52 protein-coding genes and 1 tRNA gene are annotated in these 55,960 nt (G+C 67.6%); 18 read left to right on the plus strand and 35 right to left on the minus strand.

From position 1 onward, the window contains the following. The first annotated feature begins 264 nt into the window (after window positions 1–264). The 3 genes from NQ038_RS08570 to NQ038_RS08580 all read left to right on the plus strand — a co-directional run bounded on the left by NQ038_RS08570 (window position 265) and on the right by NQ038_RS08580 (window position 2,469). Complete coding sequence (locus tag NQ038_RS08570; protein ID WP_373456801.1) at window positions 265–732, plus strand: transposase; 468 nt, start codon at window positions 265–267, stop codon at window positions 730–732. A 151-nt stretch (window positions 733–883) separates the two neighbouring features. Continuing rightward, window positions 884–2,050: a DUF3500 domain-containing protein gene (locus tag NQ038_RS08575; protein ID WP_257062414.1), complete on the plus strand. Its 1,167-nt coding sequence runs from the start codon at window positions 884–886 to the stop codon at window positions 2,048–2,050. Further along, window positions 2,047–2,469, plus strand: coding sequence for a DoxX family membrane protein (locus tag NQ038_RS08580; protein ID WP_257049997.1), 423 nt, complete (start codon window positions 2,047–2,049; stop codon window positions 2,467–2,469). The genes NQ038_RS08575 and NQ038_RS08580 overlap by 4 nt, the downstream gene beginning before the upstream one ends. Here NQ038_RS08580 and NQ038_RS08585 read toward each other — a convergent pair. The 5 genes from NQ038_RS08585 to NQ038_RS15635 all read right to left on the minus strand — a co-directional run bounded on the left by NQ038_RS08585 (window position 2,459) and on the right by NQ038_RS15635 (window position 7,824). Continuing rightward, the gene (locus tag NQ038_RS08585; RefSeq protein ID WP_257049998.1) at window positions 2,459–4,024 is read right to left on the minus strand and encodes a flotillin family protein; all 1,566 of its coding nucleotides are present in this window, start codon (window positions 4,022–4,024) and stop codon (window positions 2,459–2,461) included. The genes NQ038_RS08580 and NQ038_RS08585 overlap by 11 nt on opposite strands. A gap of 88 nt (window positions 4,025–4,112) precedes the next feature. Next, window positions 4,113–4,907 (minus strand): hypothetical protein, encoded by a 795-nt coding sequence (locus tag NQ038_RS08590; RefSeq protein ID WP_257049999.1) that lies wholly within the window; start codon window positions 4,905–4,907, stop codon window positions 4,113–4,115. A gap of 10 nt (window positions 4,908–4,917) precedes the next feature. Further along, window positions 4,918–5,436: a macro domain-containing protein gene (locus NQ038_RS08595; RefSeq protein WP_257062415.1), complete on the minus strand. Its 519-nt coding sequence runs from the start codon at window positions 5,434–5,436 to the stop codon at window positions 4,918–4,920. 222 nt (window positions 5,437–5,658) lie between these two features. Continuing rightward, a tRNA-Met gene (locus tag NQ038_RS08600) sits at window positions 5,659–5,732 on the minus strand. A 100-nt stretch (window positions 5,733–5,832) separates the two neighbouring features. Beyond that, entirely contained in the window at window positions 5,833–7,824 is a 1,992-nt protein-coding gene (locus tag NQ038_RS15635; protein ID WP_373456797.1) for a DUF222 domain-containing protein, read from the minus strand. Window positions 7,825–8,416: 592 nt separating this feature from the next. Between NQ038_RS15635 and NQ038_RS08610 the strand changes: the two genes are divergently transcribed. Next, window positions 8,417–9,643, plus strand: coding sequence for a pyridoxal phosphate-dependent aminotransferase (locus NQ038_RS08610; protein WP_257062418.1), 1,227 nt, complete (start codon window positions 8,417–8,419; stop codon window positions 9,641–9,643). A gap of 9 nt (window positions 9,644–9,652) precedes the next feature. Here the strand turns inward: NQ038_RS08610 and NQ038_RS08615 are convergent, their stop codons facing one another. The 6 genes from NQ038_RS08615 to NQ038_RS08640 all read right to left on the minus strand — a co-directional run bounded on the left by NQ038_RS08615 (window position 9,653) and on the right by NQ038_RS08640 (window position 13,728). Next, complete coding sequence (locus NQ038_RS08615; protein WP_257047782.1) at window positions 9,653–9,880, minus strand: helix-turn-helix transcriptional regulator; 228 nt, start codon at window positions 9,878–9,880, stop codon at window positions 9,653–9,655. Next, window positions 9,877–10,629 carry a hypothetical protein gene (locus NQ038_RS08620; protein WP_257062420.1) on the minus strand — a complete coding sequence of 251 codons (753 nt, stop codon included), beginning with the start codon at window positions 10,627–10,629 and terminating at the stop codon, window positions 9,877–9,879. The genes NQ038_RS08615 and NQ038_RS08620 overlap by 4 nt, the downstream gene beginning before the upstream one ends. 99 nt (window positions 10,630–10,728) lie before the next feature. Continuing rightward, the gene (locus NQ038_RS08625) at window positions 10,729–11,010 is read right to left on the minus strand and encodes a metalloregulator ArsR/SmtB family transcription factor (RefSeq protein WP_257047909.1); all 282 of its coding nucleotides are present in this window, start codon (window positions 11,008–11,010) and stop codon (window positions 10,729–10,731) included. A gap of 182 nt (window positions 11,011–11,192) precedes the next feature. Next, a complete protein-coding gene (locus tag NQ038_RS08630) occupies window positions 11,193–11,858 on the minus strand; it encodes a peptidoglycan-binding protein (protein WP_257047784.1) in 666 nt (221 codons plus the stop codon). A 164-nt stretch (window positions 11,859–12,022) separates the two neighbouring features. Further along, window positions 12,023–12,526, minus strand: coding sequence for a MaoC family dehydratase (locus NQ038_RS08635; RefSeq protein WP_257047785.1), 504 nt, complete (start codon window positions 12,524–12,526; stop codon window positions 12,023–12,025). 50 nt (window positions 12,527–12,576) lie between these two features. Continuing rightward, entirely contained in the window at window positions 12,577–13,728 is a 1,152-nt protein-coding gene (locus tag NQ038_RS08640) for an acyl-CoA dehydrogenase family protein (RefSeq protein ID WP_257057961.1), read from the minus strand. Between the two features lie 94 nt (window positions 13,729–13,822). Here NQ038_RS08640 and NQ038_RS08645 point away from each other — a divergent pair, with 94 nt between their 5' ends. Then, window positions 13,823–14,488 (plus strand): GntR family transcriptional regulator, encoded by a 666-nt coding sequence (locus NQ038_RS08645; RefSeq protein ID WP_257062422.1) that lies wholly within the window; start codon window positions 13,823–13,825, stop codon window positions 14,486–14,488. 118 nt (window positions 14,489–14,606) lie between these two features. Here the strand turns inward: NQ038_RS08645 and NQ038_RS08650 are convergent, their stop codons facing one another. Continuing rightward, window positions 14,607–16,523, minus strand: coding sequence for an acetate--CoA ligase (locus NQ038_RS08650; protein WP_257062424.1), 1,917 nt, complete (start codon window positions 16,521–16,523; stop codon window positions 14,607–14,609). A 218-nt stretch (window positions 16,524–16,741) separates the two neighbouring features. Here NQ038_RS08650 and NQ038_RS08655 point away from each other — a divergent pair, with 218 nt between their 5' ends. Continuing rightward, on the plus strand, window positions 16,742–17,572 hold the full coding sequence (locus NQ038_RS08655; protein WP_306427876.1) for a GTP pyrophosphokinase family protein: 831 nt from the start codon (window positions 16,742–16,744) through the stop codon (window positions 17,570–17,572). An 83-nt stretch (window positions 17,573–17,655) separates the two neighbouring features. On the opposite strand, the gene NQ038_RS08660 is transcribed toward NQ038_RS08655, so the two are convergent. The 4 genes from NQ038_RS08660 to NQ038_RS08675 form a co-directional block, all read right to left on the minus strand. Next, window positions 17,656–18,693: an NAD(P)-dependent oxidoreductase gene (locus NQ038_RS08660; protein WP_257062425.1), complete on the minus strand. Its 1,038-nt coding sequence runs from the start codon at window positions 18,691–18,693 to the stop codon at window positions 17,656–17,658. Further along, window positions 18,693–21,560: an alpha/beta fold hydrolase gene (locus NQ038_RS08665; protein ID WP_257062426.1), complete on the minus strand. Its 2,868-nt coding sequence runs from the start codon at window positions 21,558–21,560 to the stop codon at window positions 18,693–18,695. The genes NQ038_RS08660 and NQ038_RS08665 overlap by 1 nt, the downstream gene beginning before the upstream one ends. Next, entirely contained in the window at window positions 21,557–22,588 is a 1,032-nt protein-coding gene (locus NQ038_RS08670; protein ID WP_257047792.1) for a 3-oxoacyl-ACP synthase III, read from the minus strand. Before NQ038_RS08670 ends, NQ038_RS08665 begins: the two co-directional genes overlap by 4 nt. 168 nt (window positions 22,589–22,756) lie before the next feature. Then, window positions 22,757–23,344, minus strand: coding sequence for a dienelactone hydrolase family protein (locus NQ038_RS08675; RefSeq protein WP_257047795.1), 588 nt, complete (start codon window positions 23,342–23,344; stop codon window positions 22,757–22,759). Between the two features lie 152 nt (window positions 23,345–23,496). Here NQ038_RS08675 and NQ038_RS08680 point away from each other — a divergent pair, with 152 nt between their 5' ends. Then, a complete protein-coding gene (locus NQ038_RS08680; RefSeq protein ID WP_257047796.1) occupies window positions 23,497–24,249 on the plus strand; it encodes a sulfite exporter TauE/SafE family protein in 753 nt (250 codons plus the stop codon). Between the two features lie 129 nt (window positions 24,250–24,378). Then, window positions 24,379–25,203 carry an enoyl-CoA hydratase-related protein gene (locus NQ038_RS08685; RefSeq protein ID WP_257062428.1) on the plus strand — a complete coding sequence of 275 codons (825 nt, stop codon included), beginning with the start codon at window positions 24,379–24,381 and terminating at the stop codon, window positions 25,201–25,203. A gap of 11 nt (window positions 25,204–25,214) precedes the next feature. Here the strand turns inward: NQ038_RS08685 and NQ038_RS08690 are convergent, their stop codons facing one another. Both NQ038_RS08690 and putP read right to left on the minus strand, forming a co-directional pair. Further along, a complete protein-coding gene (locus tag NQ038_RS08690) occupies window positions 25,215–25,865 on the minus strand; it encodes an NUDIX domain-containing protein (RefSeq protein ID WP_257047798.1) in 651 nt (216 codons plus the stop codon). Then, window positions 25,862–27,370 carry a sodium/proline symporter PutP gene (putP, locus tag NQ038_RS08695; RefSeq protein ID WP_257047799.1) on the minus strand — a complete coding sequence of 503 codons (1,509 nt, stop codon included), beginning with the start codon at window positions 27,368–27,370 and terminating at the stop codon, window positions 25,862–25,864. The genes NQ038_RS08690 and putP overlap by 4 nt, the downstream gene beginning before the upstream one ends. 190 nt (window positions 27,371–27,560) lie before the next feature. Between putP and NQ038_RS08700 the strand changes: the two genes are divergently transcribed. Beyond that, window positions 27,561–28,049, plus strand: coding sequence for a MaoC family dehydratase (locus tag NQ038_RS08700; protein ID WP_306427869.1), 489 nt, complete (start codon window positions 27,561–27,563; stop codon window positions 28,047–28,049). On the opposite strand, the gene NQ038_RS08705 is transcribed toward NQ038_RS08700, so the two are convergent. After that, window positions 28,033–28,947 carry a LysR family transcriptional regulator gene (locus NQ038_RS08705; protein WP_257062430.1) on the minus strand — a complete coding sequence of 305 codons (915 nt, stop codon included), beginning with the start codon at window positions 28,945–28,947 and terminating at the stop codon, window positions 28,033–28,035. The genes NQ038_RS08700 and NQ038_RS08705 overlap by 17 nt on opposite strands. A gap of 81 nt (window positions 28,948–29,028) precedes the next feature. Here NQ038_RS08705 and NQ038_RS08710 point away from each other — a divergent pair, with 81 nt between their 5' ends. Next, window positions 29,029–30,831: an acyl-CoA dehydrogenase family protein gene (locus NQ038_RS08710; protein WP_257062431.1), complete on the plus strand. Its 1,803-nt coding sequence runs from the start codon at window positions 29,029–29,031 to the stop codon at window positions 30,829–30,831. Then, complete coding sequence (locus tag NQ038_RS08715) at window positions 30,828–31,931, plus strand: CaiB/BaiF CoA-transferase family protein (RefSeq protein WP_257062432.1); 1,104 nt, start codon at window positions 30,828–30,830, stop codon at window positions 31,929–31,931. Before NQ038_RS08710 ends, NQ038_RS08715 begins: the two co-directional genes overlap by 4 nt. A 77-nt stretch (window positions 31,932–32,008) precedes the next feature. On the opposite strand, the gene NQ038_RS08720 is transcribed toward NQ038_RS08715, so the two are convergent. Genes NQ038_RS08720 through NQ038_RS08740 form a run of 5 tightly spaced genes read right to left on the minus strand, consistent with a single transcriptional unit; the run spans window position 32,009 to window position 37,434 of the window. Continuing rightward, window positions 32,009–33,190 carry an acyl-CoA dehydrogenase family protein gene (locus NQ038_RS08720; RefSeq protein WP_257057974.1) on the minus strand — a complete coding sequence of 394 codons (1,182 nt, stop codon included), beginning with the start codon at window positions 33,188–33,190 and terminating at the stop codon, window positions 32,009–32,011. A gap of 14 nt (window positions 33,191–33,204) precedes the next feature. Continuing rightward, window positions 33,205–34,452 carry a CoA transferase gene (locus tag NQ038_RS08725; protein WP_257057976.1) on the minus strand — a complete coding sequence of 416 codons (1,248 nt, stop codon included), beginning with the start codon at window positions 34,450–34,452 and terminating at the stop codon, window positions 33,205–33,207. 3 nt (window positions 34,453–34,455) lie between these two features. Further along, window positions 34,456–35,676, minus strand: coding sequence for an acetyl-CoA C-acetyltransferase (locus tag NQ038_RS08730; protein WP_257062433.1), 1,221 nt, complete (start codon window positions 35,674–35,676; stop codon window positions 34,456–34,458). A 14-nt stretch (window positions 35,677–35,690) separates the two neighbouring features. Then, the gene (locus NQ038_RS08735) at window positions 35,691–36,482 is read right to left on the minus strand and encodes a CoA-transferase subunit beta (RefSeq protein WP_257062434.1); all 792 of its coding nucleotides are present in this window, start codon (window positions 36,480–36,482) and stop codon (window positions 35,691–35,693) included. A gap of 1 nt (window position 36,483) precedes the next feature. Further along, window positions 36,484–37,434: a CoA transferase subunit A gene (locus tag NQ038_RS08740; protein WP_257047809.1), complete on the minus strand. Its 951-nt coding sequence runs from the start codon at window positions 37,432–37,434 to the stop codon at window positions 36,484–36,486. A gap of 109 nt (window positions 37,435–37,543) precedes the next feature. On the opposite strand from NQ038_RS08740, the gene NQ038_RS08745 reads away from it, so the two are divergent. After that, window positions 37,544–38,443: a LysR substrate-binding domain-containing protein gene (locus NQ038_RS08745; protein WP_257047810.1), complete on the plus strand. Its 900-nt coding sequence runs from the start codon at window positions 37,544–37,546 to the stop codon at window positions 38,441–38,443. Window positions 38,444–38,493: 50 nt separating this feature from the next. Here NQ038_RS08745 and NQ038_RS08750 read toward each other — a convergent pair whose 3' ends face one another. Then, the gene (locus NQ038_RS08750; RefSeq protein WP_257047811.1) at window positions 38,494–39,861 is read right to left on the minus strand and encodes an MFS transporter; all 1,368 of its coding nucleotides are present in this window, start codon (window positions 39,859–39,861) and stop codon (window positions 38,494–38,496) included. Between the two features lie 275 nt (window positions 39,862–40,136). Here NQ038_RS08750 and NQ038_RS08755 point away from each other — a divergent pair, with 275 nt between their 5' ends. The 3 genes from NQ038_RS08755 to cls all read left to right on the plus strand — a co-directional run bounded on the left by NQ038_RS08755 (window position 40,137) and on the right by cls (window position 43,709). Then, a complete protein-coding gene (locus NQ038_RS08755) occupies window positions 40,137–41,315 on the plus strand; it encodes an acyl-CoA dehydrogenase family protein (RefSeq protein WP_257062438.1) in 1,179 nt (392 codons plus the stop codon). 55 nt (window positions 41,316–41,370) lie between these two features. Further along, entirely contained in the window at window positions 41,371–42,150 is a 780-nt protein-coding gene (gene fabG / locus NQ038_RS08760) for a 3-oxoacyl-ACP reductase FabG (protein WP_257062439.1), read from the plus strand. Window positions 42,151–42,221: 71 nt separating this feature from the next. Next, window positions 42,222–43,709, plus strand: coding sequence for a cardiolipin synthase (gene cls, locus NQ038_RS08765; RefSeq protein WP_257047814.1), 1,488 nt, complete (start codon window positions 42,222–42,224; stop codon window positions 43,707–43,709). Window positions 43,710–43,725: 16 nt separating this feature from the next. On the opposite strand, the gene NQ038_RS08770 is transcribed toward cls, so the two are convergent. The 4 genes from NQ038_RS08770 to NQ038_RS08785 all read right to left on the minus strand — a co-directional run bounded on the left by NQ038_RS08770 (window position 43,726) and on the right by NQ038_RS08785 (window position 48,280). Continuing rightward, the gene (locus NQ038_RS08770; protein WP_257062441.1) at window positions 43,726–44,925 is read right to left on the minus strand and encodes a YihY/virulence factor BrkB family protein; all 1,200 of its coding nucleotides are present in this window, start codon (window positions 44,923–44,925) and stop codon (window positions 43,726–43,728) included. Between the two features lie 192 nt (window positions 44,926–45,117). Further along, window positions 45,118–46,065, minus strand: coding sequence for an electron transfer flavoprotein subunit alpha/FixB family protein (locus NQ038_RS08775; protein WP_257047816.1), 948 nt, complete (start codon window positions 46,063–46,065; stop codon window positions 45,118–45,120). A 26-nt stretch (window positions 46,066–46,091) separates the two neighbouring features. Next, window positions 46,092–46,883, minus strand: coding sequence for an electron transfer flavoprotein subunit beta/FixA family protein (locus tag NQ038_RS08780; RefSeq protein ID WP_257047817.1), 792 nt, complete (start codon window positions 46,881–46,883; stop codon window positions 46,092–46,094). A 149-nt stretch (window positions 46,884–47,032) separates the two neighbouring features. Continuing rightward, window positions 47,033–48,280 carry an acetyl-CoA C-acetyltransferase gene (locus tag NQ038_RS08785; protein ID WP_257057981.1) on the minus strand — a complete coding sequence of 416 codons (1,248 nt, stop codon included), beginning with the start codon at window positions 48,278–48,280 and terminating at the stop codon, window positions 47,033–47,035. Between the two features lie 195 nt (window positions 48,281–48,475). Here NQ038_RS08785 and NQ038_RS08790 point away from each other — a divergent pair, with 195 nt between their 5' ends. Further along, entirely contained in the window at window positions 48,476–49,651 is a 1,176-nt protein-coding gene (locus tag NQ038_RS08790) for a CoA transferase (RefSeq protein WP_257047820.1), read from the plus strand. A gap of 7 nt (window positions 49,652–49,658) precedes the next feature. Here the strand turns inward: NQ038_RS08790 and NQ038_RS08795 are convergent, their stop codons facing one another. Continuing rightward, window positions 49,659–50,414 carry an SDR family oxidoreductase gene (locus NQ038_RS08795; RefSeq protein WP_257047822.1) on the minus strand — a complete coding sequence of 252 codons (756 nt, stop codon included), beginning with the start codon at window positions 50,412–50,414 and terminating at the stop codon, window positions 49,659–49,661. Window positions 50,415–50,486: 72 nt separating this feature from the next. Continuing rightward, the gene (locus tag NQ038_RS08800) at window positions 50,487–51,221 is read right to left on the minus strand and encodes a hypothetical protein (protein WP_257047823.1); all 735 of its coding nucleotides are present in this window, start codon (window positions 51,219–51,221) and stop codon (window positions 50,487–50,489) included. A 25-nt stretch (window positions 51,222–51,246) separates the two neighbouring features. Here NQ038_RS08800 and NQ038_RS08805 point away from each other — a divergent pair, with 25 nt between their 5' ends. After that, window positions 51,247–52,131 carry a DUF5926 family protein gene (locus NQ038_RS08805; RefSeq protein ID WP_257047824.1) on the plus strand — a complete coding sequence of 295 codons (885 nt, stop codon included), beginning with the start codon at window positions 51,247–51,249 and terminating at the stop codon, window positions 52,129–52,131. Then, the gene (pheA, locus tag NQ038_RS08810; RefSeq protein ID WP_257047825.1) at window positions 52,131–53,090 is read left to right on the plus strand and encodes a prephenate dehydratase; all 960 of its coding nucleotides are present in this window, start codon (window positions 52,131–52,133) and stop codon (window positions 53,088–53,090) included. The genes NQ038_RS08805 and pheA overlap by 1 nt, the downstream gene beginning before the upstream one ends. 14 nt (window positions 53,091–53,104) lie before the next feature. Here the strand turns inward: pheA and NQ038_RS08815 are convergent, their stop codons facing one another. The 4 genes from NQ038_RS08815 to NQ038_RS08830 all read right to left on the minus strand — a co-directional run bounded on the left by NQ038_RS08815 (window position 53,105) and on the right by NQ038_RS08830 (window position 55,778). Continuing rightward, window positions 53,105–54,058 (minus strand): NAD(P)-dependent oxidoreductase, encoded by a 954-nt coding sequence (locus NQ038_RS08815; RefSeq protein WP_257047826.1) that lies wholly within the window; start codon window positions 54,056–54,058, stop codon window positions 53,105–53,107. Next, window positions 54,055–54,867: an enoyl-CoA hydratase gene (locus NQ038_RS08820; RefSeq protein WP_257047827.1), complete on the minus strand. Its 813-nt coding sequence runs from the start codon at window positions 54,865–54,867 to the stop codon at window positions 54,055–54,057. The genes NQ038_RS08815 and NQ038_RS08820 overlap by 4 nt, the downstream gene beginning before the upstream one ends. A 41-nt stretch (window positions 54,868–54,908) precedes the next feature. Beyond that, entirely contained in the window at window positions 54,909–55,463 is a 555-nt protein-coding gene (locus NQ038_RS08825) for a MarR family winged helix-turn-helix transcriptional regulator (RefSeq protein ID WP_257047828.1), read from the minus strand. Window positions 55,464–55,544: 81 nt separating this feature from the next. Further along, complete coding sequence (locus tag NQ038_RS08830; protein ID WP_257047829.1) at window positions 55,545–55,778, minus strand: hypothetical protein; 234 nt, start codon at window positions 55,776–55,778, stop codon at window positions 55,545–55,547. Between the last annotated feature and the right edge of the window lie 182 nt (window positions 55,779–55,960).

Genomic DNA, 55,960 nt, shown 5'->3' on the forward strand with positions numbered 1-55,960 from the left:
CGAAGGCCTTGTGGTGAGGAATCGGTTTCTAGACAATTCCCATTCTCACCGCGGGGCCTTCTTCACACCCCCTACGACACACCTACCCCTGTCGGATAATTCTCTACACCCTCAATCCGGAAGAGCCTGAAAACGCGGGCCGAGCCCGTCTGGTCGGCCGAGTCTCATCCGGACGCGTGGCGCGCCGTATGGCAGTTCCGCCGGAAACGCGCCGTACGAGACCGGCAGACGCTGAACCTGCAGCGCAACAAGGCCATCGCCATCATCGAGGGCGACAAGCCGGTGAAGAAAACCCGGTTCGTGCGGATCAAGGACGCGAAGAAGTCCTTCGACGAGGCCTCCTACGATCGGGCGATGAGCCTGGCCGGCTGGAAGGGCTACCTGACGAACCTGCCCGCCAGCCTCATGACGGCAGGCGAGGTGATCGGGAATTATCACGAGCTGTGGCACGTCGAGCAGTCGTTCCGCATGTCCAAGACCGATCTGCGGGCCCGGCCGATCTTCCACCACACGCGTGACGCAATCGAGGCGCACCTGACGATCGTGTTCACCGCGCTGGCCGTCGAGCGCTACCTCTACGCGGCCACTGGCTGGTCGAAGAAGCGCATCATCACCACGCTCAAGCCGATCGTCGAGACTAGTGTGACGATCGCCGGGCACACGATCGCCGCGGCCGACCCCATCACCGAGGCTGCCGCCTATATCCGCGACGCCGTCACCCCGCCAGGGTAACTAACGTTGTGGAAGTCAGGTCTGGGGGAGTGGCTCGACACGTGCACCGGTGGCAGCAAACCTCGTGGGTTTTGCTGCCACCGGCGCGTGTGTGGAGCCACCACCAGCAGAGGTGAGACTTCGCCGGCTGAGGGAATGCGAGCGTGATGATGTGCGTCGATGGGCCTCAGCGCCCGTCCGGGGTGTCAGGGGGCGGTCCCACGACGACCAGGTCCAGTTCCGCCTGGGCTCTGCCGAAGCCCCCTCGGCAGGGAAGTGGAACTCTCCGCCCTCTTGCTGGACCACGGCCTCGGCCCTGTTCGAAGTCTGCACCCCGGAGGAGAGGGACAAGCTGCGCTACGAGGTCGATGCCGCGCAGTGGCAGACCTGGGCGAACCCGGAGTTCATGCAGTTCGACACGGGTGTGCGGTTGGAATTCGCCTCGCAGGCGGTCCGAGAGGCGGCTCTGGAGTTGGTGCGCGCCAGCCTGAGCCCCGAGGGCTATGAGCTGACCAGGGCGATGATGCGGATCCACGGCTTCCTGGGCGAGGTCGTGGGCCTGCCTGCGATCCTGGGCGACTTCAGCTACAACTTCGCCGTCTACGGCACACCCGATCCCATCGCGCCCTGGGGCTGGCAGCTCTACGGCCACCACTGCGCGGTCAACTGCCTGGTGGTGGAGGGTCGGATGACCCTGGGCCCGGTGTTCCACGGGGCCGAACCCAATGAGATCGACGCCGGTCCGGACGCAGGCCTGCGCTCCTTCGACGACCGGGTGGATGCCGGCACGGACCTGATGGCACTGCTGAGCCCGGAACAGCTGGAGCGCGCCGTGACCTATGAGCAGATCGTCGACCCGGCGATGCCCGAAGGACGCGTCCACCCGGGCGATGAGCGCCACCTGGCCGGAGCCTTCCAGGACAATCGGGTCATCCCCTACGAGGGCGTGCCGGTGGCAGAACTGGACGATGTGGCCAAACAGGCGGTGCTCGACCTGGTGGGGACCTTCCTCATCAGCCTGCCCGCAGGCCCCCGGGCGGCCAAACTGCGTGAGGTCGCCGACCACCTCGACGAGGCGCACTTCAGCTGGATCGGCGGGCACCAGGTGGGCGATGTCTTCTACTACCGGTTTCAGTCCCCGGTGCTCATCGTCGAACTCGACCACCATTGCGGTGTCTTCCTCGACTACGACTTCCCGCAGCGGTTCCATGTGCACACGGTCATGCGGGTGCCCAATGGAAACGATTACGGCAGGTCCTGGGTGCGCCAGTGGCAGGCAGCCCACGGCGCGGCTAGGCTGGAGATGCAGACCAACGGTGATACCAAAGGGGAATCATGATTGTGAAGAAGCTTCTCAAGTCCGGCGCTCGTACCCTGCTGGGCGGTGGCATCGCCTATCTGGGCGCGCAGGCGGCCCTGAACCCGGGGCAGCGGCCCGAGGTCGCCAAGAAGACGCTGGATCAGATCCGCGGAGTCGTCCCCCTGCCGTTCGACGATGAGACCGCTGTGCGGCTCAACGGTGCTGCCCAGGCTCTGTTCGGTGCAACCCTGTCACTGGGCCTCCTGCCGCGGGTCTCCGCCCTGGGCCTGGCCGCCACGCTGGTGCCCACCACCCTGGCCGGGCACTCCTTCTGGGAGAAGGACGCGGATGCCCGGCCGGGCGATATCGTTCAGTTCTCCAAGAACGCGGCCATCATCGGCGGACTGCTGTTCATCGTCGCCGGTGACAAGAAGGTCGTGAAGAAGGTCAAGAAGTAGGCTCGTCCCGCTTCTGCGCGGCTTCATCCGAGGCGTCCGGAGTCCCTGCGGGGGCGCCGGGCGCCTCGTTCCGTGTGCGGGTCCGCGGGGTAGCCGCCGGATCTGTTCCCGCGGACCTGTCCATGAGCGATCCGAGCAGCCCGTGGACGTCCAAGCCGGTCGTCGAGGAGACCATGTCGATGGTCTTCTCGAGGTTGACCGCAGCATTCTGCGTCAGCTTCGATTCCCCATCGGTGGAGATCACCGAGAGCTTCTCGATATTGCCGTAGGGCTCCACCAGGCGACCTGCGATCTCCGGGAGAACCTTGAGGACCTCGGACAGGCGCGCGGCGTCGGTGTACTTGGCGTAGGCGTCCGCGGCGGCCGCAATCGACTCGGCTTCCGCCCGGCCCTTCTCCGCAGCGGCCGAGGCCTCGGCCCGGCCCCTTGCCTCGACCGCCAGTGCTTCTGCCTCGCCCTTGGCACGGGTCGCGGAGGCTTCGGCTTCCGCCCGCTGCTGGACGATCGCGGCATCGGCACGGCCCTTGGCCTGGGCTGCGTCTGCGCGGCGCTGCGATTCGGTCAGTTCGGCTTCCGCGGCCTGCTCGCGCGCATAGCGCTGGGCATCGGCGGTCTGCTGGGACTCGTACTTCTTCGCGTCCGCCGGCTTGCGGACCTCGGCGACCAGCTGGCGTTCCTTCAGATCGTTGTTCGCCTCGGCGATCTTCTGCTGTTCTGCCAGGATCCGCTGCTGCTGTTCGGCCTTGGCCAGCTGTTCGGCGGCCTCGGCTTCGGCCTTCTGGCTGGCCGTCTCCTGCTGGATCGCGGCCTGCCGCAGTTCCAGTTCCTTCTGCGAGTCTGCGATCAGCTGGGCGTTGCGGTTCTGTGCCTCGGTGGCCTCGCGGTTGGCCTCGGATTCGGCGATCGAGGCACGTTTGGCGGCGGCCGCGGCCTCGGGTCGGCCCAGATCGCGCAGGTAGGTGCCGTCGCGGTCCTCGATCGAGATGATCTGGAAGGTATCGAGCACCAGACCCTGGTTGTTCATCGATTCCAGTGCATCCTCGCGGATCTTCTCCGCGAAGGTCGCGCGATCGCGCAGAATCTGTTCGACGGTCAGCGTACCGACGGCCGAACGCATCGTGCCCGAGAGCAGTTCCCTGGAGTATTTGTCGATATCGTCCTGCTGATCCAGGAAGCGCTGGGCGGCACGGCGGATATCGGCGATGTCCTCGCCGACCTTGATCTGAGCGACGCCCTCGAGGACCAGCGGGATCGAATTCGAGCTCATGGCCTCGATCTGCACGCCGATCTGGCGTGAGGACAGATCCATGGAGTAGGCGCGGTCGAGCAGAGGGCGCACGAAGACCCGGCCGCCGACCACGATCCGGGTTGCGGACTCCAGGTCGATATCGCCCTTGGCCTTCTTGGCCTTGCCGCCGGTGATGATGAGTGCCTCATTGGGCGCCGCGACCCGATATGCGCGGCGGAAGGTGATGTAGCCGAAGAGGGCTGCCACCACCAGGATGACGAGGACGACCAGGGCGATGCCGCCGCCGGTCACCAGTGAGATGGACATGGGTCTCCTTACGTTGCCACGGTGCTGCGTTGGGGCCTGTCCCCATCAATCCTATGGGGCTCCCGGCCTGCGGGAACGCGCGGGTGGTTCAGGGTAGCCTGCCCGGCCGCCGGTTCCTCCCCGTTCCCGGGATCCGGCGTCCTACCGGACCGTGGACGAAGGTGCGGGATTTGCTGCCGGGGTGTGCAGGATCGTAGGTGAGGGAGTACAAGTGGCCCGCCTGGGGCCGGTCTGACGATCCGATCGGCAGGACGTGGGTGATGTGCCAGGCCTGTCCCTGCGCATCCTGGTACTCCAACCAGATCTTCCACCGATCGACGTCGTTGAGTGTCACACGCGTGGCCTTCGCTACCCGGGCGGTGGTGCGAGTGCCGATGTCCTTGGTATGTTCCCGCAGCCTTTCCAGGCGGGCGACCCCGCGCCGGGCCAGGATCGGGAGACAGACGAGGACCAACCCGCACAGCGCGATCGCGCCGGCGGTGAGTACCGTGCCGGGGTTCGCCCTGTTCAGACCGAGGTTGAGGGCCGCTGCGGCTCCCGCACCCAGCATGGGCACTCCGAACAGATTCGCCGCGCCCCAGGCGGTGCCGGTGCCGGTCGCGTTTCCGTAGACCCCCTGCCCGGCCAATCCCACCAGGCCCAGCACTCCGACGGCGAGGGCGGCGCCGGTGGTCAGCGCGCCGAGAGGACTGTCTGCCGGGAGGAAGCCGTAGACGGCGCTGCCGAAGTTCACAACGGTGCTTGCGTCAAGGGCCGCCGGCGTGATCCAGCCGAGGACGCAGGCGATGAGCCCATCGAGGCACCAGAGCGCGATGAGGGCTGGGCGCAGGACGCGCGGACTCCTCCAGCCTGTGGGTCCTGAGGATACGGGGCCGCGGGGCATGGTCGGCGCCTCAGACGGTGGGCCCGGTGCGCTGGTCCAGGGCGCGCCGGATCCTGTCGTGGGTGGCTTGGTCGAAGGCGATGAGCAGAGCGCGTTCCGCCCGGGTGGGGGAGTCCAGGATCGTGTCCACTGCCGCCGCGATCGCATCGTCCTTGGGCCAGCCGTAGACTCCGGCGCTGATGAGGGGGAAGGCGATGCTCGCAGCGCCCAGGTCGTCGGCGACCTCGAGACAACGACGGTAGCAGGAGGTGAGCAGACCGCGGTCGCGCTGTCCGGCATTGTGATTCGGGCCCACGGCGTGGATGATCCAGCGGGCCGGCAGTTCGCCAGCGGTGGTCCAGCCGGCATCGCCGGTGGCCAGGCCCTGGGGGAAACGGGCGATGCAGTCGGCAAGAACTGCGGGTCCGCCCGCCCTGTGGATCGCCCCGTCGACGCCGCCACCCCCGCGCATGGCATTGTTCGCCGCGTTGACGATCGCATCGACAGGGCAGGTGGTGATGTCTCCGAGCTCAACGGTGAGTGTGACCATGGCTCGATTCTGCCACGGAGTGCGGGCGCTCGAGGGCGTCGTTAGACGTTCGATTGGAGGTATGGGGTGCACTTGGCGGATGTTATCCCTGAGAGGTGGGGCCGGTCTTCCATCGGGCTCGGGCGGCTGGCGTGGATTACGGGTTTTCTCGGCCAGACATGGGAAAAGCCCCGAAGTTCTCACTTCGGGGCTTTCAGCAACCTGGTGCAACCAGGGTTTCCGTGGCGGGGGCAGGATTTGAACCTACGACCTCCGGGTTATGAGCCCGGCGAGCTACCGAACTGCTCCACCCCGCGTCAACAGGTATAACTCTACGGGGGGCCGGGGGAAATTACAAATCATGTGGAGGTGAGTTAGGACACTGCAGCGAATGCTGTTGACGCCGTTCCTGGAGTACTACGGATGGGACGTCGGACGAGGGCACGTTGAGGTCCTGGCCGTGGCCGGCCTGGAGTAGACCCCTACCGTGGTTCGGAAGGGTGGGAGATCCGTGTCATCGGCATCGGGGTCGATGCCCGCATCCCCGGTGTAGGACCCATGAGTGCCCCACGGCATGCCGGGACCCGGAGGACCGGTGCCGGATGTGCAGGCACCCGGAGCACCTGTGGCAGGCGGAGTGCCGGTCCCCGATGCCGTGGATGAACCCGGTGAACCCGATGTCCTAGACGAGTCTGGCGGGCCTGGTGGATCGGGTGAATCCGACAGGTCCGATGCTGTGTCCCAGTCAGGTGGGGAGAAATCCGCAGGCACCCACACCGGCGGTAGACCCTCCGCATTCCGTGCGGCACTGATATCGGTCAGGGCAGCCGTGAACCGGGAATGGAATAGGGGTCGCTGTTCGATATCTATATGCCGGGGTGGAATCCACGCCGGCAAACCACCAATCAACTCGGCCCTCCACCCATGCTGGTCATGCCACGTATGGTGGAACCGGCACGCCAACGTCAGGTTCGCCACCGTCGTGGGTCCACCAGTGGACCAGGGGATCATATGGTGGGCATCACACCACCCCACCGGCATATCACACCCCGGGAACGTACACCCCCGATCACGAGCAGCAATCAACTCAACCTGCCGCCGCGTAGCAAACCTGCCCGCACTCCTCACGGTCACCTCACGTGTCCCGGGCTGGTTGGCCTGGAAGTACACGAGTGCCCCCGGGGACAGGGATTCCAGATCCTGTAACCCGATGGGGCCGGCAGTGGATTCCACCTCCGCCTTCCCCTGCGCATACTCTTCAGCAGTCGCTGTGACGATCAGGGCCATCCCCGCACCCTGCGGACCCGAACCCGCAGCCCGATCAATCAACGTGGCGAACATGTCATGACGCCTGGCACCATCGGGCCGCTCCCGATACCCAAACGGATGATTCGCCTTCGTGGTGGGCCGGCCATCAACCGTCACCGCCGTCGGTGCTAGATCACCGGGCGGTTCATCAGCGGGTTCCGTGTCCGAGCCACTGGTCTCAGCGGCAGTGCCCGCACCCGCTCCTGTCGCGTCCTCCACCTGCATGCCGGGTTCCTGCCGGTTGGTCAACAAGCCATGCAATTTTCCGCCCGTCACCGGATCCAGTAGACCCGTGAGATTCCACGCACCATTCCTCCGCGGCGTCACGGTCACATGAAACTCATCAACCAACGGTGGGATCTCGGCGAAACGCCCATCGGGATCCAGGTAGGCTCGGATCCGAGAACCCAGCACACGAATCTGGTCCACATCAACACTCGGCACCGTGTCCACGAGCATCCGTTCGGCCGTGGCGTGATGGACGTGCCGGACCTGGCGGGGGATCTTCTCGATTTCGCGGATCACCGCCTGCGCCTGATCCACCGACACACCCCCGTCCGCCAGGGCGAGGGCAACATGGGGGTAGGCCGGTTCCAGACGCGCACCCGTTAGAGACCGGCCGGCACCGATCGCGTGTGCGAACCGCACCCGCCGCCTCGCGGCCGCCCCATCGATCCTCAACAGGCGAGTCACCAGGGCCGGAAGAGTCTTCGCACCATAGTCGGCCGTGGGCACCTCGTATTCGGCCCGCGCCAGAACAGCAGCTTCCGTTGAGGTGGTCATCCGGGTGAGGTGTTCGATTCCCTTGAGCACCAGGAGCAGGTCGGAAGCGTCGAGACTGGGATCCGTGCCCACACCGGCACCCAGACCAGCGAGTGACTCACTGGCGTGAACGAGTTCCGGAGCGATCTCCTGTAGACGCTCCCAATCTTCAGAAGTCAAAAAGGGGTCAGCTGGGCGGGCGAAGGCCTCGGCACCATCGACCGGGTCCTGTTCCGGAGCCGGACCACCTCCCGACAGGCCCTGACGGTTTCCGGACGAGCCTACGGGTTCATCCGGATCGGGGGAACCAGCGCGTGGGAGGGTGGAATCGATGGTCATGACTTCTTCCCTCCTCCTGTATCCCGACCGAGACGCCGGCCGAACTGGCTACACGCGTGTTGTGACTGTGTCGGGGAAGACGAGCCGTAAAACCGAAGGGGACTTCACTGTCCGATTCGGGTTTCCTGACCTACTTCAAGTGTAGCGTGTGTCACTCATAATGGGAAGGGTTTATTCGAAACTGGTTTCCGATGTTTGCCGAGTAATGGTTGTCTGTTTCGGTGGTAGCAGATGCGCTGGGTGGCAGGGTATGCGCGCGCATCTGACACGACAGACAAGGCGCGGGAACTCAACCCGACTAGCATCCAACTCGCGAGTACCACCGAAAGGCGCCGGAACCCCACCCGAGGAACACCCAACCCGCGAGTACCACCGGCAAGGCTCGGGCACCCAACCCAACCGGCACCCACTTGGCGAGTACCACCGAAAAGACGCTGGGACTCAACCTGAGCGGCCTAAGCGGTGCCCACCTCAAAGGACACCTGTTCGGGTGATGCCCGATAGACGATGCCCGATGGACGACCACCGATAGCCGGCGAACGAATCGGGGTATCCTGTCGGCCGGGTCCGGTGGACGCGTTAGTGTGAGGATATGACCGAAAACACCGTTCCCCGCCTCGGAGTCTCCGAACGCAGCGCAGTCAGCCCGTTCTTTGTCATGGACATCGTCGCCCGTGCTGCCAAGATGGCTGCCGAGGGCCGACATGTCATCTCCCTATGCGTGGGGGAGCCCAGTCAGGGCGCGCCCACCGATGTGCGCGAACGCGCCGCCAAGGTCTTCACCGATGGGACGAACCTGGGCTATTCCCCGGTCAACGGCATTCCCGTGCTGCGCCAGGCCATCGCCGGGCACTACAAGCGCTGGTACGGCCTCGAGCTGGACCCTGATCGGGTCTTCGTGACCACCGGATCGTCCGGTGCCTTCACCCTGGGGTTCCTGGCCGTGTTCGATGTGGGCCAGCGCGTTGCCCTGGCCCGGCCCGGTTATGCGGCGTACAAGAACATTCTGGCCGGCCTCGGCTTGGAGGTCGTGGAACTCGACTGCGGCCCGGCCGAACGCTACCAGCCCACGGTCGCCCAACTGGCGGCCGAACACGCGAAGTCGCCGCTGTCCGGCCTGGTCATCGCCAGCCCCGCGAATCCGACGGGCACGATGCTCGACCGCGCCCAGCTGACCGAGATCTCCGACTGGTGCGCGGCCAACGGCGTCCGCCTGGTCTCCGATGAGATCTACCAGGGCCTGACCTTCGCCACCGACTTGTCCGCCCCCGATGCGCTGGGCGTGACGGCCGCCGAAATCAACCCCGACGCCATCGTCATCTCCAGTTTCTCCAAGTTCTGGGGTATGACCGGCTGGCGTCTGGGCTGGGCGATCGTGCCGGAGAACGTCGCCTCGGCCATGTCCGGCCTGGCAGGCAACTTCACGCTGTGCCCGCCCGTGCCCAGCCAGGTCGCAGCGGTCGAGGCCTTCACCGAGCGGTCCTACCAGGAGGGTTTCGAGGCCCTCAACGGTTTCGCCAAGGCCCGGCAGATGGTGCTCGACGCGATTCCGGAACTGGGCTGGTATGACGTGGCCCCGGCCGATGGCGCCTTCTACATGTACGCGAAGGTCGACAACATCCTGGGCCCCTATGCCAACGCCACCGAGTACTGCTCTGCGTTGATGGACCAGCAGGCTGTCGCGCTGTCACCGGGCACCGACTTCGACACGATCGAGGGCAATTCCGCCGTGCGCCTGTCCTTGGCGGCCGGACCCGAGGCCGTGGCCGAGGCCCTGGAGCGGATCAAGGCGTTCCAGCGGGGCTATCAGGGGGCCTGAGCGGCTGGGTCAGAGGATTTCGAACAGATCGCCCACCTGGCAGTCCAGCACTGTGCAGATCGCGGTGAGGGTGGTGAAGCGCACTGCCCTGGCCCGGTCGTTCTTCAATACTGACAGGTTCACCGGGCTCACCCCGACAAGGTGACTGAGTTCGGTAACCGTCATTCCCCGCTCGGCCAAGAGCGCATCGAGCCGGCAGTGCACCCGGTGTTCACCAGTGGGTTCGGCCGGGCTCAAATGAGCCCCTCGGTCTCGTGTTCGAGCCGTGTGCCATAGCGGAACGCGACCGACAGGGCTGCAAGTCCCAGCCCAGCGCCAATTGGCCAGAGGGGGATGCCGATTCCGCCACCGGCTTGGGGCCACATGTCCCCGAGCCAGTCGATCTTCCCACCGGTTTCGGGAACCTCGGCTCCGGTGTACTCCAACAGTTGCTGTGCGGCCAGGGAGCTGGCGGTATCCGCCAGGATCGCCATAGCGATGCCGCCGATGGCGATGACGAACGCTGCGATCAGAGTCAGACGGGATACGACGGGGGAGAAGGCCTGGCCGGCTAAGAGCTTGCGGCACATGACAGACACTAGGAAGGCCAGCGTGGCCGGCAGGAGCCAGGCGAGTCCCTGGCCGATCGCCCAGCAGATCTTGGTTGAGGCGGACAGGCCGGACAGCAGAACCTCTCCTGAGGTCAACCCTCCGTCCTCCAAATGAGCCGTTGGGCCCTCTATGTGCGCGCCTGCGGGAAGGGTGGGCCAGAAGGGCTCGACGGTGAGTGTGATCGCCGTCTGATCGTTCAGCAGTGCCACCGCGGTATTGGTGATCGCTCCGAGCAGCGTGAAGACTGTGACGATGGTGGCGCACCACAGAGTCAGGCGCACGATCACGGGTCCGCGGTCCGTCCGACCCGCTCCGGCGACCACTGCGAGGCTCGCGATGATCATGCCGATGACGGCCAGTGCCACGATGATCAACCACACAGGCCAAAGGCTCATATCCAGTGTCCTTATCGATTGTCATTAACAACGTTTATCGATAAATATCAGGCGGGCGCTAAAGGTGTCAATGCGCGATGCGCAGGGTGGCACTCCGCCCTACTCCTCCACGTGCGCCAGCGCGTCGATGATGACGTGGCTGACGTGGTCGTCGGCGAGGGAGTAGATGGCCTCGCGCCCCACGCGCTCCACCGTCACCAGGTGCAGGCCGCGCAGCAGCTTGAGGTGCTGGGATACCAATGGCTGGGACAGGCCGGTCTCGTCGACGATCTCGGACACCGAGGCGCTGCGGGCGGTCAGGGTCAACAGGATGCGCAGTCGCGAGGTGGTGGACAGAGCCTTGAAGACCTCGGCCGCATGCTCCAGGGCGCCTGGGGCCACCTTTTCCGGCAGCTGGGCGTCGACCTGGTGCGTATGCGCTGAAGAGTTGTCCACGTCACCGGATTCTAGTCGAGGCCGCCCCCGGCCCGGCAGCCGCCCCCGAACCCGTCGCGGGGCAACCCGGACCCGTCACCAGGGTCGTTGCCGCAGGGACTGTGGGAACCCCGGCCGAGACCGCGCGTTCAGATCGCCGGAGAGTCGCCGTACTTGGACAGGATGTCGTAGGCGGTCTGCTCCCATTTGGCGTAGGCCTCGGGGTAGCCGGAGGCCTGCACGGTCTGGGCTGCGTCGTTCTTCTCCATGGTCTTCCAGCCCTTGACCTGTTTGAGTCCCACATTGGGGCACTGCGGGTTGATCCCGTAGAAGGCACGGGCGGAGTAGACCGGATCCTGCACCTGCTCGTCGGTGCCCCATTGCTGGCTGGGGCGCTGCTGGAACAGGCCCCTGGAATCTCTGTCGCCGTGGTCCAGGTTGTACAGAGTGCTCTCCTGGAGCGCAGTCATCAGCGCTACGACGATCCCGTCCTCGCCCACCTTGGCGGTCTTGCCCACGCCGATGATCGTCTGCGCGTTCGTCGACTGCGCAGACGTCAGATTATCGGCCGTCAGATGCAGGCTGCGCACCGTCTGCGGGGCATGCGGGGAGCTGAGGACATTGCCGGCCCAGACGATGCCGCCGACTGCGACCATGAGCACGACCATGACCGATGCCGCGATTGCGGTGGCCCTGTGCCCGGCCCTTCCCGATCGCTTCTGTCGGGCCGCTGCGCGCGAGGTTGCACGAGCGCCCGTCGCACCGGCGCCTCGGCGGCGCGCGGGACGCCTTCTAGTCGAGTTCGTCGAGAGCATGTCTCCCAGTGTAGGAGCCGAACCCGAACGGACGCTGTGACCAAATCGTAACATTCGGCGTGAGCTTGGTCGCCCTGCACTGCCTGCGCGGCACGCACTGCTTGTGTAGCACGCACTGCCTGCGCGGCTTGCACCGCCAGTGCCGGGCGACCGGACTGCGTTGCTCAGCCCTCGAGTTCGGCGACCCGCTCGGCATTGGGGCCGTGGCCGCGGCGGTAGACCATGACGGTGCGCTCGAAGGCGCACACCACGTCCCCGTGCTGGTTGTAGCCCTCAGAGTGCACCGTGACGATCCCGATGTTCGGCCGGGACTTGGACTCCCTGGTGGCCGTCACCGTGGAGCGCGAGCGCAGGGTGTCGCCCTCGAACAGGGGGTGGGGCAGGACGATCTTGTCCCAGGCCAGGTTCGCGAACACGTTCTGCGAGACGTCGGTGACGCTCTGCCCGGTGATCAGGGCCACCGTCAGGGTCGAGTTCACCAGGGGCTTGCCGAATTCGGTGCGCTTGGCGTATTCGTGGTCGAAGTGCACGGGCGCGGTGTTCTGGGTCAGCAACGTGAACCAGGTGTTGTCGGTGCTCGTGATGGTCCGGCCCAGGGGGTGTTCGAAGACGTCGCCGATGGTGAAGTCCTCGAAGTAGCGGCCCTGCCAGCCGAAGTGCGTGGTCATATTGGTCTCCTTCGGATCGTGGATAGTGGTGCGTTCGGACGTGGTGTGGTTCAGATCTTGTTGCGCTTGATGAGCTGGCCGGCGATGACGTTCTTCTGGATCTCGTTGGTGCCCTCGCCCACGATCATCAGTGGCGCGTCACGGTAGTAGCGCTCCGGGCTGTACTCCGTGGAGTAGCCGTATCCGCCGTGCACCCGGATCGCGTCCAGTGCCACCTCGGCGGCCACCTCGGAGGCGTAGAGCTTGGCCATCCCGGCCTCCATGTCCACCCGGCCGCCGGCGTCGTAGGTGCGCGCGGCGTGCAGCAGCAGCTGGCGGGCTGCCTCGGTCTTGGTGGCCATCGTCGCCAGCAGATTGCCCACCGCCTGGTGCTTCCAGATCGGTTTGCCCATGGACTCGCGTTCCTGGGCGTAGCGCACCGCATCGTCCAGCGCGGCCTGGGCCACCCCGACCGAGCGCGCGGCGACGTTGAGCCGGCCGGTCTCCAGGCCCTTCATCATCTGCGCGAAGCCCTTGCCCTCGACCCCGCCCAGCAGGGCATCGGCCGGCACACGGGCGTCGGCGAAGGACAGTTCGCAGCTCTCGATGCCCTTGTAGCCCAGTTTGGGCAGATCGCGGGAGACTTCGAAGCCGGGGACCTTCTCCACCAGCAGGATCGAGATCCCCGAGTGGCGCGGCTGCGCGCTCGGGTCGGTTTTGAGCAGCAGGGCGGTGACGTCGGCCTTCCTGGCATTGGTGATCCAGGTCTTGGCGCCGTTGATGACGTACTCACCGGCGGCCTCGTCGAAGTCGGCGTGGGTCGTCATGGCCTGCAGGTCGGATCCGCCGCCGGGTTCGGTCAGCGCCATGGTCGCGCGGATCTCGCCGGTGGCCATCCCCGGCAGGTACTTGTCCTGCTGTTCGCGTGTGCCGTAGAGTTGGAGCAGCTTGGCCACGACGGTGTGCCCGCCCATGGCGCCGGCCAGGGTCATCCAGCCGCGGGCCAGTTCGGCGGCGATCATGGCGTAGGCCTCGCCGGAGACTCCGCCGTAGCCCCAGGGCTCCGCGATCGCCAGGCCGAAGATCCCCATCTCCTTCATCTGCTCGATCCAGTCGGTGGGGTACTGTCCCGACTTCTCGAATTCGCCCACGGTCGGTTTGACCTCGGCGTCGATCCAGGCCGCGACGGTGTCGACCATGGCCTGTTCTTCTTCGCTGATCACGGAACTCCTCCCAGGCGCACGACGGCGCGTATCTTCGTTGATATATTTTCTTAAGGATAATGCATGATATGCCGCGACGAACAAGGAGTCCCCGATGCAGACGAAACGCGACATCATCGCAGAGGCACTGCGCCGGCGAATCCTCTCCGGCGAGCTGGAACGCGGGGTGCGATTGCGCCAGGACCAGGTGGCACACTGGTTCGACGCCTCGATCACCCCCGTGCGCGAGGCCCTGCAACGCCTGGAGTCCGACGGCCTGGTGATTTCCGAGGCGCACCGGGGAGTGCGGGTGGCCGGGGTGGACTTCGGCTGGGTGACCGGTCTCTACCAGATCCGGATGCTGCTCGAACCCTATGCGATGCGCAGGGCGGTGTTGCGGATCTCCCGGTTCGAACTCCAGGGCGCCCAGCGCATCCTGGCAGATCTGCGCGCGGCGGTGGCCGCCGGTGACGGACCCGGCCGTAACAAACTCACCCGGGACTTCCACTTCTTCTTCTACGAGCGCGCCGGTTCACCGGGCCTCGCCGCGGAGATCGCGAACAAATGGGACGCCTTCCCCTGGGACCTGACCCTCGACGACGATGTGCGCACGGGCGAATCCACCGATGAACACGCCGAACTGCTGGACGCGGCCCATGCCGTCGACGCCGAGGGCGCCGGAGCACTGATGGCCGATCACATCCGCACCGGTTTCCTGGCAGCCGCCCGTGCCCTGGGCCGGTCGGATGTCGCCGATCCCTTCGACATCGCCAACGACTGACGGGCACGCTCCACACCACAGACGACCACGGATGCCCCGGAAGCGGGGTGATGACCAGGTATACCTGGTCATCACCCCGCTTCCGGGGCATCCGTGTGGGACGGTGCAGGACTGCGCGTCAGTTGCCCGACAGGGCCCCGCGCAGGTTGTCCAATACGCCCGCGTCCTCGATCGTCGAGGGCACCACGACATTCGCCTTGCCGTCGGCGATCTCGCGCATCGTCTTGCGCAGGATCTTGCCCGAGCGGGTCTTGGGCAGGGCATCGACGATGTCGACCTGTTTCAGCGCCGCAACCGGGCCCACCTCGGTGCGCACCTGCTTGACCAGCGAATCCCGGATGTCCTGGGGCACACCGTCTGGCAGATTCTTCAACACCACGAAGGCGCGCGGAACCTGGCCCTTGGTCTCGTCGTACACGCCGATCACGGCGCACTCGGCCACAGCCGGATGCGCGGCGATCGCGGCCTCGAGCACACCGGTGGACAGGCGGTGGCCGGCCACATTGATGACATCGTCGGTGCGGCCCATGACGTAGACGTAGCCGTCCTCGTCCAGATAGCCGCCGTCACCGGTCAGGTAGTAGCCGTCGAAGGCAGACAGATAGGAGGAGATGAACCGCTCGTCATCGCCCCACACCGTGGTCATGGTGCCCGGCGGCAGCGGCAGCTTGACGACCACCAGGCCGTCCTGGCCCGCCGGCACCCGGTTGCCCGCGGCGTCGAGGATCTCCACCTGGTAGCCGGGGGTCGGCAGGGTGGGGGAGCCGGCCTTGAGCGGGTACTTGTGTAGGCCGATCGGATTCGTCGCGATGGGCCAGCCGGTCTCCGTCTGCCACCAGTTGTCGATGACCGGGATATCGCGGCCCGTGGCCTCCTTGAGCTTCTCCGTGGTCCACTCGTAGGTGTCCGGGTCCAGGCGCTCGCCGGCCATGTACCAGGCGTGCAGCTGGTCCATGTCGTACTTCTTCATGAGTTCGCCCTCCGGGTCCTCCTTGCGGATGACGCGCATGGCGGTGGGCGCGGCGAAGAAGACATTGGCCTTGTGTTCGCTGACCACGCGGAAGAAGGTGCCGGCATCGGGCGTGCCGATCGGCTTGCCCTCGAACAGCACCGTGGTGACTCCGGCCAGCAGGGGAGCATAGACGATGTAGCTGTGGCCCACGACCCAGCCAACATCGGAGGCGGTGAACATCGTGTCGCCCGGGTGCAGGTCGAACAGGTTGGGCATCGACCAGGCCAGCGCGGTGGCATAGCCGCCGGAGTCGCGCACGATCCCCTTGGGCTTGCCCGTGGTGCCCGAGGTGTAGAGCACGTAGAGCTCGTCGGTGGCCTTCACCGGGGTGCACGGCGCCTGCTTCTGCGTGGCCTCCAGCAGCTCGTCGAAGTCCAGATCGCGGTCGGCGACGAGGTCGCCCGGCTGCTGCTCGCGCTGCTTGACGACGACGAACTCCGGCTTCGCGGCCGCCAGCTCGATCGCCTGGTCCAGCAGCGGTTTGTAGTCGACGATGCGCTTGGGCTCCACGCCGCAGCTGGCCGCCACGATCGCCTTGGGGGCGGTGTCGTCGATGCGCACGGCCAGTTCCGCCGCGGAGAAGCCCCCGAATACCACCGAGTGGATCGCTCCCAGCCGGGCGCAGGCCAGCATGGCGATGACCGCTTCGGGGATCATCGGCATGTAGATGACGACCCGGTCACCCTTGACCACGCCGTGATCGGCCAGGCCCTGGGCGAAGCGGGCGACCAAGTCCGTCAGTTCCGCATAGCTGTAGGTGCGCTTGGTGCCGGTGACCGGCGAGTCGTAGATCAGGGCAGCGTCGGCGCCGCGGCCGGCCTCGACGTGGCGGTCCAGTGCGTTGTAGGCGACATTGAGTTCGCCGTCGGGGAACCAGCGGTAGATGGGCGCACGGCTGTCGTCGACCGCTTTGGTGGGCTTCTTGGTCCACGAGATCAGGTCTGCGGCTTCGAGCCAGAAGGACTCCGGGTCGGTTGCGGCGCGCTGTGCGGCCACTTCATAGGGATTCGGTGTCGTTGACATGGGGTGCCGATCCTCCTCGATGGGCTGGGGATTGTCTGTAGCGCCCACAGTAGCCGACGTGCGTTGCATCACGGAAACTGGCGGTACCGCGTCCGAGCTGGTACGCACGCGCGGACCGCCGGTCGGTTCAACGTGCCGGCCCTGTGCGGGGAACGCAGACCCCCGCAAGACCCAGGCAGGATTCAATTTCCGGCACTAGGGTTGCTCACGTGAGTGAGATGACCCCCGACATAACCCCGCGCGAACGCAAGGTCCTGAGCGAACTCGGCCGAATGCTGGGCCGCGCCCTGGACGGCGGTAGCGCGCCGGCCCTGACCGAAGACGGGCGGGAGGAACTGCGCGGTCGGTTCCAGGATCTCAAATCCGAGGTCACCCGGTTCCTGCTTCCCTATAAGTTCGGCATCGACACGGTCACGACCAAGTTGAACAATCTGGTCGAGGAATTCGAAGAACTGGGCGAGTACAACCCGATCGAGCACATCAGCTCCCGGTTGAAGTCCCCGGAATCCATCATGGACAAGATCCGGCGCCGCGGCCTGTCGGGGGACCTGGATGAACTGCGGGAGAATCTGACCGATATCGCCGGAGTGCGCGTGGTCTGCAGCTTCGTGACCGATGTCTACCATGTGTTCGAACTGCTCAGCGGGCAGGACGACATCCAGATTCTGCAGGTCAAGGACTACATCGCCCGGCCCAAGCCCAACGGCTACCGCAGCCTGCACCTTATCGTCAAGGTACCGGTCTTTCTGTCCACCGGCCAGGTCGACACCGTGGTCGAGATCCAGCTGCGCACCATCGCAATGGACTTCTGGGCGAGCCTGGAGCACAAGATCTACTACAAGTACGACCGCGAGGTTCCGGAAAACCTCCTGGAGGGCCTGCGCGATGCCGCGGAGTCCGCCGGCCGGCTCGACGGGCAGATGGAGTGGCTGCACATCGCGATCCGCGGCGGTGACCGCGACACCAGGGTGCGCCGCAGCGCGGACTCGATGCGCGACTCGGTGCGCACCCAGCAGGCGCAGCTGCTGCGCCGCGCCACCCGGGAATAGGGGCCCGGGCGTCGGAACACGTCGTTTGCCCAGGAACACGCCACTGTAGGGCCGTGTCGGCGGGGAAACGACGTGTTCCGGTTTCAGGCGTATGCCCGGGCCACCAGCTCCAGCCCCTGCTCGATCGACACCGCCGGCGTCCAGTCCAGGACCTCACGGGTGCGGCGCTGATCGAACCAGTGCGCTGTCGACAGCTGTTCTGCCAGGAAGTGCGTCAGCGGCGGTTCGTCGTCGTGTTCGCTTAGGTTCCAGACCCGTTCCACCGCCGTTCCCGCGGCCCGGCCCACCGCGGCGGGTACCCGCAGGCGTGGTTCGGCGGCGCCACCTGCGAGCGCGATGCGCCGCAGCAGTTCGCCGATCGGCCGGGGCTGGCCGTTGGTCACCACCAGGGATTGACCGTGCGCCTGGTCCACCGCGGTAAGACCTGCCACAATCGCATCCACGGCGTTCGTGACGAACAGGGTGTCGACCAGCATCGCCCCGCTGCCCAGGATCGGCAGGCTGCCGGCCTTGGCGCGGTCGATGATCCGCTCGGTCAACTGGGCATCGCCGGGGCCCCACATCAGATGGGGCCGCAGCACCAGCACGCGGAAGTCATCTGCGTCGGCGCCCAGGGCGATGAGTTCGCCGGCGGCCTTGGTCCTGGCGTAGTCGCCGCGGGCCCGCTGCGGATCCGCCGGTCCCGCGCCCTCGCCCACGATCGAGGTCCCGGCATGGGCAACCGAGGGCGAGGAGATGTGCACGAAGCGCGGCACTCCGGCTTCCCGCGCGGCTGTGACGACATTGCGGGTGCCGTCGATGTTGACCCGATCAAAATCGGCTGGGTCGCCGGCCATGGACACCTTGGCCGCCAGGTGCACCACGGCGTCCTGCCCGGCACCCGGCACGTCGGCGGCGCTCTGCGCAGCACCGTCCTGGCCGGCCTTCGGGCCCGGAGCGGCGCGGCCGGCCATGGCCCTGGCCACCGCCTCGGAATCGGTGGTGGAGCCCAACACATCGTGTGCGCCGTCCACCCCGGAGGGCCGCCGCTGCAGGGTGGTCACCGTATGCCCGTCCGCGACCAGGGCGCGTGCCACCGAAGAGCCCAGCAGGCCCGAGGCCCCCGTCACCAGGACGCGCATCAGAACTTCCTCACCGGACCGCCGGCCAGCACTGTGGCGGCCCAGTCGGCCAGTGCCGAGCGGTCGATCTTGGAGTTGTGGCGGATGTCCGTGGGGAATTTCGGCGGGATCAGCACGGCTGCCACGTCCAGGCCCAGGACCCGCTGCGCCGTGTAGCGGACCTGCTCGGTGATCTCCAGGGGAGCCTGGCCCGGCTCCGGCATCTCGGCGGTGGGTTCGAGCACCACGACGATCGCCTGGGTGCCCACCGGCCCGACGCCCACCGCGGCACAACGGGTGACCCCGTGCAGTTCGTCGACCACTGCCTCGATCCCGCCGGGGCCCACGGGGCCCGCCGGCGCGGTGATGACGTGCTGGACGCGTCCTTCCAGCCAGACCCGCCCGGAGGTGTCGATATGGCCGATGTCATTGGTGCGGTGCCAGGTCAGCCCCAGGGCGGTATCGCGCTTGGACTGCTCATCGGTCTTCCACAGATTGTCGTAGCCGGCCTTGATGTGCGGGGCGCTGACGACGAATTCGCCCAGCTTGCCGTGGGCTTCCCGATCCAGGAGCAGCTCCTCGGCGGGCACGCCCTGAGAGTCCAGCGGTGCCAGGGCCAGGTGCACACCGGGGATCGGAGTGCCGACGCAGACCCCGTGATCGTCCTGGTCGGCGGCTGCCGCGGCCACTCCGTCGCGATCGATGTCGGTCAGCAGCAGGCCCTCGGTCATTCCGTAGGGCGAATGGATTTGCGCGCGTGGGAACCAGTGGGTCAGCTCGTCCATCAGCGATAGCGGTACGGGGGCGCCGGCGGAGAGCACCAGATCGATGCGCCCGAAGGCCTCGAGCTGTTCGGCGTCGAGTTCATCGGCGGTGGCCACGACGTTCGTCCAGGCGGCGGGGGACGCGAAGGCCATGGTGCAGTCGGCCGCGGAGATCGCATCGGCCAGGGCCGCGGCCCTCAGGGTGCGCGGCTTGGTCACCGACATGTCCGGGGTGACGCTGGTGGCGCCCAGACCGGGTCCGAACAGTGCGAAGGGCGCGAAGCCCGCCACCAGGCCGGATCCGCGTTCCACGTGGAACCGCGAGCCCAGCAGACGGATCAGTTCGCCGAGCCTGCGGTGCGTATAGCGCACGCCCTTGGCCGGGCCCGTGGAGCCGGAGGTGAAGAGGATCGCGGCGTCGTCGTCGAGTCCCGGAGCCTGCTCGCCCACCAGCGCGGCGGCACTGCGGCCCGGTGCCTTCATATCCTGGCGGGGTACCGGGGTACGGGACAGTTCGGTCAGGCTGGTCTCCACGCGCAGGCCCTTGCGGGCCAGCAGGCCCATGGGGCTCACGGAGATCCGGCGGCCCGGCCAATTGCCGCCGCGTGCCAGGGCCAGGCCGGGGGCCCCGCCGATGATCCACTGTGGGTCGGCGGACTTGATCGCCCTGGTCATCCCCGCCGGGCCCAGGCCGGCGTCGGCGACGACGGCCACGCCGCCGGCCTTGAGCACGGCATAGGCCGCGGCCGTCAGATTGTTGCCGGGGGTCACCAGCAGGCTGACCCGGTCGCCCTTCTTAAGGCCCAGCTGCCCCAGGCCCTTGGCGATGGCATCGACCACGCCGGCCAGGTGGGCCCAGCTGATCGCCTGGGCCGGCCGCTTGGTCATATCGACGCTGGCCACGGCGCGTTCGGCGCCGCGGGCGGCCAGCGCGTCGAAGATGAAGGGCGGATCGTCGGCCTCGGGGTCGGTATCGGCCGCAGCGGCCCCCGCCGGGGCCGAGGCCGCATCGGACCGGGCGCCTGTACCGTCCTGGTCCGGCGCCTCGGCTCCGGCTCCGGCCGCGGCGCCGGTACCGGATGCAGTGCCGGCAGGGGTGTCCGCGTGGGGGACGTGCTGTTCCAACCAGTCGAAGACGAGCCCGGCATAGGGGACGTCCTCGGTGAACAGGTGGTTGAACTTCTCGAAGCGGTGCAGGTCAGCCTGCGGCAGGCGCTGGCGCAAATCCCGCAGATAGCGTTCCAAGAAAACCGGGTCCTTCGGCCCCCACAGCAGCAGCGCGGGACCCTCATAGGCGGCGATGTCCGCACCGATCCGCTGGAGTTCGGCATCGGAGGGGTGCGAGGCGTCCACCGGGATGTCGGCGACGAAGGCGCCGATCCCACCGCGATCGCGCGGATGTCGATACGGCGAGCGGAAGGCCCTGCGAGTGGTCCGGTCCATGGATTCCGACAGCGACAGGCTCACCCGCAGGAAAGCGTCGGTCAGCACGGTCGAGGTGGGTAGCAGGCCGCCGGCCAGGGCCGCCTGCAGGGGAGCGGGCACCGGGGCCGACTCCGGCTGGTGCACTGCGGTATTGCAGCTGATGACCGCGTCGATCAGGTCCGTATTGCGGGTTGCCCAGCCCAGGCTGATGACCCCGCCCCAGTCGTGGCCGATCGTCACGAGCCGCTGGGTGGAGGGCGCTTCGGGCAGGATCGCGTGGACCACGGCGTCCAAGTCGCCCACCCGCTCGGCCAGCCGGCGGTAGCCCTCGCCCCGGGGAGAGGGCAGGGCGTCGTGTTCGAGGCGCTCGGAGTACCCCATCTCCAGCTGGTCCACCGCGACCACGCGCCAGGCGCCGGCGTTCGCCTCGGCACCGGTGCTGCCCGATGTCCCTGTGCCCGCACGGCGCAGGGACTCGGCGGCCAGCCGGCGCCACATATAGGACCAGGTCGGATTCCCGTGCACCGCCACGATGGTGCCGGTCGGTTCGATCCCGGCCTCGCGCAGCGCCGGCAGGGTGTCGAGCAGGTGGAAGGTGTGGGGGCCATCGGCCGTGCGCACCGTCAGGATCCGCGACCAGCGCGCGTCCCATTCGGGCAGGCCGTCGACTGTGGTGGCGGGCCGTGCGGGAAGCCTCACCAGATGATCTCCGTCATCGCGGTGTTCAGACCGGAGCCCACGCCCATGGCCAGCACCCGGTCGCCGGCGGACAGGGAGTCGACCTGTCGGGCCAGGGTGATGGGCAGGGAGGCCGGGCCCACATTGCCCAGCACGGGATAGGTCTTGGGCATCTTCGCCGGATCCAGGTCGACCGCGCGGGAAATGGCGTTGGAGTGGACGTTGGACACCTGGTGGGTGACGTAGCGGTCCATATCGGACCAGTCCCAGCCGTTGGCCTGGGCCTCGTGCCAGGCCGCGGTGACCAGTTCCATGCCATTGGACAGCAGGCCCTGGGTATCGGTGAACATGCCGTTGTGGTCGCCTACGCACAGTCCGTGGTTCCACGTGGCCGCCCGTGTCACCCCGCCTAGGATCCGGTGACCCTCCGGGTGCCGGTCTGCCCGGCCCAGCACAGCGCCCGCGGCGCCCGAGCCCAGGGTCAGGGAGGCGAACTCGTTGAGGTACTCCTCGCGCGTGATGCCGTCGCGGGAGAGCCGGTTGATCGTGGCGCGCTGCACCCGGGAGGCGTCCTCGCCGGCCACGATGAGCGCATAGTCGATCTGTCCCGAATCGATCATCGTCGCGGCCAGCGTCATGCCGTTGACGAAGCCCAGGCAGGCATTGGCGATATCGAAGTTCATCGCCGAGGTGGGCAGCCCGATCCCGTGGTGGACCGATACCGCGACGGAGGGCTCCAGGGACTCGCGGGTCACCGAGGTGTTGATCATCAGGCCGATCGACTCGGCCGGGACCCCCGACCGGGCCAGCGCATCGCGGCCGGCCTGGGCGGCACCGGCGATGAAATCATGCGGATCGTCCCAGTTGCGGCGCGCGTTCACCCCGGCCACCCGCTGCAGCAGGCGCTTGGGCAGGTGCAGGTGTTCGAGCGTGGAGGCCAGCTCCTCGTCGAACGAATCGGATGTCACTTCATTGGGGGCCGTGACCTCCACGACCGAGAGAAGAGCCACGTTTGAGTGCCGGAATGTCGTGTTGCCGTTCAAAAGCATCCGTTCGTAATTTGTGAGCGCTGTGACCGGACAGCCTGAAAAAGTCTGTAAACAATCCTAGCGCGACACCCCTGAACGTCTGCTGATCCACCCCGTGAGGGCCGCTACATCCGAGGCGGTGACGTCCGCGGCCGTGCCGGTGGTTCTCCCCGTGGTGTCACCGGCGGGTCACACCTCGGCGTCGAGGAAGCGCAGCACCCTGCCCCACATGAGTTCGGCCAGGGCCGCATCGTAGTCGGGCGTCGTGGGGTCGGCGAACAGGTGCCCCGACCCTGGATAGACGAAGTGGGAGGCCTGCGCGCCCGCCCCCGCGACCGAGTCCACCAGGGTCGCCACCTGGCTCGATTCGACCCACGGATCGTCGACGCTGTGATGGATCTGGAGGGGGACCTCGGCCGGCCAAGAGGTGGCCTTGGGCGCCCCGCCGGCATGGAACAGCAGTGCGCCCGCGGCCTTCGGATTGCGCTTGCCCATCGACTGGGCCATCGCCGCCCCCAGGGAGAAGCCGCCGAACACCACGGAGCGTTCGGGGACATCGGCGAGCAGGGCTTCGACCTCGGCCGCGGCCCGGCGCGCTAATTCGGGGAAGGTCGCCTCGTCACGGTAGGCGATCCCGGCGGCGGTGTCGGTGAAGACATGGCCGGAGTAGTAATCGGGGGTGTGGACGGTGTGGCCGGCTGTGCGCAGGCGCTCGGCCATCTCGCGCAGACCCGGGTTCAGTCCCAGGGCGGAGTGGAACAGTACGACGGTGGACATGTGGCCCAGCCTACAGGTGCGGTCCCGGCCGGGGGAAGGACCCGGTGGGCTGATGTGAGCGCGCCGGGCTGATGTAAGAATGAGAAGGTCCAGGGTGGGACTGTTCCGCGGTCGGATGGACGATGCGGAGTCGGGGAGAAGGGGGAAGGCACGTGTCCTTTGTGCCGTTGCTGCCATTCATCATTGTGGCGGTGCTCATCGGGGTGATCCTGCAGCGGCTCTCGGGCACCGGAGTGGGACTGGTCGTCGCACCCGTGCTGACCCTGCTGCTGGGGCCCGCACTGGGCGTGTTCGTGACGAACACCGCGACCATCGTGTCAGGCTTCCTGATCATGTTGGCGGTCTTCCACGAGGTCGACTGGAAGCGCTACCTCATCATCGCGCCCGCCGCCCTGGTGGGCGCCTTTCCCGCCGCGGCGCTGGTGGGGCACACGGACCCCGCCTGGCTCGACATCATCATCGGCGTCATCGTGGTCATCGGCCTGCTGCTGACCTTCGGGGTACCCCGCCTGCCGCATCTGTCGTCCTCCGCACTCACCGGCGCGGCCGGGATCATCGGTGGCTTCCTCAACACCACGGCGGGAGTCGCGGCCCCTGCGATGGTGATCTACTCGAAGTTCGCCCGCTGGAACCAGCGGTCCTTCGCCGCGACCATGCAGCCGACCTTCATGACAATGGGCATCTTCTCCGTGACGGTCAAACTGCTCACCGGCACGGTGACCACCGCACAGCTGCCGCCCTGGTGGATCCTGCCGATCATCGTGGCCACCGTGCTGGTGGGGATGTGGATCGGCGGGGCCGTGGCGAAGGTCGTCACCATGGGTACTGCCCGCGGCACCGCCGTGGTCCTGGCCGGCCTGGGCGGGGTCGTGACGATCGTACGCGGCGTCTTCTTGCTGGCCTGAACCGCTTGAGCCGAATCCCTGGTGAGTCGAACCCCTGGCTGAACGCTTGTTAAGCTGTGGATGGTTCGGCCGCGCGGCTGCGCACGGCTGCGGACCCTGCAGCCGATTCAGTCCATGCAAAGGAGCATCATGAGCGAACAGTCCACCACGGCCACCCACGGCACCGTCGTGACCACCCTGCGCGAGGACGGGGTGGCCCATGTGCGGTTGAACAGGCCCGACAGCCTCAATTCGCTGACCGCCGAGGTCTTCGCCGACCTGGTCGAGGCCGGCACCGCCCTGCGGGGCCGGGCCGAGGTGCGCGCCGTGGCGCTGACCGGCACCGGCCGCGGCTTCTGCTCCGGGCTGGACATGGGGGAGTTCTCCAAGATGGTCGACGGGACCGCTCACCTGGTGCAGGACCTCGCGCCCCTGGGACCGGTCAAGGCCCTGGCCCAGCAGGCCGTCTACGTCTGGCAGTTGTTGGAGGTCCCCGTGGTAGCTGGCATCGACACCGTGGCGATGGGTGGGGGCCTGCAGCTGGCACTGGCCGCGGACATCCGCGTGGCCCAGCCGAACGCCAAGCTGTCGATGATGGAGATCAACTGGGGTCTGGTCCCCGATATGTGCGGCACCCAGCTGCTCCCGCCGTTGGTGGGCCTGGGCCGGGCCAAGCACCTCATCATGACGGGGCGGACCGTGCTGGGCAGCGAGGCCCTGAGCCTGGGCCTGGTCGAAGAACTGGCCGAGCAGGCGGCCCAGCGGGCACTGGAGTTGGCGGGGGAACTGGCCGCCGGCTCACGTCCGGCGCTGGTCTACGCCAAGGAGCTGACGAATCTGGCGGTCGACCCCTCCGCGACCCTGGAGACCGGTTTCGCCAGGGAACAGGATGCCATCGGCGAGCTCATCGGCGGCGCCGAACAGGAACGGGTGGTGGCCCGCCGGATGGCCCAGCTGAAAGCCCGCAAGGGCTGAGAGCCCGCCGGTTAGACCTGGGGCCGGTCATTGCGCACCGGGACGATGGACCGGTGCGCGCTCGCAGCCCGCACCGCATCCCAGCCGCCCAGGTCCACCAGTTCTTCGAGCAGCGTGCGGGTCGGGCGCATGAGCAGCAGTTCGCCGGCACCCCCGCGCTCCAGCAGGACCGCCGCGGGCAGCCACTCCGAGCGCTTGGCCTCGGTCGTGGTGTTGCGCAGCAGCCCGGCGGCCGAGGCCGGGGCGACGTAGAAGTACGTGTCGAAGCGCCGCGGTGGTCCGGGCGGGGTGACCCAGTTGGCCCAGGGGAGCAGGCAGTCGCTCGGCAACAGGGAACCGGTCTCCTCCTCCACCTCGCGCCTGCCGCAGGCCAGCAGCACGGCAGGGTGCAGCGGCACAGCCGCCATATCGGTGGCGGCCCAGGCCCGCTCGTGCGCTGCGAACCGTGCGGAGTCGAACCCCTGCTCGGCGGCCCTGGCCTGGGCCCTGGCGTAGTCGACCGGATCAACGCGGCCGCCGGGGAAGACCACCGCGCCGGCGGCGAAGTCCATCGTCTGCACGCGGTGCTGGACGAAGACCTCGGGGCCGGAGGAACCGTCGCGCACGACCAGGACGCTGACGGCCGGACGGATCGGGACGGGTGTACCGGTCGGGACGTTCATGCTGCACTCCTCTTGGATGAGGCCTCGGCCGCGGCGGCCGTGAACTCCGCGTGGATCTCGGGATCGTGGCGATGGGTGCACATGCTGACGACCATACCCACTGCCGTGGCCAGGATGAAGGCCGGCAGCAGCTCGTAGAGCTCGAAGAGGGTCCCGGGCAGATAGTGCCAGACGAAGACAACCACGGTGCCGGTGAGCATCGCGGCCAGGGCGCCCCAGTTCGTCAGCTTCGGCCAGAACAGGCTGAGCAGGACGACCGGGCCGAAGGCCGCGCCGAAGCCCGCCCAGGCGAAGCTGACCAGGCCCAGGATCGTGTCATTGGGGCTGATCGACATGAGCATGGCGATCAGCGCGATCACCAGCACCCCGACACGACCCAGCACCACCAGTGTCCGGCCCGATGGCGGGGTCCGCCGGAAGGCCCGATAGATGTCCTCGACCAGGGCCGAGGAGCACACGATGAGCTGGCTGGACAGGGTCGACATGATGGCCGCGAGCACGGCCGCCAGCACCAGGCCCGCCACGAAGGGGTGCAGCAGCACCTGGCTGAGCAATAGGACGACGGTCTCCGGGTCGGCCGGGGCCGACCCGAACTTCTGGAAGTAGGCGATGCCGACGAAGCCCGCAACCACGGCGCCGGCCAGGGACAGGAATTGCCAGCCGGTGGCGATGCGGCGGGCCGAGGCGGCCTCGGCGGACGAGCGCAGCGCCATGAAGCGCACGACGATGTGCGGCTGGCCGAAGTAGCCCAGGCCCCAGGCCAGGCCCGATGCGATGGTGATGACGACGGTGGTGGCATCGAAGTGGCCGGCGCCCAACCAGGACAGGTTCGCCGGGCTGACCGTCTCCACGATCGTCGCGGTCTGGGAGAACCCGCCGATTGTCACAATGGCGACGATGGGCACCGCGACCAGGGCGACGACCATCATCAGCCCCTGGGCCACGTCCGTCATGGAGGCCCCCAGGAAGCCGCCGAAGAGCGTATAGGCCAGGGTGATGACGGTGACCAGCAGCATGCCGAACATGTAGTCCCCGCCGAAGGAGCTCTCGAAGAACTTGCCGCCGGCAACCATTCCGGAAGAGGCGTAGAGCGTGAAGAAGACCAGGATGATGATGCTGGAGACGGTGCGCAGCAGCCGGGACCTATCGCGCAGTCGGTTCTCGAAGAAGCTGGGCAGGGTGATCGAATTGTTCGCGATGTAGGTGTAGGAGCGCAGCCGGGGCGCGACGATCCGCCAGTTCAGGTACGAGCCGATGAGCAGACCGACGGCGATCCAGGCCTCGATCAGGCCGGTCGCGTAGATGGCGCCGGGCAGTCCCATGATGAGCCAGCCGGACATATCGGAGGCCCCGGCGGAGATCGCTGCGACCCACGGCGGCAGATTCCGCCCGCCCAGCATGTAGTCCTCGTGGTCGCTGGTCCTGCGCCAGCCGAGGTACCCGATGAACAGCATGGCGGCGAAGTACAGGCCCAGTGCCGTGTACAGGAAGATCTGGGAGGACAAGGGGACTCCTTCAAAGGGGATGGTCATTCCCCAGAGTGCCAGAAGTCGCCACCGGCCACATCTTGGAATCGTCTGGTGGGACTGGTTAGGATGATGTCGAGCGCTGAACGAACGCTCACTAGCGGGTCTTGGAACCCGCGGCAGGATCGACGCAATGGATCGATACGACGATCCGCACGATGATTCGACAATGATTCGCACGAGGACGAAGGAGACCATTATGGTGCGCGAGATCAAGGGCTATGACGGCCTGATGGAACTGGTCGGCCAGGAGCTGGGCAAGAGCGACTGGTTCGAGGTCACGCAGGAGCGTGTCAACATGTTCGCCGATGCCACCGGCGACCACCAGTGGATCCACATCGACCAGGAGAAGGCGAAGAACGGCCCCTTCGGCACGACGATCGCCCACGGTTTCCTGACCCTGTCCCTGCTGCCCGTCCTGGGCGCCCAGGTGCAGAAGGTCACCGGTATGAAGATGGCCATCAACTACGGCTGCAACAAGGTCCGCTTCCCCAGCCCCGTGCCGGTGGGCTCGAAGGTCCAGGACACGATCGTGCTCAAGGAGGTCAACCGGAAGCCCTCCGGCATCCAGGTGGTGATGGAACACACGATCGCCATCGAGGGCGCCGAACGTCCCGCCTGCGTGGCGGAATCGGTCACCGTCATGGTCGAGGAGTAACCGACTCCGCAGCACGGCCGGCGGCGCGGATGATGCCGCGCGCCAGCCGGTCGGCCGGCGTCCCGGCCGCCTCCCGGCGCACGGAAACCCAGGCCTGTGGGGCCTCGGCGCCTCGGTCGATCCGGTGCAGGCGCAGCCGGGCGTCGGTGCGGTAACTGCCGGCGACCGGCCCCGGTACCAGGGATACGCCCAGCCCGTGTGCCACCATCTCGACGGCGGCGGCCCAGCTGGTCGTCTCGTGTTCGATCCGCGGCTCGAAGCCCGCGGCCCGGCAGATCCCCACCACGTGCTCGTAGTACAGGGGAGAGGCGCTGCGCCGGAAGATGACATAGGGCAGGCTAGCGGTCTGCGCGACGGTCGTGACCGTCTCGGTCGCCCCCGTGCACAGCCAGAATCCCTCCTGCGAGGCCTCACGGCAGTCGACCAGGGGCGAATCCAGCGGCATGTGCCCGCAGGCCACATCGATCTCGTGGCCCAGCAGCATATCGCTCTGCGCGGCCGAGGACGCCTCAACCGTCTTGACGACGATTCCCGGATTGTGCCGGGTGAAGTTCCTGATCGCCTCGGGCAGCCCGCGGTGCACGAAGGTCATCACGGTTCCGACGGTCAGGGTCGAAGCCGCCCCCGTGCGCAGCTGCAGTGCGCGCGCGTTGAAATCCTGGGCGGCGCCCACCGCCGCCTTGGCATACGGCAGGAGTGCCGCGCCTGCTGCGGTCAGTACGGTCGCGGGCGCCCGATGGAACAGCGGCGTGCCGACGAAGTCCTCGAGCCGTTTGAGTTCGGCGCTGAGCGCCGGCTGCGAAATCCCCACCTCGTCGGCGGCCGCCTGGAACTTGCCGTATTCGGCCAGCGCCACGAAGTATCGGAGGCGTTTCAGGCTGGGCTCGACGATAGCCATTGCTTATATCCCATAGTCACAACCTCTTTGTTTCCGCGGTCTCCCACGCGATAGCTTGATTTCAACCTATCAAAGGAGATTATGGTGGATACGACCGTGGCCGACGATACGTCGGTGGTGCCGGATAGCTTCGGGATCGACCGGTTCGCCGACGACACCTCGTTGCGCAGCCTGCTGCCCCTCTACATCGACGACCGGCTGCTGGAACATCTGCGCCCGACCCTGACAGCGCTGGGCCCGCGGCTGGGCGGCGAGCTCGATGAGCTGGCCGGGATCGCCGACCGCAATCCGCCGGTGCTGCGCCCGCGCACCAGAACCGGCCAGGACCTCGAATCCGTCGAGGTCCACCCCGCCTACCGCGCCCTGCAGCAGGTGGCATACGGAGATCTGGGGATGGCGGCGATGAGCCACCGGCCCGGCGTCCTGGGCTGGCCCGAGGTGATGCCCCCGGTGGTCAAATACCTGTTCTTCTACCTCTTCGCACAGGCGGAGTTCGGACTGGAATGCCCTGTGTCCATGACCGATTCGCTGACCCGGGTGCTGCGGAAGTTCGGCTCGCAGCAGCTGCAGGAGCGCTATCTGCCAGGGCTGACCAGCACCGATCTGGACACCCTGCTCCAGGGCGCGATGTTCATGACCGAGCAGGGTGCGGGCTCCGACACCGGCCGGATCGAGACGAGTGCTGTGGACAACGGTGACGGCACCTGGTCGTTGCACGGGCAGAAGTGGTTCTGTTCGAACGTCGACGCCGAACTCTCCATGGTCCTGGCCCGCCCGGCCGGGGCCGGCGAGGGCATCAAGGGCATCGGCCTGTTCCTGCTGCCGCGCCACCTGCCCGACGGCACGCAGAACGCCCAGCGGATCGTCAGGCTCAAGGACAAACTGGGGACCCGTTCGATGCCGTCGGGCGAGGTCAGCCTGGACGGTGCCACGGCCTATCTGGTGGGGGAGCTGGGCCAGGGCTTCAAGCAGATGACCGATATGATCAACCCCTCGCGCCTGTCCAACGGGGTCCGCTCGGCCGGGCTGATGCGCCGCGCCTTCGCCGAGGCCCGTTATGTGTGCGCCAACCGCGAGGCCTTCGGTAGCACCCTGAACAAGCTGCCGCTGCAGCGCCGACAGCTGGCGAAGCTGCTGCTGCCGACCGAGCAGGGCCTGTCCATGGTCTTGCACACCGCCGACGTCTATGCGAAATCCGAGGCCGGGGACTCCCGTGCCACCGCGGTGCTGCGGATCCTCACACCCCTGCTGAAGTTCCGCACGACCCGCGACGCGCGCAAGGTCACCGCGGATGCGATGGAGGTGCGTGGGGGAGTGGGCTACATCGAGGAGTTCGGCGACGCCCGTGTCTTCCGCGATGCCCAGCTCGGCTCGATCTGGGAGGGCACTTCGAACATCGTGGCCCTGGACGTGATCAGGGCGGCCCACCGGTCCGAATCGCTCAAACCGCTGATCGGCCATCTGCAGGACCTGCTGGCCGAGGCCGCAGGCACCGGAGCCGCCGGTGATGGCGCGCCCGCCGGCAGCGTGCCGGCGGTGCTGCACGGGCATCTGGAGGAGTTGACCGGGCGCATCATGCACCTGCTCGAACTGCTGCCCATGGGAACGGAGCAGGAGCGGGTCCGGCAGGCGGCCTCGGCGACCTACCACCTGGTTAGCGCCATCGTCCTGACCTGGGAGGGCGCCCACGTCGGGCAGCGGTCCGGGGACTGGACGCGCCTGGTCCTGGCGGCCCTGGTGGTGCGCCACAAACTGCTGCCGCAGGATCCGCTGGAACCCGCCGCCGACGACGCCGAGGTGATCGACGACCTGGTCGCGGGCGTTCCGTTCGACCGGGAACGGGCCCGGGCGGCCGTCGAATCGATCCTGGCGGGGACCCGATGAGCGGGGCGCTTGAGGGCATTGTCGTCGTCGACCTCTCGCGGATCCTGGGTGGGCCCTACTGCACACAGATCCTGGCCGATCACGGCGCCACCGTGGTCAAGGTCGAGCCGCCGTCAGGCGATGACACCCGTAGCTGGGGCCCGCCGTTCATCAGAGAAGGGGTGTCGGCCTACTTCGCCGGGATCAACCGGAACAAGGACTGCATCACCCTCGATCTGCGCACGCCCGGCGGGATCGCACAGCTGGAGGAGCTGCTGGCCGGCGCGGATGTGTTGGTGGAGAACTTCAAGACCGGCACCCTGGCGAAGTGGGGGCTGGACCCGGTCACGGTGCTTCCCGAGCGGTTCCCGCGGCTGGTCCACTGCAGCATCACCGGCTTCGGTGACGACGGTCCATTGGGCGGACTGCCCGGCTACGATGCGATCATCCAGGCGATGTCCGGACTCATGTCGGTCAACGGCACGCAGGATTCGGGGCCGACGCGCATCGGGATGCCGGCTGTGGACATGGTGACCGGTATGAATGCCGCGCTGGGGATCCTCATGGCCCTGCAGGAAAGGCAGCGCAGCGGGTCGGGCCAGCGGGTCGAGGCCACGCTGTTCGACTCCGGGCTTTCCGTGATGCACCCGCATCTGCCCAATTACTTCGCTTCGGGGGTCGAACCCCGGTTGACGGGCAACGACCATCCGAACATCGCGCCCTACTCCGCCTACCTCACGGGTACGGGCCCGGTCTACATCACGGCGGGCAATGACGGGCAGTTCGCCCGGCTGGTCGAGTTCCTGGGGGCCGCTGACCTCGCCGCCGATCCGCGGTTCTGTGATAACGCGGCCCGACTGGGCCATCGGGCGGAACTGCGCGAGGCCCTCGAGGGGCTGCTGGCCGACCACGATGCGCAGGAGGTCGCGGCGGAACTCATGGCCATCGGCGTGCCCGCCGGTCCGATCCTGAACGCGGCCCAGGTGGTGCAGCACCCGCACACCGCGCACAGGGGGATGATCGTCGAGTTCGACGACGGGTCCCGCCAGGTGGCCTCGCCGATCAAACTGACGCGCACCCCGGCGACCTACCGGCACCCGGCGGCCGAACAGGCCCGCTGAGCACGCCGACCCGTCACATATGTGGGTCCTCCACCCGGAGAACCCACATATGTGACGGGTCGGTGCTGTGGGTGGGGTCAGCGGCCCAACAGTTGATCGCTGATAATGCGCATCTGGATTTCCGAGGAGCCCTCGAAGATCTTCGTCAGGCGGGCATCGCGCCAGTAGCGCTCCACCGGGAAGTCCTTCGTATAGCCGGCGCCGCCGTGGATCTGGAGCGCCTGGCTGGTGACGTACTCGCTCATCTCACCGGCCAGGTACTTCACCATGGCCGCTTCTTTGTCGCAGCGGTTGCCCGTGTCGATATCGCTGGCCACGGAGTACATGAGTTGGCGGCAGGCCTCGATCCTGGCGGCCATATCGGCGATTTTGAAGCGCAGGTGCTGGAAGTCGGCCAGTTCGTGGCCGAACTGGCTGCGCACGTGCACATAGTCGATCGCGGCGTCCAGGGCGGCCTGGGCCAGGCCGATGGAGCGCGCAGCGGTGTGGGCGCGGCCGACTTCCAAGCCGGAGACGGCCAGGTAGAAGCCGCGGTCCTCTTCGCCCAGCAGCGCATCGGCGGGCAGCCGGAAGTCATCGAAGGACAGCTCCCAGGTATGCCAGCCGAAGTAGCCGATCTTCTTCACGGGGTTGCCGCTGATGCCCTTGGGGAACTTCCCGCGCTCCTTCTCGACGAGGAAGCAGGAGATGCCGCGGTGGCGTTTGCTCGGGTCGGGGTCGACCGAGGTGCGGGCGAAGAGGACGAGGTAGTCTGCCATGTCGGCGTAGGTACACCACATCTTGGTGCCGTTGATGACCCATTCGTCGCCGTCGCGTTCTGCCTTGCACTGGATGTTGGCGACGTCGGAGCCCGCTTCCGCCTCGGACAGGGCGTAGGCGCCCAGGTATTCGCCGGTGGCCACCTTCGGCAGGAGGCGGGCCTCCTGTGCGGGGGTGAACCCCCCGCCCATGCCATTGCCGCGGGCCAGCAGGCCGGCCACCGACATCCAGTTCCGGGAGAGTTCCTCGGCCACGAGGCAGTATTCGAAGACGCCCAGGCCGAGGCCCCCGTATTCTTCCGGGATCATGATGCCGAAGAATCCGAGCTCGCCCATCTGGGCGACGAGTTCTTCCGGGAACTGGCCCTCAACGGGGTCAAGTTCGTTGGCGATGGGCCGGACGACTTCGTCGGAGAACTGCCTGGCCATGGCCTGGAGTTCGACGCGGTCCTCGGTCATATAGTGCGGTGTTCCCGGACGGGGGCGTGGCTTGTGCGTCATGGTTGATCCCTTCTTCAGATGATCCCGCGGTCGCGCAGACCGGCGATCTCCTTGTCGTTCATGCCCAAATCCTCGGCCAGTACGCGCTGGGTGTCGGCGCCGAAGACTACGGGCCGGTCCGCCCGCGGCGCGTATCCGTCGACCCGGATGGCCGAGGTCCCGACCACCAGATCGCCGAGTTGGCCCCCAGCGGTCCGGTACAGTCCGGCGGCGGGCGCCGTGCCGACAGCCGCCGCCACCTGGGTCGGGGTGCGGTAGGCCGCTGCCAGGCCGCCGGCGGCGCGCAGGGCCGCGAGCGCCTCGTCAGTGGTGTGGGCGGTGAACCAGCCGGAGACCACTGCGACGATGAGCTCGCGCTGGGTGTAGCGCACGCCCTCGTCGGCGAAGTCCACGTCCAGGCTCTGCGCCAGGGCGGCGAACACCTCTTCGGTGCCCGTCACCTTCTGCAGTGCGGCCCACTGGCGCTTGGTGATGCCCACGACGATGATCCTGCCGTCGCGGGTGGCGAAATCCTGACCGAAGGTGCCGTAGACGTGGTTGCCCACCTTGGGGCGGCCGCCGGCTGCCCGCAGCGTCTCGGAGTACCAGCCCAGGTCGGCCACCGAGGTGCGGGCCACGTCCTCCAGCGAGATCTCCTCGAACACGCCGCGGCCCGTGGTGGCCCGCTGCAGCAGTCCGGTGACCACGGCGGTCGCGGCCATCTGCCCGCACAGCAGGTCCCAGGCCGGCAGGGCGTGGCTGGTGGGGCGGGGGTCCGCGGCCGGTCCCGTGATGGTGGGGATACCGGATTCCGCGTTGACCGTGTAGTCCACCGCGGGTCCGCCGTCGGTGGAACCCAACACCTTGACGTGGATCAGATCGGGTCGGTTCGCGCGCAGCACCGCATCGTCGAGGAAGGCGCGGCCCACGCTGTTCTCCACGAACACGCCGCGATCGTCGCCCGGGGCGGTGATGAGTGCCTGCGCCAATTCCTTGCCGCGGGGGTCGCGCATATTGAGCGCGACCGATTCCTTGGCCCGGTTGGCCGTGTGCCAGAACAGGGAGTCCCCGCTATCGGCCAGCGGCCAGCGGCCGAAGTCGGGCCCACCGCCGAGTGGATCGATCCGGATCACCCTGGCGCCCAGCTTGGCCAGGTGTAGGCAGGCGGTGGGGGCGGCCACGAAGGAGGCGTTCTCCACGATGGTGGTCCCGGCCAGGGGCAGGGTCCCCTCCGGCGGCGTCCCGGCCGCGGTCCGGCCTTTCGGTGTCTGCGCTTCGCCCATGGTTCAGGCCTCCAGCCGCTCGAAGACCGCGGCGATGCCCTGGCCGCCGCCGATGCACATGGTCTCCAGGCCATAGCGGGACCCGCGTCGGTCCATCTCGTGGAGCAGGGTCGCCAGGATCCGGCCGCCCGTGGCGCCCACGGGGTGGCCCAGGGAGATGCCGGAACCGTTGACGTTGAGGCGCTCGGCCATATCGGCCTCGCTCAGTTCCCATTCCCTAGTGCAGGCCAGCACCTGTGCGGCGAAGGCCTCGTTGAGTTCGATCAGGTCGATATCGCCCAGGCTCAGACCCGCGCGCTCCAGGGCGGCAGCGGTCGCCGGGACCGGTCCGATTCCCATGGTGCGCGGCGGCACGCCGGCCACGCCGAAGCCCACGACCTTGGCATAGGCCTTCAACCCCAGGGCCTCGGCACGGTCCCTGGTCGTCACGATGCAGGCCGAGGCGCCGTCGTTCTGGCCCGAGGCGTTGCCGGCGGTCACGGTGGCCTCCGGGTCGACCCCGCGCCGCAGCGGCTTCAGACGGGCGAGCTTCTCCTCGGTGGAGTCGGGGCGGATGTGCTCGTCGAGGACGACCCGCTGTTCCGGCTGTTTGCGGGTGGCCGGCAGGATGATGGGCACCATCTCATCGGCGAACCGACCCGCTGCGGTGGCGGCTGCGGCCTTGCGGTGGGAGGCGGCAGCGTAGCGGTCCTGTTCCTCGCGGCCGATCGAGTATTCGACGCGCAGGTTCTCGGCGGTTTCGATCATCCCGCCGGGCACCGGGTAGTCCGAGCCGCCCGCGGTCAGGCGTCCGCGCACCAGGCTGTCCTTCATCGTGACATTGCCCTGGCGGATGCCCCAGCGCATCTCCTCGTTGAAGAAGGGCGCGCGGCTCATGGATTCGGCTCCGCCGGCGATGACGACCTCGGCGAAGCCCGCATTGATCATCGCGTAGGCGTCGGCGACCGCCTGCAGGCCGGAACCGCAGCGGCGGTCCACCTGCCGGCCGGGGACCGTCACCGGCATGCCCGCGTCAAGGGCGACCACGCGGCCCAGGGCCGGGGCCTCCATCTGCGGATAGCAGTGGCCGAAGATCACATCGTCGACGACGGCAGGCGGCAGGCCGGTGCGCTCCAGCAGACCGGTGAGGACCTGCCGGCCGAGTTCTTGGACGGGGACGTCCTTGAACTGTCCGCCGAAGGCTCCGACGGGGGAGCGCAGGGGTTCGCAGATGACGATTTCCATGGATGCTGTTCCTTTCAGCGCAGGTAGAGGCGCACGGTGTCGATTTCGTCGCGCAGCAGGTGGACCTCGTGCGCGGTGGGCTCCTGGGTCCGGCTCACGTTCTCGGCGACCCGCAGGTCCCAGCCGGTCTGGGCCAGGACCTCGTCGACGCTCACGCCGGGGTGGACGTGGGTGAGTTCGAGTTCCGCCATCCGGTCCGGCCGTTGCAGGATCCCCAGCGGGGTGATGACGGTGCTGACCCCGTAGCCCACCGGCGGGATGCCGTCGGGGTCCGCGGCCGCGGCCACCGGCGAGGGCGAGGTGACGAAGTCCAGCTGCGCGGGCAGGGCGGCCGGGTCGTGGCGGCGCATGATGACGAAGACCTCGCCGGCGTTGGCCATGATGTCGGCCGCCCCGCCGGAGCCCGGCAGGCGGACCGTCGGCTTGTCCCAGGAGCCGATGAACGAGGTGTTCAGCGAGCCGTGGCGGTCGATCTGGGCCGCGCCCAGGAAGCCCACGTCCACATTGCCGCCCTGCAGCACATAGCCGAACAGGCCCTGCATGCTCAGCACGGCCTCGGCGCCGGAGACGACCACGGAGTCCGCGATGCCCTCGGCCATGGCCTCCGGATGGGCACCGGATACACCGGATTCGTAGATCAGCTCGACATCGGGGTTGACGGTCCGGGCGGCCAGATCGACGGCCAGGGTGGGCAGTCCCACCCCGGCGAAGACGGTGTTGCGTCCGCGCAGCATCTTCGCCGCGGCGCAGACGATGAGTTCGGTCTGCGAGTAGTCGGCGGCCGGGGTGGTTTCGGGAGCGGTCATCTCAGGCGTCCTTTCGCTTCGAGGGTGCGGCGGTCATCCGGCGGCCGTAGTCGACGCTGCCCGAGGGGCGCGGCGCCATTCGCAGCCCGGCCAGGCGCTCGGCGCCGATCGCCGCCAGGTACTCCGCGTGGTCGCCGGTGCCGCGGACGTACCGGTCCAACCAGGCGTGCAGGGCCTCCGGGTCCTTGGAGATCGGAGTCCATTCGCGGTAGAAGGCGTTGTCGCGGTCATAGGAGCCCTGCACATACGAGGGGTGGGCGCCGGTGGGCACTTCGCATACGGCATCGACGGCGTGCGCGGGGATCAGCGTGCGGTTGGGGTCGGCGCGGATCACCTCGTCGTCGACGACCTCTTCGACGGTGACGATCGTCTTCCGGCCGGCGTAGGCGGCCTCCTGTTGGGCGCCGGTGATGCCCCAGATCTGGGCATTGCCGCGGCGGTCGGCACGCTGGGCGTGGATGATGGTGACGTCCGGGTTCAGGGGCGGCACGACGTAGGCGCGGCCGCCGGAGTACGGATCGGGCACCGACCGGATCTCCGGGTTGATCTTCGGGATGTCCGAGCCGGTGAAGGAGCGGATCGGCACGAAGGGCAGGCCCGCGGCCCCGGCATGGTAGCGCAGCACCATCGCGTGGTGGGAGTATTCGGATACCGGCAGCGGGGCCGGGTCGTGGTGTTCGATCCGGCGGCGCAGTTCGTACAGGCTGCCGGCCGAACCGGAGGCGAAGAACGAGCAGACCATCGAGGAGACCGCGCCCGCTGCGACTAGCATGTCGCTGAGCAGGTCGGGGGTCATCCGGCACAGTTCGAGGTCGGTGATGCCCTGGCGGATGATCTCGTGGCCGGCGGCGAAGGGGATCAGATGGCTGAACCCCTCGAGCGCGATGCTGGACCCCGGTTGGACATGGGTGCGGATGGCCGTAGTCAGATCGACTACTTTGTCGTCATGCATGGGTTTCCCTCGGATCGATTTTCAAGACCTCGTCGTCTTGGTACAGATTAAACCTATTTTTGGAAGTAAACAAAGGGGAATTCATTCCTAATATGCAACAATATGTGTCATGGAAGTTCAACAGGCCCGTGCCTTCCTGACTGTTGCCCAGGAACTGCACTTCGGCCGAGCCGCCGAACGACTGGGTATGGCGCAGCCCCTGCTATCGCGGACCATCCGGGCATTGGAGGAGGATCTGGGCTGCTCTCTGTTCGCCCGGACCACCCGCAGTGTCGCGCTGACCTCCACCGGATACGCCCTGCTGGACCCGGCCCGGCGCCTGCTGGACGATGAGCGGGAGGCCAGGGAGGTGGTGCGCAGGGCCACCAGTGGTCAGGCCGGGTTCGTCCGGTTCGGCTTCTCAAATGTCTCCTCGAAGTCCCTGGCTGCCCGCCTGGTGGCCCAGGTGCGGCTGCGGTATCCGGGGATCGAGTTCGAACTGCACTCCACAGTCTTCGCTGAGGAGGGGGTGGCCGAACTGATCTCCGGGGGGCTGGACCTGGCGCTGGTGCGCTGGGCTGCACAGCCGCCCGGCGTCTCTGGGCGCCCCGTGCTCGTCGAACACCCGGCGGTGGCCCTGCCCACCGGGCACAGGCTGGCGGGGCGGAAGAGTCTGCGCATCGCCGAGCTGGCCGATGAGGACTTCGTGATGCTCCCGGCCCATCCGAACTCGAGCCTGCGCGAAACCGCCCTGCGGCTGTGCCTGAAAGCCGGGTTCTCCCCGCACGTGGTGCAGGAGGCACCCGATTCCCAGACCGTCACCGCACTGGTCTCGGCGGGATTGGGGGTGACGATCACCTCGGATTCGGTGGTGACCGGCAGCCGTGAACCGGATATGGTCACGGTGCCCATCGACGATGAGTCCGAGGCGAATCTGCTCTACCTGGCGCATCCGCGCGAGCGGGTCGAGCCCGCCCTGGCCACGGTGCTCGACGTGGCCGCCGAGGTCCTGCCCACCCTGGCCCGATAGACTGCTCCGCCCCGGCTCGATGGGGCCGGGGCGGGCAATTCGGGGAGGGGTCAGGAGGCCTGCAGCTCGGCCTCGTCGGCCAGCTCGGCCTTCGAGGACTCGGCTGCGTTCCAGCCGGTCAGGCGCAACAGGATGATCGTGCAGATCAGCGATACCAGCGCGTAGACGGCGGAGAGCACTGCCACCGGCACAATGCTGCCGGTGGAGGTGAAGAGCCACTGGGCGATCGCCGGGGTGCCGCCGCCGATCGTCATCGAGCACAGCTGGTAGGACAGCGAGATGGCCGAATAGCGCACCCGGGTGGGGAAGGCACGGGCCACGATTCCGCCGATTGCCGCATAGAACAGCGAATGGGGGATCGTCGCCAGGCACATGCCCAGCAGGGCCAGTCCGAACTTGCCGGTCTCGATCGCGAAGAACATCAGCGGCATGAGGATGAATTCGGGGACGACCATCCAGAAGATCGCCTTGCGCATGTCCTTGACCCGGCTGACGATCACGGCGCCGAAGGGCTGGACCATGAACTGCACGATCAGACCCAGGGTGACCACTCCGAGGAACGTCGACTTGTCGAAGGCCCAGCTGTGCGCGCTGCTCGTCGCCCAGGAGGTGGCGAAGGTGGTCTTGAGGTAGGTGACCTGGACCAGCGGCATGGCGCCGGCGCCCAGCAGAACCAGCACCCAGTGCTTGCGGATGACTTCGAACAGGGGGATTTTGACGGTATCGTCCTGTTCCTTGACCGCCTGCATGGTCTCCGACTCCTCCAGCTTGAGTCGGATCACCAGGCCCACAATGACCAGCACCACGGATGCCAGGAAGGCGTAGCGCCAGCCCATCATGACGAATTGCGGGGTGGGCAGGAAGGCCAGGAAGAAGAACACCGCCGAGGACAGCAGATTACCCGCCGGTGAGCCCTGCTGGGCGAATGCCGAGTACAGGATTCCCTTGCCCTTGGGCGCGTTCTCACTGGCGATGAGGACGGCGCCGCCCCATTCGCCTCCCACTGCCACGCCCTGGATGACCCGCAGGCAGGTCAGCAGGATCGGGGCCAGGATGCCGATCTGCGCATAGCCGGGCAGTAGACCGACCACCGTCGAGGAGATGCCCATGATCATCAGGGTGACGATCAGTGTGGCCTTGCGGCCGTACTTGTCCCCGAAGTGCCCGAAGATGATCCCGCCCAGGGGGCGGGAGATGAAACCGGCCCACAGCGTGACGAAGGACAACAGGGTGCCGACGCCGTCGGGCAGGGAGTCGGGGAAGAAGAGCTTGCCGAACACCAGCGCGGAGGCGGTGCCGTAGATGTAGAAGTCGTACCATTCGATGGTAGTGCCGATGAAGGCCGCGATACCTGCGCGTCTGGCCTTCTTGGCCTGGTCGTTCTCCGGTATCGCCGGAGTTGATGGAGCCGTTGCCATGGAATCCTCTTTTCGGGCGGCAGTGCCCTTAATGCTTCATTGCGTGGGGTAGTTCGTGACTGGCGCAACGTTAGGGGCGTCATGTGGCGGGGGCAAATAACCACGATGACTGGTCGATAACCTGCTGTTATGACCTCGGAGCGCACTGGTCGTACGATCGCAATCACGGTATGCTTACCGATAAAGCATAAATCACATCGCCACTTATGCGAACTGCACATGAAACGGTGGTGAGTCGAACCAGGGCCAACGACGGTCCAGGAGAGGGAGCCCAGATGGATGCAACAGAACTCGACGACGTCCTGGCCACGGTCCGTGCCTTCGTTCGTGAGAAGATCGTGCCCCTGGAATTGCAGATCGAAGAAGACGATGCGTTCCCACAGGAGATCATCGACGAATCCGCCGAACTCGGCCTGTTCGGTTGGGCCCTGCCGGAGGAATACGGCGGCCTGGGGATGAATGCGGTCCAGGACGCGCAGCTGGCCTTCGAACTGGGCTACACGACGCCGTCCTTCCGCTCCCTGTTCGGCACCAACAACGGCATCGCAGGGCAGGTGCTGGTCAACTACGGCACCCCGGAACAGAAGGAGCAGTGGCTGCCCCGGCTGGCCTCGGGCGAGGTCGTGGCCAGCTTCGCGTTGACCGAACCGGAAGCCGGCTCCGACCCCTCGGGCCTGCGCACCGCCGCCGTTAAGCGCACCGCCACAGACGGCGGTTCCGAATACGTCATCAACGGTTCCAAGCGCTTCATCACGAACGCGGAATCCTCCGATGTGCTCATGGTCTTCGCCCGCACCGATCCGAACGCGGCCGGGTCCAAGGGCATCTCCGTGTTCCTCGTGCCCACCAAGACCCCCGGCGTGACGGTCGGCCCGCACGATCACAAGATGGGCCAGGCCGGAGCCTGGACCTCGGAGATCTTCTTCGACGACGTCGTCGTGCCGGAGGCCAATCTGATCGGCGGGGAAGAGGAGAAGGGCTTCTACGCGGCCATGGCCTCGCTGAACAAGGGCCGTCTGCACATCGGCGCGATCTGCGTGGGCCAGGCCCAGCGGATCCTCGACGAGACCGTCACCTACGCCCAGGACGCCAAGCAGGGCGGCAAGTCGATCGCCCGTTTCGAACTGGTCCAGGGGATGCTGGCCGATATGTACACCGACACCGCGGCCGCCCGTGCCCTGGTGCTCGCCGCCGCCGCGCGCTGGGACGAGGAGACGGACCGCAAACTGGGCCCGTCCTCGGCCAAGCTGTTTGCCTCCGAGGCCCTGGGCCGAGTGGCGGATGCCGGCGTGCAGGTCCACGGCGGGATGGGCTATATGCGCGAGACCACGGTCGAGCGCTTCTACCGCCACGCCCGCCTGTTCCGCATCTACGAGGGCACCTCGGAGGTCCAGCGCACGGTGATCGCCCGGCAGCTGGGCAAGGGCGCGCACAAGCCCGTGCTCGGACTCTGACCCACCGAACCCCTGTGACACCCACCCCACGAACGAACCATTTGGAGGAGACAATATGAGCGCACCCATTGGAATCAAGGACCTGCTGGGCGGCAAGGTCGCCGTCATCACCGGCGGCGCACAGGGCCTGGGCCTGGCGATCGCCAAGACCCTGGTGAACTCCGGGGCCAAGGTGGTCCTCGGCGATATGAACGCCGAGGGCGTGGCGGCCGCCGCCACCGAACTGGGCGGGGACTCCGTCGCGGTCGGCGCGGTGTGCAATGTGGTCGACCTGGCCGCTGTGCAGGCCCTGGCCGACATCGCGCAGGAGGCCTTCGGCGGCATCGACATCTGGATCAACAACGCAGGCATCACCCGCGACGCCACGATCCGCAAGATGACCGAGGAGCAGTTCGACCAGGTCATCTCCGTGCACCTGCGCGGCACCTGGAACGGCCTCAAGGTCGCCACCGGCATCATGCGCGCCCAGGTCGACGCGGGCACCCACACCGGCGGAGCGATCGTCAACCTCAGCTCGATCTCCGGTAAGGTCGGCAATCTGGGCCAGTCGAACTACTCGGCCGCCAAGGCCGGTATCGTCGGCATGACCAAGGCCGTGGCCAAGGAAGTCGCGTTCAAGAACGTGCGCGTCAACGCGATCCAGCCCGGCTTCATCAACACCGCGATGACCGCCGCGATGCCAGAACACGTGATCGAGAAGAAGCTCGCGGAGATCCCCATGGGCCGCCCCGGCGAGCCCGAAGAGGTCGCCTCGGTCGTGCTGTTCCTGGTCAGCGATCTGGCCAGCTACCTGACCGGTTCGGTCACGGAGATCACCGGCGGCCGCTACATGTGACGCGTGCCCCGGCAGACGACCGCCCTGTGCGGCGGCCGTCTGCCGGGGCGACTGCATAGACTGGGTTCAGTATGGACATCTGGACCCTGTTGCCCTTCTCCCCGGAGTGGTCGCCGCTGGTGATCGCGACCCTGGTGCTGCCCGATCTGGTCATCCGCGTTGTGGCCCTGGCCTGGCTGCCCTACCGCCGTAAGCCCAGCGTGGCACTGGGATGGCTGATGGCGATCTTCCTCATCCCCTATATCGGCATTTTGACCTTCCTGTTCATGGGCTCGACCCATCTGCCGCACAAGCGGCGGGATCGGCAGCGCACCATCACCGAACTGACCCGTGCGCAGACCCAGGGCACCGCGATCATCGGCGAGCACGGGCTGCCCGAGCATCTGGCCACCGCCGCACAGCTGAATTACTCGCTGGGCGCCCTGCCGATGACCCACGGCAATGATTTCCGGCTGCTCACGGACAACAACGCGGCGATCGGCCGGATGGCCGAACTGGTCCGCGGGGCCACCGCCTATGTCCACTTCTGCTTCTACATCGTGGCCGAGGACTCGACCAGCGAGCCGTTGATCGACGAGCTGGTCGCCGCCCACCGCCGCGGCGTGCGGGTGCGGATGCTCATCGACCACATCGGCTCGCTGGGCTACCCGGGGTATCGGCGGCTGGTCCGCCGGCTCGACGCCGAGGGCATTCGCTGGCGCAGGGCACTGCCGGTGCGCCCCTGGCTGGGCGAATACCAACGCCCCGATCTGCGCAATCACCGCAAGATCCTGGTCGTCGACGACCGGGTGGCCGTCACCGGCAGTCAGAACATCATCGACCACACCTACAACCTGCGCAGGAACCTGCGGGCGGGCTTCGTGTGGAAGGACCTGATGATCGAGGCCACCGGTCCGGTGGTGGTGGAACTGGACACCGTGTTCGGCTCCGACTGGTATTCGGAGACCGGCGAGATCCTGACCGAGGACCTGCAACTGTCCGTGGTCGGTGGACAGCAGGGCCAGGGGGTGCTCGCCCAGGTGGTGCCCAGCGGGCCGGACTTCCCCCTGGAGAACAACCTGCGGCTGTTCAACCACTTGATCTACAACGCGAACCACCGGATCGTCATCTGCTCGCCCTATTTCGTGCCGGACGAATCGCTGCTGTCGGCACTCATCACCGAGGCCCATTCCGGCACGGACGTGCGCATCTACGTGGGGGAGTCGAGTAATCACGGGATCGTGCAGCGGGCCCAGGAATCCTATTACGAGGAACTGGCCGAGGCCGGCGTGCACATCATGCGCTACCCGGCGCCCACCGTGCTGCACGCGAAGTTCCTGCTGGTCGACGACGAGGTCACAGTGATCGGCTCGTCGAATATGGACCAGCGCTCCTTCGCCCTGTGCCTGGAGGTCTCCACCTTCGTCGTCAGCCACGATTTCACCGCCGAGCTCTACGCCTTCGAAGAGGCCGAGCTGCGCACGCGGTCCACGGAACTGGACCTGGCCCGATGGCGCAGGCGCTCGGTGTGGAAGAAGAGCCTGGAGAACGTGTCACGGTTGGCCAGTTCGCTGTTGTGAGGGGTGCGCCAGGGCCCTAGCGGTCGGGGCGCGGGCGCCGGTCGGCATCCCGGCCCCTGGCCCAGAAGTCGCGGATCCGGACCCGGCCGACCGAGGTGCCCGAACTGGCGCGCAGGGAGGCGCCCATGGTCGAGAACGTCGATTCGCGCTGATTGTGGTTCAGCTGCCGCTTCTGTGCCCGGGTTGAAACCCAGATCCGCGATTCGGCCGGGACCCCGCCCAGCAGCTGTTTGGCGCGCACCAGTTCCGCATCGTAAAGCGCCCCGAAGACCAGGCAGGAATTCGACAACCAGACCCACATGAGCAGCACCATGATCGCAGCCAGGGACCCATAGGCGGTGGTGAACAGGTGGAATTCCACAATGGACACCAGCAGCCCGACGCTGATGATCAACCAGCCGACCATGGATATCAGGGTGCCGCCGGTGACCGGGATCAGCCGTGACTGGCGGACATTGGAACTGCCGGCGTAGAGCACCGCGATGATGATGAACATGCAGGCCGCGGCACCGGGGAAGCGCAGGATCTGCCAGGTCAGGACCAGTCCGGGCGTGACCCCGGCGCGTGCCAGGAAGTCGCCCTTGGCGATGATGAGGGTGATGACGGCGACCAACAGTGGCAGGATCACCAGGGTCAGGATGAAGCCCTGAGACCGCCGGGTCCAGAAGCCCCGGCCCTCGGTGATGCCGTAGGCCTGGTTGACGAAGGTGCCGAAGGCGGCGACGTATTTGCCCGCCGACCACAGGGACAGGACCAGGCCGACGATGAAGATCACCAGGTCGGCGTGGGAACGGGCCAGGGAGTTCACCGGCTCGGCCAGCCGCATCACCTCGGGGTTGCCGGTCACGCGCACCAGCCAGCTGAGCACGTTGGCCACCGATGATTCGCCGCGGCCGAACAGGCTGAAGGTCGAGACGATGACGCCGCCGGTGGGGATGACGGCCAGGAGCAGGTAGAAGGACAGGGTGGCGGAGGAATCGACCCGGCGCTCGTCGATGAAGCGCTGACTGGTCCGGCCCAGGGCGTAGAACCTGGCCAGGGGAGTCAGCCGGGGCCCTGGCGTGGTGAAGTCGCTGATGCGCTGCCTGGTCCGGTCCCTGACCGAGGTGCCGACGGGTCCCGGCAGCGCGGCCTCGGCCCTTGCCTCCATCGCCTCGGCACTCAGCGGAGGGTGCTCGGCATGCGTCAGCAACCGGGCGCTACGTCTCTCCTTCACCACCACAGTCTATGTGCCGCAAACACGGCAGTGGCTCCACACATACACGAGTGGCCCGAAAACCCAAGAGTTTTCGAGCCACCCATGCATACGTGGAGCCACCGTCAGGCGCGGGCACTTAGGTGCGCTGCACCGACTGGCGAGAGCCACCGTCAGGCGCGGGCACTTAGGTGCGCTGCACCGACTGGCGACTCACTTGCGGGCGTTGACCGCTTCCGTGGCCTGCGGCAGGACGGCGAACAGATCGCCGACCACGCCGAAGTCGGCCAGCTCGAACATCGGCGCGTCCTCGTCCTTGTTCACGGCGACGATGTTCTTCGAGGTCTGCATACCCGCCCGGTGCTGAATGGCACCGGAGATACCGGCTGCCACGTACAGCTGCGGGGAGACGACCTTGCCGGTCTGACCCACCTGGTTCGAGTGTGGGTACCAGCCGGCGTCCACCGCGGCGCGCGATGCGCCGACGGCAGCACCCAGTGAGTCCGCGAAGGCCTCGACGGGGGAGAAGTCGCCACCGGTGCCGCGGCCGCCGGAGACGATGATCTGCGCGTCGAGCAGGTTCGGACGGCCCGAGGCCGGCTTCTCCTCGACGTTGACGATCGTCACGGACTTGGCGGCATCGCTGACGGTGATGTCGACCTCTTCGAGCGCGGCGGCGCCGGCGGCCTCGACCGGGGCGACGGCATTGCCCTTGATGGCCACGACGGGCGTGCCCTTGACGACCTTGCCCTTGACCGTGTAGGAACCGGCGAACACGGACTGGGTGGCGACCAGGTCGGCGCCCAGTTCGACGGCGTCGGTGATGATGCCGGAGCCGGTCTTGACGGCGGCCAGGGCGCCCACTTCCTTACCCTCGGCGGTGGAGGGGACCAGGACGGCGGCGGGCTGCCGGGCCTCGATCAGCGCGGCCAGGGCCTCGCCCTTGGGGGAGACGAGGAATTCGTCGAAGGCGGGATCCTGGTTGACCAGGACCTTCGCCGCACCGTACTTGCCCAGTTCGGCGGCTGCGGCGGTGGCGTCGCCGGCGCCCAGGAAGACGGCAACGGGTTCGCCGATGCCTGCGGCGGCGGTGAGCAGCTCGAAAGCGGACTTGGCGACGGCGTCGCCGGAGTGTTCGACCAGAACGAGAACTTCAGACATTGTCATATACCTCTTTCGCTACTTCCTCAGACCAGCTTCTTCGCGGCCAGCCATTCGACCAGCTTGGTGCCGCCATCGCCCTCGTCGGTGATGATCTCACCGGCGGTGCGGGCCGGGCGCTCCGCGACCTCGACAACCTGCGTCGTGGCACCGGCACGGCCGACCTCGGAGGCTGCGACGCCCAGATCGGACAGATCGTATTCCGCGATCTTCTTGCGCTTGGCACCGAGGATGCCCTTGAAGGAGGGGTAGCGCGGTTCATTGGTCTGGTCGGTGACCGAGACCAGGGCCGGCAGCGCCGCCTCGAGGAACTGCGAGGAGGTGTCGCCGTCGCGACGGGCGTTCACGGTGGTCCCGGAGACGGTCACCTGGGAAACCTGGGTGAGTGCGGGCAGGCCGGAGAGTTCGGCGACCAGGGTCGGGACGACGGACATGCCGGCATCGGTCGAGGCGAAGCCGGTGAGGACCAGATCGATGGGGCCCTCGTCCTCGGCGACCTGCTTGAGAGCTGCGGCCAGGACCCGGGCGGTGCCGATCGCGTCCGAGGCGTCGAGCGCATCGTCGTTGACGTGCACGCCCTTGGTGGCGCCCATCTGCAGAGCCTTCTTGACCGCGTCCTTGGCGTCGTCGCCGCCGACGGTCAGTGCGATGACCTCGGCTGACTTGTCGCCGCCGGTGATCTTGAGGGCTTCTTCGACCGCATACTCGTCCAGCTCGGACAGCAGCCCGTCGACGCTGCGGTCGACGGTGTTATCGGATTCGAAGGTACGGTCGCCGGCTGCGTCCGGGACGTACTTGACAAAAGTGACAATCCTCATGTGGGGTTTTCATCCTTCCTGAGAAACCGTGGCCTGATGGACCGCTCCTGCAAGTGGCGGACGCATCGTGCCCTATCAGCTTATCAATCGTTCAGTGGTTTGTCAGGGCGGCCTTAGCGGCGCGCCCGGCGGGAGGGACCCGCGCGGCCCTACAAAGCCACGCGCTCCCAGACGGCGGCCAATCCCTGGCCGCCGCCGATGCACATCGTCTCCAGGCCGAAGCGGGACTCGCGGCGGCGCATCTCATGGGCCAGGGTCGCCAGGATCCTGGCGCCCGTGGCGCCCACGGGATGGCCCAGCGAGATGCCGGAGCCGTTGACGTTGAGACGTGCGAAGTCGTCCTTGCCCAGGTCCCAGGCCCGGGTGACGGCCAGCGCCTGGGCGGCGAAGGCCTCGTTGAGTTCGATCAGGTCCATATCGGCAAGGCTCAGACCCGCACGGGTCAGAGCCTTGTCGCTGGCCGGCACCGGCCCGATGCCCATGATCCGCGGCTCCACCCCTGCCACAGCCCAGCTGACCAGTTTGAGGACGGGGACCAGCCCGAGCTTCTGCGCGTGTGCGCGGGTCGTGACGATCGTGGCCGCGGCCCCGTCGTTCTGGCCCGAGGCATTGCCCGCGGTCACGGTGGCCGCCGGGTCGACGCCTGCGCGCATCGGTTTGAGCTTCGCGAGCTTCTCCAGGGTGGAATCCGCCCGGATGTGCTCATCGCGGGTGATCTGGGCCTCCGGGGTCTTGCGGGTGGCGGGAATGGTCACCGGGACGATCTCGTCGGCGAACTTGCCCTCCTGAGTCGCGGCGGCGGCCCGGCGATGCGATTCGACGGCGAAGGCATCCTGTTCCTCCCTGCCGATGTTGTAGTCCTCGCGCAGGTTCTCCGCCGTCTCGATCATGCCGCCGGCCACGGGGTAGAACTGGCCGCCGGCGGTCTGGCGTCCACGGGCCAGGGAGTCGTGCAGGGTCAGATCGCCGGCCTTGAAGCCCCACCGGGACGTCACATCGTAGATCGGCGCGGAGCTCATCGATTCGGCGCCGCCGGCGATGATGAGGTCAGCCCCACCGGTGGCGATCGCCCCTGCCGCGGTGATGATGGACTGCAGGCCGGAACCACAGCGGCGCTCCAGCTGCATCCCCGGCACCGTGATGGGCAGGCCGGCGTCCAGGGCGATGATGCGGCCCAGGTTGGGGGCCTCGGAGGAGGCGTAGGCCTGGCCGAAGACCACATCGTCGATGGCGTCGGGGGACAGGCCGGAACGTTCGATGACCGCGCGCACCACGGTGGCGCCCAGGGTCTGCGGGGCGATCCCCCTGAACTGTCCGCCAAAGGCGCCGACTCCGGTGCGCAGGGGCTGGCAGACCACGATGTCCTGATCGTGGACGGGAGTACTGGCTTTCGTCATGGGGCCTCCTGGAACGCGCGTGGACCGGCCGGGGACGGCCGGGGAAAGTGTCGTGTGTCCCATCTTATGCACGGGGCGGCAGTACCCGTGCAGGCGTCCCGGGATCCGGGCCGCGGCCTCGGGCGGATGGCGGGCATGACAAGCTTGGTGACGGGGCCCACTGGGGGCCCGGAGAGCGAAAGAGGACGTAGCGAAGTGAACGAAGCCGTGACCCCGGAACCGGACCGCCTGGCAGGACTGCGGGAACGCGGAGGCACCGGCCCTCTGGCCGGGGTGTTGGTCGCAGATTTCTCCCGGGTGCTGGCCGGGCCCTATGCCACGATGCTGCTGGCCGATATGGGTGCCACCGTGATCAAGGTGGAGGGCCCAGTAGGAGACGAGACCCGTTCCTGGCGCCCTCCGGAACACGAGGGCGTGTCGACCTACTACATGTCGATCAACCGCAACAAACTCGATGTGGTCCTGGACTTCGCCGATCCGGAGGATCTGGCCATGGCCCGGGAGCTGGCCCGGCGGGCCGATGTGGTGGTGGAGAACTTCAAGGTCGGGGGACTGGCCAAGTTCGGCCTGGATTACGATTCGGTGGTCCAGGACAATCCGAACGTCGTTTACGCCTCGCTGACCGGGTTCGGGCCGTCCTTCAAGCGTCCCGGCTACGATCTGCTGATTCAGGGGCTGTCCGGCTATATGAGCCTGAACGGGGAACCGGACGGGGAACCGACCAAGTCCGGCTTCGCGGTGTTCGACGTCATCACCGGACTGCACACGGCCCTGGGCATCGTGACGGCGCTGCGCCACCGCGATCTGACCGGACAGGGCCAGCACGTCGAAACGAATCTGCTGTCCTCGGCGCTGTCGGGCATGGCCAATCAGACGGGGGCCTATGCGGCGGCCGGAGTGGTGCCCACGCGGATGGGCAATGAGCACCCCAGCCTGTACCCCTACGCGCCGTTCCCCACCGGAGCCGGGGAACTCATCCTGGCGGTGGGCAATGATCGGCAGTTCGCCGCACTGTGCTCGGTGCTGGGTTGTGAAGAGCTGCTCGACGATGAGCGTTTCGTCCACAATCCCGGGCGCACCGCCAACCGCGCGAAGCTGCGGCCGGTGTTGGTGGCGGCGCTGGCAGCCCGCAGTGCCGGCGACTGGTACGAGCCGCTGAGCGCGGCTGGTGTGCCGTGCGCGCCGATCAACGATGTGGCCGGCGGGGTCGACTATGCAGCCTCGATCGGCCTGGAACCGCTGGTGGACATCGACGGAATGCGTTCGATCGCCAATCCCATCCGCCTGTCGGAGACTCCGGCGTCATACGACAGCGCCCCGCCGGCGCTCGACGCCGACGGGGACGCTATCCGCTCCTGGTTGCGCGGCTGAACTCGGCTCAGACGCCGCCGGTCAGGGTGACGCCGCCATCCAGGGCCAGGCACTGCCCGGTGATCCAGGACGCCTCGTCGGACAGTAGGAAGGTGACCGCGTTCGCGATGTCCTCCGGCTCGCCCAGGCGCTTGAGCGGGTACTGGGCGGCGACGGTGTCCTCGCCGGACTCCACCAGCTTCTCCGCGAAGCGCGTCTTGACCACGGCCGGGGCCACTGCGTTGACGCGGACCTTGGGGCCCAGCTCGACGGCCAGCTGCTCGGTGATCTGGATCAGCATGGCCTTGGACGAACCGTAGAAGCCGATGCCCGCCGGCGGCTTCAGCCCGGCGACCGATGCGATGTTGACCACGGAGCCACCGCGTTCGGCGAAGGACGCGCGGTAGAGCTTCTGGATCCAGCGCAGGCTGGCGAGGTCGTTGACCTCGAAGATCTTGCGGGCGGCGCGGTCCTCCAACTCGATCATCGGGCCGTAGGCGGGGTTGATTCCGGTGTTGTTGACCAGCAAGTCGACCGGGCCGAAGGCCTCGGTGACCCGGGCGATGACCTCGTCCTGGTGCTCCGGGTCGTCGCCCTTGCCTGCGACCGCCACGACCTTGGAGGGGCCGCCGAGTTCCGCCGCCGCCGCGTCGAGGGCCTCCTGGCCGCGGGCGGTGATGGCCACCCTGGCCCCCTCGTCGACCAGACGGCGGGCGATGGCCAGGCCGATGCCACGGGAGGCGCCCGTGACGATTGCGACCTTGCCGGCGAAGCGTTGCGACATGGTTATCTCCTTTGAAACCTGATTGAACGATTGTTCGGTCAGCTTACAGGGGAGAGTCCGGACGCGTCATCCTCAGACCAGGCTCTGATGCGCCCAGCGGGATTCCGCACCGAAGTCCGGCAACAGCCCCTGCGCCAGCTCGGCGATCGGCTCGGGCACCTGGGCCTCGGCGCCCTCGACCATATAGCCCGCCCGGTGGAAGAACGAGGCGCGAACCGTGGGGATCCGGGTGATGACCTGCGATTTGGTGGGCAGGCCCGCGCTGCTGAGCACCTGCGGGATCAGTCCCAGGGCCACGGTTGCGATGCCCCTGCCGCGGTAGGGCATATGCGTGCCCAGCCCGCGCAGGAACACCGCGGTGCGGGTCTCGTCCCCGTCGAACTGCAGGGCGGAGACCACTGCGGCCGCCAACACCGTGCCCGCTCGGTGGACCACGATCCCCGAATCCTGGGGCAGCAGGGTCAGCCCGTCGGGCCGGTCGGCCGGCTGTGCGGCCTCGGGCAGGGCCTGCCCAGCCGCGTCCTCGGCGTCGCCTGCCCCGGAAGCGCCGTGGGCAGTGTCGATGGGCACATCGCCCCCGGTCGAATCAGCGGCAGGGGAGAAGGCGCCCAGCGCTGGGACGAAGGAGTCGACGCCGGCGGCCTGCGCGGCCTCGGCCAGGGAGGCGTTGAGCAGGGCCTCGACCGCCGGCCGGTGCGGGCCGGCCAACAGCTCGAATTCGACGCCGTCGTCGGCCAGCGCCTGGGCGTAGCGGAGGTGGCGCTTGCGGACGGCTTCCGGGCTGAGCCCTGGGAACATAACAGACATACCCCCAGCCTATAGACTTGAGCGCATGGGTAAGAAGTCCAAGAAATCAACAGCAGACATCATCGCCAAGCGCCTGGCCAAGGCGCAGGCCTCCGCCTTCGTCGCCCGCCCGTTCCAGGGCCTGCCGGGCGAACTCGACATCATCAGCCTGCGCGAACTCGTGCCGGCGGCCACCGCCACGGCCAAGCTGACGGAGGAATACGGCGGTGACGAGGTGACCTTCGCCTCGCTGCTGCCAGGGGCCTGGCAGGCCCTGCACCGTGCCGACGGCGTACTGTTGGCCGGCCTGCAGGTCCCCGTGACCAGCCCCGACCCCTCGCGTGACGTGGCCGCCGGCATCCTGGCGGCCAAGGACGCCGAGCCCGGCACCTTCATCGAGGCCGACGGGCAGCCCGGTGCCGGCCCCCGCCTGCAGGACATCCTGGACACCAGCGTGCCCTTCACCGTGTCCGTGCAGTCGACCTTCGACTACTGGCTGCCGGCCGACGAATCCCAGCAGGACGAGGACGTCAAGGCCGCGCTCGAACAGGCCAATGAGGGCATCGCGCCGACCGAGAAGCTGGCGGGCGCGTCCGGGGCCTACTGGACGGAGATGGCCGGGCGCCGCTACGTCCGCTGGGCCCGGCTGGAAGACGAGGACAGGGTCATGGACGGGCTGGCCCGCCTGCACGCCGCCGGCACCGACACCCTCGGCGGCCTGGGCAAGTACCTGGGCTGCTTCCGCGCCCACGGCATCGCGATCCCCGTCTGGGAGCTCGAGGGAGACGCCCAGCAGCCCGACGACGTCGATGCGGTGCTGCCGGCCTTCGCCGAGTCCCTGTCCGCTGCGATCGCCTCGGACGAACCGCTGAGCGCAGATGAGCGTCGCGCCCGCGCCGGAGTCGTTTCCCGGCAGCTGACGATCCGCTGATGGAGGCCGCAGCGCACCGGCCGCGGCTGGGCTACCTGGGGCCGGAGGCGACCTTCACCGAGGCCGCCCTGCTGCAGGTCCTGGCCGCGGCCGGCATCGAGGATGCGGTGCGGGTCCCGATGCGCTCCCAGCAGGACGCTCTCGAGGCAGTGGCCGCGGGCACTCTGGACGGTGCTGTGGTGCCCATCGAGAACTCCCTGGAGGGCGGGGTGCCCGCCACCCTCGATTCACTGGCCCGGTTCGAGCAGCTGCGCATCACCGCAGAGACCCTGGTCGCCGTGCAATTCGTCATTGCGGCACGGCCCGGGGTGGCACTGGCGGACGTGACGTCGTTCTCGACTCATCCGCACGCCGAGGCCCAGACCCGCTCCTGGATCGCCGCGCACCTGCCGGCCGCGCAGTACCTGCCCGCGACCTCGACCGCGGCGGCGGCCATGGACCTGGGCGCAGACGCCGCAGGCGAACTCGAATATCAGGCCGCCATCTGCCCGGCGCTGGCCGCGCAGTCCTACGGTCTGGAAGTCCTGGGCGAGAACATCGGGGACCGCACCGACACCGTCACCCGATTCGTCTTGGTCCGTCCGGCGGGCCATCTGCCGGCGCCCACTGGCTCGGACAAGACGACGGCGGTCGTGGCCCTAGCCAGCGACCGGGCGGGCGCCCTGTTGGAGATGCTCGAACAGTTCTCGGCCCGCGGGGTGAACCTCTCGCGGATCGAGTCGCGTCCCACCGGCGACGGCCTGGGACTCTACCAGTTCTCGATCGACGCGGCCGGCCACGTGGCCGAACCCCGGATGGCCGAGGCCCTGGGCGGGGTCTACCGGTTCGCCCGGAACGTGCAGTTCCTGGGTTCGTATCCGGCCGCCGACGGGGCCAAGGTCACAGTCGACGCGCGCACCACGGCGCAGGCCTTCGGCGATGCCGCCGCCTGGCTCGGACGGATCCGGGAAGCAGGGTAACCGGCGCTGCGCGCTCAGTCCAGTGCCGCGCTCAGGCCGTCGACGGGATCGACGAAGAGCAGGAGGCCCAGCCGGGTCAGGTCGTAGGTGCGCGAGGCGGTGATCCAGACGACCGCCGGCAGTGGCCAGCGGTGCGCCCGCTTGCCCCAGGCCAGCCCGCGCTGGGCCGCCCTTGCCTTGACCCTGGCCAGATCCGCCGGTTGGGCGTCCACCTTCACCGGCTCCAGACCGGCCCTGGCCATCAGGGGGTTGACCACGTGCTCGGGTAGGTAGGCGCTGGGGTCGGCGACGTTGACCGGGCCGGTGACCTCTGGATGTTCCAGGCCCGCCAGGACGGCGGACACCAGGTTCTCCGGAGCGCACAGGCTCACCGGTTCCCGCCCGCCACCGGGCAGTGCCAGCACGTCCTTGTGCGTATGGGCACCGATGAATGGCACCAGATAGGGATCGCTGTGATCCCAGGGCGCGTAGACCGGCGCCGGGCGCAGGATGAGGGAATCGCGGTGAACCCGGGAGATGACCGCCTCGGCCTGCGCCTTCGAGGCCTGATAGGGGCTCAGATACCGCACCTGTTCGACCGGGCCGGCCTCTTCGAACAGTTCCTCGTGTGGGACCTGCGGATCGTAGACGGCGGTCGTCGACAAGTGGATCAGGCGACTGGCTGCGAAGGCGTCGACCACCGCGCGGGTGCCGGTGACGTTGACGGCGTGGAAGGACTCGGGCGCGGGTTCGGGCGTACCGGGCACCCGCGGGGTCAGGGCGGCAGCGTGCACCACGGCCGGCCGGCGCTCTGCCAGGGACCGGATCGCCGCGGGGGCGGGGCCGGTCAGATCCCAGTCCACATGGGTGATTCCCGCGATGCCGGGGTCGGTCCGGCCCACACTGGTGACCAGGCGGCCCCGGGAGACCAGTGCGCGGGCGATCAGGCCCCCCAGAAATCCGGAGGCGCCGGTGACGACGACGTTCATGCCCCGCGGTGTTCCCAGACCGGCTCGCGCTTGCTCAGGAAGGCGTCGATGCCCTCCTGGGCGTCGTGCTCGATGGCGTTGTCGGCCATCACCTGGACGGTCTGGGCGTAGGCCTCCGTGGTCGACAGGGAGATCTGATCGTAGAAGGCCCGCTTGCCGATGCTCACGGTCGCGCTCGAGGCCTCGGAGATGGTCCTGGCCAGCTCCAGGGTGACCTCGTCGAGTTCGGTTGCGGCGGCCAAGTGCGAGACCAGACCGAACTGGTAGGCCTGCTCGGCGGAGATCATCTCACCGGTCAGCAGCATCCGCATGGCCTGCTTGCGCGGCACCGCACGGGACAGGGCGACCATCGGGGTCGAACAGAACAGGCCGATGTTGACGCCGGGGGTGGCGAACCTGGCCGCCTCCGAGGCGACTGCCAGGTCTGCGGTCGCCGCCAGCTGGCACCCGGCGGCGGTGGCCACGCCCTGGACCTTGGCGATTACGGGCTGGGGGATGTGCTGGATGAGCTGCATCAGGGCGGAGCAGGTGTAGAACAGCTCCTGCTGCTGCGGGTGGGCGGCACCACGGATCTGCTTGAGGTCGTGGCCGGAGGAGAAAACGTGTCCGGTCGACTGCAGGATGATGACGCGCACATCGGTGCGCTTGCCCAGCGCCCGGAAGGTGGAGCTGAGGCTGTTCATCATCTGTAGGCTCAGCGCATTGCGCGTGGCCGGGTCGTTGAGGGTGACGGTCGCAATCGGTCCCGTGACGTCGAGGAGGACGAGCGCGGATGCGTCCGTGGGCTGGGGTGTCTGCTCATCGGTCATGGTCATAGTCTGTCACGAACCCGGCGGAGTGTCCGCAGGGCTCACCCCTTGGGGCGGACCCGGACCTGCTTGGTTCCCCGGTGGACGTGCTCGGCCGGGCGCTGGAGGTCGTCGTGGGTCAGGGCGTCGACCAGTTTCTGCGATGCGCGGGTGATCGCCTCCAGTTCCGCAGAATCCAGCCCCAGGCGCGCGCGCATCTGGGTGGGGACGTCCTTGGCGGTTGCGCGCAGTTCGATGCCGGCGCGGGTCAGGTGGATGTAGCGGCGGCGCTCGTCGTTGGGGTCGGGCACGCGGGTGACCAGATCGCGCTTCTCCAGCCGGCGCAGCAGCAGGGTCAGGGTGGCCATCTCGAAGTTGAGCAGCTTGGCCAGGTCGGAGGCCGAAATGCCGGAGTCCCCGGTGCCGGCGGCCGAGGGATTGTCCTGCCAGTGGTCCCACAGGGCCAGCATTACGAGGTACTGCGGATGCGTCAGGCCCAGCGGCTCCAGCGGCCCCTTGTACGCCTGCACCAGGAGGCGCGATGCCACCGTGATGGGGAAGCAAAGCTGCTGGTCAAGGTGTAAATCGTCGGTCTGATCGGATGTCTCTGTGCCCATGGGTATCATCTTAGTTCGCCTCCCAGACGACGGTCCCCCTGGTGCGCGCACCAGGGGGACCGTCGTCTGGGGATTCACGGCTCACTTGCCGAAGTGGCGCTCCATCCACGGGATGAACTCCACGCCGGTGAACAGCGCCAGGCAGAAGCTGAGCAGACCGCCGGTGAGGTACCAGGCCTCCAGGGGGTCGTCGCCCTGTCCCGCGATCCCGCCGAAGAGGTAGAAGGAGAGGAGGAGGAAGACCGCCATCAGCACGACGCCGATGATGGTGATCCAGGTGTTGTGGTTGCCCTTGTAAGCGCCGACTTGCGCCATGGTGACTCCTTGTCGATTCGGATGAGTCGGCACACGGGTACCGACTGTGGACATTCGATATCCCAGTATAGGCGGTGGGAAAAACAACGGAAATGTTCGTCTGATGGAATGAATCAGGAGCCGAGTGACTTGTACTTATAGGATTTTTTGTGCCCCGTGACGTCCGTTCTGCCGGTTCGTCG

Origin of the sequence: Brevibacterium sp. 50QC2O2 (assembly GCF_024580675.1) — a bacterium.
GTDB classification, from domain to species: domain Bacteria; phylum Actinomycetota; class Actinomycetes; order Actinomycetales; family Brevibacteriaceae; genus Brevibacterium; species Brevibacterium moorei.

Excerpts from the sequence above, each read along its gene's own strand:
- NQ038_RS08595 (WP_257062415.1), bottom strand. The coding sequence starts at position 5,436 with ATGGTCACACTCACCGTTGAGCTCGGAGACATCACCACCTGCCCTGTC.
- NQ038_RS08580 (WP_257049997.1), top strand. The coding sequence starts at position 2,047 with ATGATTGTGAAGAAGCTTCTCAAGTCCGGCGCTCGTACCCTGCTGGGC.
- NQ038_RS08635 (WP_257047785.1), bottom strand. The coding sequence starts at position 12,526 with ATGACCACGCACTTCGGCTGGCAGGGCCGCTACTTCGAGGACTTCACC.
- NQ038_RS08590 (WP_257049999.1), bottom strand. The coding sequence starts at position 4,907 with ATGCCCCGCGGCCCCGTATCCTCAGGACCCACAGGCTGGAGGAGTCCG.
- NQ038_RS08710 (WP_257062431.1), top strand. The coding sequence starts at position 29,029 with ATGGTGGATACGACCGTGGCCGACGATACGTCGGTGGTGCCGGATAGC.
- NQ038_RS08745 (WP_257047810.1), top strand. The coding sequence starts at position 37,544 with ATGGAAGTTCAACAGGCCCGTGCCTTCCTGACTGTTGCCCAGGAACTG.
- pheA (WP_257047825.1), top strand. The coding sequence starts at position 52,131 with ATGGAGGCCGCAGCGCACCGGCCGCGGCTGGGCTACCTGGGGCCGGAG.
- NQ038_RS08780 (WP_257047817.1), bottom strand. The coding sequence starts at position 46,883 with ATGAGGATTGTCACTTTTGTCAAGTACGTCCCGGACGCAGCCGGCGAC.
- cls (WP_257047814.1), top strand. The coding sequence starts at position 42,222 with ATGGACATCTGGACCCTGTTGCCCTTCTCCCCGGAGTGGTCGCCGCTG.
- NQ038_RS08645 (WP_257062422.1), top strand. The coding sequence starts at position 13,823 with ATGCAGACGAAACGCGACATCATCGCAGAGGCACTGCGCCGGCGAATC.
- fabG (WP_257062439.1), top strand. The coding sequence starts at position 41,371 with ATGAGCGCACCCATTGGAATCAAGGACCTGCTGGGCGGCAAGGTCGCC.
- NQ038_RS08715 (WP_257062432.1), top strand. The coding sequence starts at position 30,828 with ATGAGCGGGGCGCTTGAGGGCATTGTCGTCGTCGACCTCTCGCGGATC.
- NQ038_RS08815 (WP_257047826.1), bottom strand. The coding sequence starts at position 54,058 with ATGAACGTCGTCGTCACCGGCGCCTCCGGATTTCTGGGGGGCCTGATC.
- NQ038_RS08630 (WP_257047784.1), bottom strand. The coding sequence starts at position 11,858 with ATGCTCTCGACGAACTCGACTAGAAGGCGTCCCGCGCGCCGCCGAGGC.
- NQ038_RS08610 (WP_257062418.1), top strand. The coding sequence starts at position 8,417 with ATGACCGAAAACACCGTTCCCCGCCTCGGAGTCTCCGAACGCAGCGCA.
- NQ038_RS08740 (WP_257047809.1), bottom strand. The coding sequence starts at position 37,434 with ATGCATGACGACAAAGTAGTCGATCTGACTACGGCCATCCGCACCCAT.
- NQ038_RS08805 (WP_257047824.1), top strand. The coding sequence starts at position 51,247 with ATGGGTAAGAAGTCCAAGAAATCAACAGCAGACATCATCGCCAAGCGC.
- NQ038_RS08775 (WP_257047816.1), bottom strand. The coding sequence starts at position 46,065 with ATGTCTGAAGTTCTCGTTCTGGTCGAACACTCCGGCGACGCCGTCGCC.
- NQ038_RS08720 (WP_257057974.1), bottom strand. The coding sequence starts at position 33,190 with ATGACGCACAAGCCACGCCCCCGTCCGGGAACACCGCACTATATGACC.
- NQ038_RS08705 (WP_257062430.1), bottom strand. The coding sequence starts at position 28,947 with ATGGCTATCGTCGAGCCCAGCCTGAAACGCCTCCGATACTTCGTGGCG.
- NQ038_RS08735 (WP_257062434.1), bottom strand. The coding sequence starts at position 36,482 with ATGACCGCTCCCGAAACCACCCCGGCCGCCGACTACTCGCAGACCGAA.
- NQ038_RS08755 (WP_257062438.1), top strand. The coding sequence starts at position 40,137 with ATGGATGCAACAGAACTCGACGACGTCCTGGCCACGGTCCGTGCCTTC.
- NQ038_RS08730 (WP_257062433.1), bottom strand. The coding sequence starts at position 35,676 with ATGGAAATCGTCATCTGCGAACCCCTGCGCTCCCCCGTCGGAGCCTTC.
- NQ038_RS08620 (WP_257062420.1), bottom strand. The coding sequence starts at position 10,629 with ATGAGCCTTTGGCCTGTGTGGTTGATCATCGTGGCACTGGCCGTCATC.
- NQ038_RS08700 (WP_306427869.1), top strand. The coding sequence starts at position 27,561 with ATGATTCGCACGAGGACGAAGGAGACCATTATGGTGCGCGAGATCAAG.
- NQ038_RS08675 (WP_257047795.1), bottom strand. The coding sequence starts at position 23,344 with ATGTCCACCGTCGTACTGTTCCACTCCGCCCTGGGACTGAACCCGGGT.
- NQ038_RS08785 (WP_257057981.1), bottom strand. The coding sequence starts at position 48,280 with ATGACGAAAGCCAGTACTCCCGTCCACGATCAGGACATCGTGGTCTGC.
- NQ038_RS08795 (WP_257047822.1), bottom strand. The coding sequence starts at position 50,414 with ATGTCGCAACGCTTCGCCGGCAAGGTCGCAATCGTCACGGGCGCCTCC.
- NQ038_RS08660 (WP_257062425.1), bottom strand. The coding sequence starts at position 18,693 with ATGCGCGTCCTGGTGACGGGGGCCTCGGGCCTGCTGGGCTCTTCGGTG.
- NQ038_RS08585 (WP_257049998.1), bottom strand. The coding sequence starts at position 4,024 with ATGTCCATCTCACTGGTGACCGGCGGCGGCATCGCCCTGGTCGTCCTC.
- NQ038_RS08650 (WP_257062424.1), bottom strand. The coding sequence starts at position 16,523 with ATGTCAACGACACCGAATCCCTATGAAGTGGCCGCACAGCGCGCCGCA.
- NQ038_RS08830 (WP_257047829.1), bottom strand. The coding sequence starts at position 55,778 with ATGGCGCAAGTCGGCGCTTACAAGGGCAACCACAACACCTGGATCACC.
- NQ038_RS08685 (WP_257062428.1), top strand. The coding sequence starts at position 24,379 with ATGAGCGAACAGTCCACCACGGCCACCCACGGCACCGTCGTGACCACC.
- NQ038_RS15635 (WP_373456797.1), bottom strand. The coding sequence starts at position 7,824 with ATGACCATCGATTCCACCCTCCCACGCGCTGGTTCCCCCGATCCGGAT.
- NQ038_RS08670 (WP_257047792.1), bottom strand. The coding sequence starts at position 22,588 with ATGCTTTTGAACGGCAACACGACATTCCGGCACTCAAACGTGGCTCTT.
- NQ038_RS08800 (WP_257047823.1), bottom strand. The coding sequence starts at position 51,221 with ATGTCTGTTATGTTCCCAGGGCTCAGCCCGGAAGCCGTCCGCAAGCGC.
- NQ038_RS08750 (WP_257047811.1), bottom strand. The coding sequence starts at position 39,861 with ATGGCAACGGCTCCATCAACTCCGGCGATACCGGAGAACGACCAGGCC.
- NQ038_RS08725 (WP_257057976.1), bottom strand. The coding sequence starts at position 34,452 with ATGGGCGAAGCGCAGACACCGAAAGGCCGGACCGCGGCCGGGACGCCG.
- NQ038_RS08820 (WP_257047827.1), bottom strand. The coding sequence starts at position 54,867 with ATGACCGATGAGCAGACACCCCAGCCCACGGACGCATCCGCGCTCGTC.
- NQ038_RS08690 (WP_257047798.1), bottom strand. The coding sequence starts at position 25,865 with ATGAACGTCCCGACCGGTACACCCGTCCCGATCCGTCCGGCCGTCAGC.
- NQ038_RS08655 (WP_306427876.1), top strand. The coding sequence starts at position 16,742 with ATGACCCCCGACATAACCCCGCGCGAACGCAAGGTCCTGAGCGAACTC.
- NQ038_RS08825 (WP_257047828.1), bottom strand. The coding sequence starts at position 55,463 with ATGGGCACAGAGACATCCGATCAGACCGACGATTTACACCTTGACCAG.